This window comes from Flectobacillus rivi, from assembly GCF_030056655.1.
In the GTDB taxonomy this organism is placed as follows: Bacteria; Bacteroidota; Bacteroidia; order Cytophagales; family Spirosomataceae; genus Flectobacillus; species Flectobacillus rivi.
This window is the reverse complement of the sequence record NZ_JASHIE010000017.1, coordinates 115,344-170,279: the sequence shown is the minus strand read 5'-3', so window position 1 is coordinate 170,279 and position 54,936 is coordinate 115,344. Positions and strand designations below refer to the sequence as shown.

At 37.9% G+C, this 54,936-nt stretch carries 42 protein-coding genes; 11 read left to right on the top strand and 31 right to left on the bottom strand.

Annotation, left to right across the window (positions count from 1 at the left end; translation table 11 throughout):
* Nucleotides 1-266: 266 nt before the first annotated feature.
* The 5 genes from QM481_RS21485 to QM481_RS21465 form a co-directional block, all read right to left on the bottom strand.
* Nucleotides 267-734, bottom strand: coding sequence for a GNAT family N-acetyltransferase (locus QM481_RS21485; RefSeq protein ID WP_283383271.1), 468 nt, complete (start codon nucleotides 732-734; stop codon nucleotides 267-269).
* 259 nt (nucleotides 735-993) lie between these two features.
* Nucleotides 994-1,779 carry a PhzF family protein gene (locus QM481_RS21480; RefSeq protein WP_166550345.1) on the bottom strand — a complete coding sequence of 262 codons (786 nt, stop codon included), beginning with the start codon at nucleotides 1,777-1,779 and terminating at the stop codon, nucleotides 994-996.
* A 108-nt stretch (nucleotides 1,780-1,887) separates the two neighbouring features.
* Nucleotides 1,888-2,379, bottom strand: coding sequence for a MarR family winged helix-turn-helix transcriptional regulator (locus tag QM481_RS21475; RefSeq protein WP_166550348.1), 492 nt, complete (start codon nucleotides 2,377-2,379; stop codon nucleotides 1,888-1,890).
* A 122-nt stretch (nucleotides 2,380-2,501) separates the two neighbouring features.
* The gene (locus tag QM481_RS21470) at nucleotides 2,502-3,980 is read right to left on the bottom strand and encodes an ATP-binding cassette domain-containing protein (RefSeq protein ID WP_283383270.1); all 1,479 of its coding nucleotides are present in this window, start codon (nucleotides 3,978-3,980) and stop codon (nucleotides 2,502-2,504) included.
* Between the two features lie 41 nt (nucleotides 3,981-4,021).
* Nucleotides 4,022-4,867, bottom strand: a complete 846-nt coding sequence (locus QM481_RS21465; protein ID WP_283383269.1) for a helix-turn-helix domain-containing protein — start codon at nucleotides 4,865-4,867, stop codon at nucleotides 4,022-4,024.
* Nucleotides 4,868-5,111: 244 nt separating this feature from the next.
* Here QM481_RS21465 and QM481_RS21460 point away from each other — a divergent pair, with 244 nt between their 5' ends.
* The 4 genes from QM481_RS21460 (at nucleotide 5,112) to QM481_RS21445 (ending at nucleotide 8,937) form a co-directional block, all read left to right on the top strand.
* A complete protein-coding gene (locus QM481_RS21460) occupies nucleotides 5,112-6,092 on the top strand; it encodes a phytanoyl-CoA dioxygenase family protein (RefSeq protein WP_283383268.1) in 981 nt (326 codons plus the stop codon).
* Nucleotides 6,093-6,190: 98 nt separating this feature from the next.
* Entirely contained in the window at nucleotides 6,191-7,006 is an 816-nt protein-coding gene (locus QM481_RS21455) for an aldo/keto reductase (protein WP_283383267.1), read from the top strand.
* A gap of 624 nt (nucleotides 7,007-7,630) precedes the next feature.
* Nucleotides 7,631-8,572, top strand: a complete 942-nt coding sequence (locus tag QM481_RS21450; protein ID WP_283383266.1) for a metallophosphoesterase — start codon at nucleotides 7,631-7,633, stop codon at nucleotides 8,570-8,572.
* Between the two features lie 98 nt (nucleotides 8,573-8,670).
* Entirely contained in the window at nucleotides 8,671-8,937 is a 267-nt protein-coding gene (locus QM481_RS21445) for a hypothetical protein (protein ID WP_283383265.1), read from the top strand.
* Nucleotides 8,938-9,167: 230 nt separating this feature from the next.
* Here the strand turns inward: QM481_RS21445 and pheT are convergent, their stop codons facing one another.
* The 4 genes from pheT to QM481_RS21425 form a co-directional block, all read right to left on the bottom strand.
* Nucleotides 9,168-11,591 (bottom strand): phenylalanine--tRNA ligase subunit beta, encoded by a 2,424-nt coding sequence (gene pheT / locus QM481_RS21440; RefSeq protein WP_283383264.1) that lies wholly within the window; start codon nucleotides 11,589-11,591, stop codon nucleotides 9,168-9,170.
* Between the two features lie 231 nt (nucleotides 11,592-11,822).
* A complete protein-coding gene (locus tag QM481_RS21435; RefSeq protein WP_283383263.1) occupies nucleotides 11,823-13,739 on the bottom strand; it encodes a DUF3857 domain-containing transglutaminase family protein in 1,917 nt (638 codons plus the stop codon).
* 4 nt (nucleotides 13,740-13,743) lie between these two features.
* On the bottom strand, nucleotides 13,744-15,708 hold the full coding sequence (locus tag QM481_RS21430) for a DUF3858 domain-containing protein (protein WP_283383262.1): 1,965 nt from the start codon (nucleotides 15,706-15,708) through the stop codon (nucleotides 13,744-13,746).
* Nucleotides 15,709-15,928: 220 nt separating this feature from the next.
* Nucleotides 15,929-17,902 (bottom strand): DUF3858 domain-containing protein, encoded by a 1,974-nt coding sequence (locus tag QM481_RS21425; RefSeq protein ID WP_283383261.1) that lies wholly within the window; start codon nucleotides 17,900-17,902, stop codon nucleotides 15,929-15,931.
* A 296-nt stretch (nucleotides 17,903-18,198) separates the two neighbouring features.
* Here QM481_RS21425 and QM481_RS21420 point away from each other — a divergent pair, with 296 nt between their 5' ends.
* Nucleotides 18,199-20,253, top strand: coding sequence for a M48 family metalloprotease (locus QM481_RS21420; protein WP_283383259.1), 2,055 nt, complete (start codon nucleotides 18,199-18,201; stop codon nucleotides 20,251-20,253).
* 138 nt (nucleotides 20,254-20,391) lie between these two features.
* Here the strand turns inward: QM481_RS21420 and QM481_RS21415 are convergent, their stop codons facing one another.
* From QM481_RS21415 to priA, 14 genes are all read right to left on the bottom strand, one after another.
* Nucleotides 20,392-23,367, bottom strand: coding sequence for a glycoside hydrolase family 2 protein (locus tag QM481_RS21415; protein ID WP_283383258.1), 2,976 nt, complete (start codon nucleotides 23,365-23,367; stop codon nucleotides 20,392-20,394).
* Between the two features lie 121 nt (nucleotides 23,368-23,488).
* The gene (locus QM481_RS21410) at nucleotides 23,489-25,258 is read right to left on the bottom strand and encodes a tetratricopeptide repeat-containing sensor histidine kinase (RefSeq protein ID WP_283383257.1); all 1,770 of its coding nucleotides are present in this window, start codon (nucleotides 25,256-25,258) and stop codon (nucleotides 23,489-23,491) included.
* Nucleotides 25,259-25,682: 424 nt separating this feature from the next.
* Complete coding sequence (locus QM481_RS21405; protein ID WP_166550362.1) at nucleotides 25,683-27,038, bottom strand: M24 family metallopeptidase; 1,356 nt, start codon at nucleotides 27,036-27,038, stop codon at nucleotides 25,683-25,685.
* A 139-nt stretch (nucleotides 27,039-27,177) separates the two neighbouring features.
* Nucleotides 27,178-27,882: a DUF4166 domain-containing protein gene (locus QM481_RS21400; RefSeq protein WP_283383256.1), complete on the bottom strand. Its 705-nt coding sequence runs from the start codon at nucleotides 27,880-27,882 to the stop codon at nucleotides 27,178-27,180.
* A 103-nt stretch (nucleotides 27,883-27,985) separates the two neighbouring features.
* Nucleotides 27,986-28,498, bottom strand: coding sequence for an alpha-ketoglutarate-dependent dioxygenase AlkB (locus tag QM481_RS21395; protein WP_283383255.1), 513 nt, complete (start codon nucleotides 28,496-28,498; stop codon nucleotides 27,986-27,988).
* A 136-nt stretch (nucleotides 28,499-28,634) separates the two neighbouring features.
* Nucleotides 28,635-29,396 carry a DUF4262 domain-containing protein gene (locus QM481_RS21390; protein ID WP_283383254.1) on the bottom strand — a complete coding sequence of 254 codons (762 nt, stop codon included), beginning with the start codon at nucleotides 29,394-29,396 and terminating at the stop codon, nucleotides 28,635-28,637.
* Nucleotides 29,397-29,587: 191 nt separating this feature from the next.
* On the bottom strand, nucleotides 29,588-30,073 hold the full coding sequence (locus QM481_RS21385; RefSeq protein WP_283383253.1) for a hypothetical protein: 486 nt from the start codon (nucleotides 30,071-30,073) through the stop codon (nucleotides 29,588-29,590).
* Between the two features lie 267 nt (nucleotides 30,074-30,340).
* Entirely contained in the window at nucleotides 30,341-31,099 is a 759-nt protein-coding gene (locus tag QM481_RS21380; protein WP_283383252.1) for an alpha/beta hydrolase family protein, read from the bottom strand.
* Between the two features lie 24 nt (nucleotides 31,100-31,123).
* Nucleotides 31,124-32,425, bottom strand: a complete 1,302-nt coding sequence (locus tag QM481_RS21375; protein WP_283383251.1) for a hypothetical protein — start codon at nucleotides 32,423-32,425, stop codon at nucleotides 31,124-31,126.
* 84 nt (nucleotides 32,426-32,509) lie between these two features.
* Nucleotides 32,510-33,037 (bottom strand): DinB family protein, encoded by a 528-nt coding sequence (locus QM481_RS21370; RefSeq protein WP_283383250.1) that lies wholly within the window; start codon nucleotides 33,035-33,037, stop codon nucleotides 32,510-32,512.
* A 76-nt stretch (nucleotides 33,038-33,113) separates the two neighbouring features.
* The gene (locus tag QM481_RS21365) at nucleotides 33,114-33,548 is read right to left on the bottom strand and encodes a hypothetical protein (protein ID WP_283383249.1); all 435 of its coding nucleotides are present in this window, start codon (nucleotides 33,546-33,548) and stop codon (nucleotides 33,114-33,116) included.
* A gap of 144 nt (nucleotides 33,549-33,692) precedes the next feature.
* Nucleotides 33,693-34,196 carry a DUF2004 domain-containing protein gene (locus QM481_RS21360; protein WP_283383248.1) on the bottom strand — a complete coding sequence of 168 codons (504 nt, stop codon included), beginning with the start codon at nucleotides 34,194-34,196 and terminating at the stop codon, nucleotides 33,693-33,695.
* A 108-nt stretch (nucleotides 34,197-34,304) separates the two neighbouring features.
* A complete protein-coding gene (locus QM481_RS21355) occupies nucleotides 34,305-35,138 on the bottom strand; it encodes a DUF1295 domain-containing protein (RefSeq protein WP_283383247.1) in 834 nt (277 codons plus the stop codon).
* A 153-nt stretch (nucleotides 35,139-35,291) separates the two neighbouring features.
* Nucleotides 35,292-37,796, bottom strand: coding sequence for a replication restart helicase PriA (gene priA, locus QM481_RS21350; RefSeq protein WP_283383246.1), 2,505 nt, complete (start codon nucleotides 37,794-37,796; stop codon nucleotides 35,292-35,294).
* A 369-nt stretch (nucleotides 37,797-38,165) separates the two neighbouring features.
* On the opposite strand from priA, the gene QM481_RS21345 reads away from it, so the two are divergent.
* Both QM481_RS21345 and QM481_RS21340 read left to right on the top strand, forming a co-directional pair.
* Nucleotides 38,166-38,789, top strand: a complete 624-nt coding sequence (locus QM481_RS21345) for a LysE family translocator (RefSeq protein ID WP_283383245.1) — start codon at nucleotides 38,166-38,168, stop codon at nucleotides 38,787-38,789.
* A 303-nt stretch (nucleotides 38,790-39,092) separates the two neighbouring features.
* Nucleotides 39,093-40,121 carry an ATP-grasp domain-containing protein gene (locus QM481_RS21340; protein WP_283383244.1) on the top strand — a complete coding sequence of 343 codons (1,029 nt, stop codon included), beginning with the start codon at nucleotides 39,093-39,095 and terminating at the stop codon, nucleotides 40,119-40,121.
* A 177-nt stretch (nucleotides 40,122-40,298) separates the two neighbouring features.
* On the opposite strand, the gene QM481_RS21335 is transcribed toward QM481_RS21340, so the two are convergent.
* From QM481_RS21335 to QM481_RS21300, 8 genes are all read right to left on the bottom strand, one after another.
* A complete protein-coding gene (locus QM481_RS21335) occupies nucleotides 40,299-40,985 on the bottom strand; it encodes an NRDE family protein (protein WP_283383243.1) in 687 nt (228 codons plus the stop codon).
* 56 nt (nucleotides 40,986-41,041) lie between these two features.
* Nucleotides 41,042-41,533 carry a DinB family protein gene (locus QM481_RS21330; RefSeq protein WP_283383242.1) on the bottom strand — a complete coding sequence of 164 codons (492 nt, stop codon included), beginning with the start codon at nucleotides 41,531-41,533 and terminating at the stop codon, nucleotides 41,042-41,044.
* 201 nt (nucleotides 41,534-41,734) lie between these two features.
* On the bottom strand, nucleotides 41,735-42,280 hold the full coding sequence (locus QM481_RS21325; protein WP_283383241.1) for a YceI family protein: 546 nt from the start codon (nucleotides 42,278-42,280) through the stop codon (nucleotides 41,735-41,737).
* A 431-nt stretch (nucleotides 42,281-42,711) separates the two neighbouring features.
* Nucleotides 42,712-43,830 (bottom strand): glycoside hydrolase family 130 protein, encoded by a 1,119-nt coding sequence (locus tag QM481_RS21320; RefSeq protein ID WP_283383240.1) that lies wholly within the window; start codon nucleotides 43,828-43,830, stop codon nucleotides 42,712-42,714.
* A 118-nt stretch (nucleotides 43,831-43,948) separates the two neighbouring features.
* Nucleotides 43,949-44,863 (bottom strand): type IX secretion system protein PorD, encoded by a 915-nt coding sequence (porD, locus tag QM481_RS21315; RefSeq protein ID WP_283383239.1) that lies wholly within the window; start codon nucleotides 44,861-44,863, stop codon nucleotides 43,949-43,951.
* A 35-nt stretch (nucleotides 44,864-44,898) separates the two neighbouring features.
* Nucleotides 44,899-46,101, bottom strand: a complete 1,203-nt coding sequence (gene coaBC / locus QM481_RS21310; RefSeq protein WP_283383238.1) for a bifunctional phosphopantothenoylcysteine decarboxylase/phosphopantothenate--cysteine ligase CoaBC — start codon at nucleotides 46,099-46,101, stop codon at nucleotides 44,899-44,901.
* 133 nt (nucleotides 46,102-46,234) lie between these two features.
* Nucleotides 46,235-46,558, bottom strand: a complete 324-nt coding sequence (locus QM481_RS21305) for a DNA-directed RNA polymerase subunit omega (protein ID WP_095161579.1) — start codon at nucleotides 46,556-46,558, stop codon at nucleotides 46,235-46,237.
* Between the two features lie 74 nt (nucleotides 46,559-46,632).
* A complete protein-coding gene (locus QM481_RS21300; protein ID WP_283383237.1) occupies nucleotides 46,633-47,523 on the bottom strand; it encodes an outer membrane protein assembly factor BamD in 891 nt (296 codons plus the stop codon).
* A gap of 445 nt (nucleotides 47,524-47,968) precedes the next feature.
* On the opposite strand from QM481_RS21300, the gene QM481_RS21295 reads away from it, so the two are divergent.
* The 4 genes from QM481_RS21295 to QM481_RS21280 all read left to right on the top strand — a co-directional run bounded on the left by QM481_RS21295 (nucleotide 47,969) and on the right by QM481_RS21280 (nucleotide 54,734).
* The gene (locus QM481_RS21295; protein ID WP_166550379.1) at nucleotides 47,969-48,772 is read left to right on the top strand and encodes a M48 family metalloprotease; all 804 of its coding nucleotides are present in this window, start codon (nucleotides 47,969-47,971) and stop codon (nucleotides 48,770-48,772) included.
* 210 nt (nucleotides 48,773-48,982) lie between these two features.
* A complete protein-coding gene (locus QM481_RS21290; protein ID WP_283383236.1) occupies nucleotides 48,983-50,242 on the top strand; it encodes a tetratricopeptide repeat protein in 1,260 nt (419 codons plus the stop codon).
* Between the two features lie 466 nt (nucleotides 50,243-50,708).
* Nucleotides 50,709-53,768, top strand: a complete 3,060-nt coding sequence (locus tag QM481_RS21285; protein ID WP_283383235.1) for a PVC-type heme-binding CxxCH protein — start codon at nucleotides 50,709-50,711, stop codon at nucleotides 53,766-53,768.
* A 456-nt stretch (nucleotides 53,769-54,224) separates the two neighbouring features.
* On the top strand, nucleotides 54,225-54,734 hold the full coding sequence (locus QM481_RS21280) for a YMGG-like glycine zipper-containing protein (RefSeq protein WP_283383234.1): 510 nt from the start codon (nucleotides 54,225-54,227) through the stop codon (nucleotides 54,732-54,734).
* The last annotated feature ends 202 nt before the right edge of the window (nucleotides 54,735-54,936 follow it).

The following is a 54,936-nucleotide window of genomic DNA, read 5'->3' as shown; positions in this document are numbered from 1 at the left end:
ATGAGCATTTGCCATAAAGGAGTAACCAAACATCACTTCAGTATCTATCTACCATTGAGTGATCGGTTTAACTCCCTCATGACCAAATATTATTTTGTAAGCGTAAATCTACAATGAGTTGTCCTTTGTCCTTGCCTAAAATAGGTTGCCTTTTAAATTTAGTGTATAGCTAAAAAAGCGCCGTAGGTGCGAAAGAACACCAATTATATTGAAGTCTTTCGTACTTACGGCGCTTTTTCTCAAACAGAAATATCTGTATAAGATTTCTAAAACACTATCTCCATTTTAATATCTGCACGAGAATATTCGGTTTCGCCAATTGGAACTTCGACGAAGCCTAATTTACGATACATCGTTAAAGCTGGTGTAAGTTGAGTCGAGGAAACTAACCATAGAACTGTTGCTCCCAAATCTTTTGCTGCCTGAATCGTATGCGCACATAGAACCTTTCCTGCTCCGATACCTTGATATTGCGGATTTACAGCCATTTTAGCCATTTCATAATCGGTATCGCTGTTTTTAACCAAGGCAACTGTTCCTACTACTTGATTTTGGTAAAGGGCAAAGAAAATCTGTCCTCCACTTTCCAAAATATATTTTTCAGGATTTTCCAGTTGCTCCACATCATGTGGTTCTACCTTAAAATACTTTTGAATCCATTCTAAATTCAAAGTCTTAAAATCCTCTTTATACTGAGGTTGATATGATTCGATTTGTATTAACTCCTTTGACATAACTCTATCATGCTATACGCTTTGAGCCATAGGCTTTTGGCAAATGGTTGATAAAAAGGTTACCCGTTAATGGTATATCAGTTATTGAATTGTACTCATCATCAGATTAGTACTATCAAATTAAGTTAGTGGGCAAAATTAAAATAATTTTACCCGCATTAAGCTCTAGGCTTTATGCTGTAGGCTAAAAGTTGAAATAAATTTCTCATGAAACAATTTAAGCTCTTTTGCCTAATGCCTATAGCCGAGAGCTTAAAGCCTACACAAAGATTTGCCCTTTAAGATACAAAACTGCTTTTCCTGCAATTTTGACTCTATCGCCTTCTAGTTTACACCATAATTCACCTTTACGAGGAGATATTTGCCAAGCTGTTAGTTCTGTTTTGCCGAGTTGTTCAGCCCAGTAAGGTGTCAAAGTAGTATGTGCCGAGCCTGTAACGGGATCTTCATCAATCCCTGATTGTGGTCCAAAGAAGCGTGACACAAAATCTACCTTACTTCCTTTGGCTGTTGCAATAATTCCTCTGGCCTCGATAGTAGCCATTTGTCGCAAATCAGGGCGAAGCTCCAATACCAATGTTTCATTTTCGAGCACGACCATATAATCCGACTTGCCTCGGTAAGTATGTAGGATATTTACGCCCAAACATTCATTCAAAGCTGGCAATGGCTCTACCTCCTTGATTTCGTCCGCAGGAAAATTCAACTCTAATAAATCATCTTGTTTCTGAACCGTTAAAATGCCACTTCTTGAGAAAAACTCGATAACCTCATGCTTATAGCCTAACTCAGTAAATAATACATGTGCTGTTGCCAAGGTAGCATGTCCACACAAATCAACCTCTACCGTTGGGGTAAACCAGCGAATATGAAAACGAGTGTCAGTTTCTTGAACAAAAAAGGCTGTTTCAGCCAAATTATTTTCCAACGCGATTTTTTGCATTAGATCATTAGGCAGCCATGACTCTAGCGGACAAACTGCCGCTGGATTTCCTCCAAAAACTTGAGAAGAAAACGCATCTACTTGATAAATAGGAATTTGCATTGTATTACAGTTGAAGTTTATGTAGTTGGGTTATAGCTTTCGGGCATCAGCTCTGAGCTTTGAGAAAGCATTTCTTATTTTCTATTGCTCAAAAATTACTAATAGGAGCTATTTCGATTTCTCGTCTATATATTTTTGATAGTAATCTATATAAAAACCATCTTTCAAAAAATACTGCTCGAATGCCTCCACAGAACGCATTAAATCATGTGCTTCTTTGCTAATCAATTGTTGATTAACCGTTTTGATATTGTCCCAAATTTCTTGCAACTGCGGTAAAAAAGCCCAGCCTTTTTCTGTCAGTTTCAAGATACGTTTACGAGCATCCTCAGGCGACTTTTCGGACATAACCCAGCCTTTCTTCTCTAATTCTTTTACAAATTGAATCACCGCAGGATGTGAAATATTCAGATGCTCTGAGGCTTCCATCACACCGATAGATTCCTTTTGAGACAACAAGTAAAAAAGAGGAAACCATTTGGGTTCAAAATCGATACCGTGTACACGGTACACATTAATGGCCTGCTTAAAAACCAATTCGGCAAGACGTTTCATCCTACTCGCAATCGCCAAAGGGCCTAATTCTTTAATAATATCCATTTTATGTAATCAGTTACGTAACTAGTTACTAAATTAATTATTTATTTTAACTAAAAAAATAAAAGATGAGAATTTTATGATAGTCGGCTAAAAGTTGACTGCTCCTAGCCGACTACCAGACACTATCTATCTAGGATTTCGGCATTACCTTCGGTCATTTTCAACACCTTTGAAACACAGGCAGGTATCTCACCCTCGTAATGTGTTACGTAAAGCAATGTTTTATTCAATTTGACACAAATTTCATCTACCAAATCTCTAAAATAACGAATATGCTGTTGGTCTAGACCTTGACAAGGCTCATCTAATACCAATAAAGGAGGGTTCTTAATCAAAGCTCTTGCCAGCAATACCATACGCTGTTCGCCTGTAGAAATTTCAGAAAAACGCTTTTGCGATAAATGCTCAATTCCCAATAAGCGAAGATATTTTTCGGCTAACTCTTGTTGCCCAGGCTTTAATGCTTGATACAACCCGTTGGTATTGTACAATCCAGAAGCTACTGCTTTGAACACCTCTGTTCTTTTGGTAAAAAACAAATGTAGTTCGGGCGACACAAAGCCTATTTTGCCTTTAATATCCCAAATCGACTCCCCTGAACCTCTCTTACGATCAAAAAGGTCAAAATCATTGGCATAACTTTGTGGATTATCGGCGTTGATGAGACTTAGAAGCGTAGATTTCCCAGAACCATTTGGTCCTAATACAGCCCATTTTTCACCACGTTTTACTTCCCAGTTGAGCGTATTCAATACTTTTTTACTTCCATAACTTACGTTTACGTTACGCATACGAACAGCGTAGTCGAAGTTATCTTGACTTGTACTCGATGCCAAAAGTTCTTCTAGCAAAGCATGATCTAACTTTACTTCCTGTGTAGCTTCTGCCTCTATGCTTTTTTTCAATTCAAAAACATTGGTAATACAAGTCGGTATTTCGTCGGGTGTAGTTACCAATATAATATGCGTACCATGTTGCGAAATAGCGTTGATAGCTTCATGCAATATCGCTCTGGAAGCAACATCTAAACCCACAAATGGGGTATCCAACAACATCACTTTAGGACGTTTGAGAAATGAGCGAGTTAGTAAAGTACGACGAGTTTCTCCGTTTGAAAGAGTCATTAATTTACGTTCAAGCAGATGTTCGATACGTAATACTCTGGCGGCATTCAAGAGTTCCTCTTCGGTATATGGCGAAGGTGGTAATTGAACCGATTTTTCATCAATTGTACCAATAGGTTTCATTTGGTCTGTCAAAAACTCACGAACTGTCGGCGAGTTTTCGGCATCATATACGTTGAAACGCTGCTGGTAATATTGTGCGGCAGAATTCAGGATACGGTTTCCTGAATAATCTCTTGACACCAACTCGATTTTATCTTTCAGCAATTGTCCTTCTTCCAAAAAATGGAATTTTACTTTTCCTCCCACAAATGGAATTTTACCTGCCAAAGCTTCTAATAAGGTGGTTTTACCCGAACCATTTTCACCAACAATAGCCCAATGCTGTTGGTCTTCTATTTGCCAAGTGAGATTACGAACGACAATTTTTTCAAATTTTCTGAGAGCTGTATTTTCTAAACTGATAAAAGGAGTCATTATATTTTATTGGTTAACCATGCTTTTTCATTACTAAAGTTTCAAAAATAATGCTTTTTAAATGCCAAAGGGTTGACTCCAGTCAGCTTTTTGAAAGTTCTGTTAAAATAAGACATACTTTCAAAACCGCAATCGAAGCAGGTTTCTGTCACATTTTTATCTAAAAGCAATAAATTTTTGGCTTGATTGACCCGATAATGATTTAAAAATTCGATAAAAGTCAATCGTGTCATTCTCTTAAAATAACGGCAAAAAGCCGCTTCTGAAAGATTGGTCATCTCGGCGACTTCGCCCAGTTCTATTTTGCGCTGATAGTTTTCATCAATAAACTGATACAGGCGTTTGATACGTTCTTGGTCTTTTTTGTTGTACTGATTTTCGACAGGCTTCTCATGTAAAAGTTCGTATTCAGTCGTATTGGCGAGTAACTGAAAAATACTAAGTACTTCCAAAAACTGCTCAAAGGGTGGAATTGTACGAATATTTTTCATTCTTTCGGCCAATGCTACCTTCACATTTTCGCCGAAAGCGATACCATATTGCGAACGCTCAAACAGCTCAGCTATTCCTTTGAGTTCGGGCGTTTGGCTAAGTCCATTTCCCAAAAATGATGGACTCAATTGCAAAACTACTTTCTCATAATCCTCCGTCTTGACCATATAATCAAAATTGAGATGCGGAATATTGGAGCCAATCAACACCAAATCATTGTAACGATAACGTGATATATGTTCGCCCACATGCCGAGTTCCATCCGTGCCCTCGATATAGACCAGCTCGATTTCGGGGTGAAAATGCCAATAAAAAATCTGACTCAATCTTGGATTTTGCATAATCCGAAATGAGCTATTAGAGTCTGGCGAAAATTCTTCTAGAATGAGTTTCATAGTTCACTCCTAATGGGTTTTAAGACAAAATCTTCAAAATACCGTTTAAGCACACTCAACTAGCTTGTGAGCTTGCTACGAATTTGTCAAATTTTGAACTTTATTTATCCAATTACAAATCATTATTTATGAAAAAATCAAAATTGTTCAAAAAATGGCAATTATTAGCCAAGATTTTGACTATTGCAATAGGTTAAATTTGTATAACAATTTCAATAACAGATATTACTAAACTAACAAGACCATGCAAATGACTCCAACAATGGCTCCGACGATGATGGCCAATCAAAATCATAAAGATATTCCAGGCAATCCTTCTACTGCGACAAGTAGCAAAATCGGTTTGAACGATCGTAGCAATGGCAAACCCTTACGTGTATTGAGCGAAGAAGATTGGCAATTTTGGATTCACAATGGATATGTAGTCATCAAAAATGCTATCTCACGTGAGCAAGCAGCTAAAACCGCAGCGTTTCTTTGGGAGTTTGAGGAGAAAGACCCTAATAATTCTGACACGTGGTATTCGGCACCAAGAGCTGAAATGCAAATGAAAGAATTAGTAGGTAGTGGCATGGTCGAGGTTTATAACCATCAGTTGTTATGGGAAAATCGTCAGGCGCAACGCGTGTATGACGCCTTTGTGGACGTTTGGGGTACCGAAAAATTGTGGGTAACGATTGATAGAGCCAATCTCAACTTTCCGATGCGCCCTAATCATATTTTCAAAGGCTTTATACACTGGGATTATGACCCTGAAACTCGCCCTCAAAATGTACAAGGAGTCTTGGCATTAGCAGACCAAACAGACGAAAATATGGGCGGTTTTCAGTGTATTCCAGAGCTTTATCGTACTTATGATACTTGGAAATTGACTCAACCAGAAGATAGAGATAGATTTAAGCCAGATACCACTGGACTTGAAGAGCATTTTGTAAAAGTAAAACTAGAAGCTGGCGATTTGCTTATTTTCAATAGTACACAGCCACATGGTATTCGTCCAAATAAAAGTGAGGACAAAGTACGTATTGCCCAATATATTTCGATGATGCCAGCCGAGGAAGATAACGAGGCTTTGAAAAATTGGAGAATCAACTCATGGAAAAACCGTATCGCTCCTGAAGGATATGCATTCCCAGGCGACCCAAGAAACTTTGAAAGAGACCGCTACGAAACAGCAGTATTATCAGATTTAGGGAAAAAATTACTTGGACTTGACAGTTATTGAATAATTGAATGAATTCTGATTGAGTGATTTTTGAATAATCTATCGACTGAATACTTGATAAAATCACTCATTCTCTAAATCATAATTAACATACAACCATGCAGTTATATACAACTTTAAATACAGGACAAACTATGCCTTTGTTGGGGCTTGGCGTGTATGATATGTACAACCAAGAAGCTGAACAAGCCGTAGAGTGGGCAATAGAAACAGGTTATCGATTAATAGATACGGCTTCGATGTATGAAAATGAGGTCGAAATTGGGAATGCCATTCGAAACAGTAACATCGCTCGAGGTGAGTTGTTTGTTACGACCAAGGTTCATAACCAAGACCAAGGCTATGATTCTACTTTGAGAGCCTTTGAGCAAAGTCTCAAAAAACTATCGATTGATTATATAGATTTGTATTTAGTGCATTGGCCTGTTAAGGCAACTAGAAAGGAAACTTGGTTGGCTCTTGAGCATCTATATCAAGAAGGAATGGTTCGCTCAGTTGGGGTAGCAAATTATCTTTCCCCTTTCTTAGAGGAGCTTTCTGAATACGCAAATATAGTCCCTGCGGTCAATCAAGTGGAATTTAGTCCCTATTTATTTCTGGAAGATTTATTAACAGAATGTCAAGTAAAAGGTATTCAGTTGCAAGCCTATACGCCATTAGTTCGTGGGCAAAAGATGACTGACCCAAGACTTGTTGCTTTGGCAGAAAAATATGGAAAAAGTCCCGCCCAAATCATTTTACGTTGGGCACTCCAACATGGAGTTTCTACTATTCCGAAATCATCCAATCTCAAACGGTTGAAGGAAAATATTGATATTTTTGATTTTGCTATTTCTTCTGAGGATATGCGATTGATTGATGGTTTTGATGAACAATTAAGAGTAGTCGATGACCCTATGGAGATGTTTTATTGATTTTTAGGGGCAGAGGGTACAGGGGCAAAGGCAAAGAGGCACAGAGTGTGAGAAAATCTCTCTACCACTAGACGCAAATATTGCGCCTTTACCGAAAATCCCTTTGCCCCTCTGTGCCTGTTCCCTCACACAGACGCAAACATTTCGCCTCTACCGAAAATCTCTTTGTGCCTCTTTGCCTGTTCCCTCCAGACGCAAGCATTGCGTCTCTACCGAAAATCCCTTTGTGCCTCTTTGCCTGTTCCCTCCAGACGCAAGCATTGCGTCTCTACTGAAAATCTCTTTGCCCCTCTGTGCCTTTGTGCCTGTTTCCTTACACAGACGCAAGCATTGCGTCTCTACCGAAAATCCCTTTGTGCCTCTGTGCCTTTGTGCCTGTTCCCTCCAGACACAAGCATTGCGCCTCTACTGAAAACCTCTTTGCCCCTCTGTGCCTTTGTGCCTGTTCCCTCCAGACACAAGCATTGCGCCTCTACTGAAAACCTCTTTGCCCCTCTGTGCCTTTGTGCCTGTTCCCTTTCCGTTGAATAGTTTTTATTGTTTTTCAAGCATCTACGTTTCTTTTTTTTGTAAAATGCAACGAATTTTACATTCAAATAAAATTTGCCAATAAGAAAATTCAACATGAGAAAATTTACCTTATTATTCTTTATTCTTGCTATTGGAATTTACTGGAGCTGTAAACAAGAAGTAACCGTGGATTTACCCAAAGAGACCTCATTTTATATCGTAGGTGACTGGGGAAGGATGGGACAATATGCTCAGACTTCTATTGCTAAACAAATGGATAAATCGGCTAAGTTAACACCCATCGACTTTATTTTCTCGACAGGTGATAATTTTTATGAAAATGGTGTAGCCGATGTCAACGATGCGCACTGGAAACAATCCTTTGAGCAGGTATATAGCGGTTCTAATATTTTGAAAAACTGGTATATCACCCTTGGTAATCATGATTATATGGGTAATCCTACAGCACAATTGGATTACGCTAAAATCAATAAGCGATGGATTTTGCCTAATAGATATTATTCTTTTGTACGTGAAATGGCCAATAACAACAATGTTCGATTTGTGATTATTGATACTACGCCACTCATCAACGAACACAGAACGAATGCTTTTATGCACTCGGATATTTTGTCGCAGGATACTCAAAAGCAATTAAAATGGTTAGATAGTACCTTGAGTGTGAGTAAGGAGAAAATCAAGATTGTGGTAGGACACCATCCTATGTATTCGGCAGGAACAGGTAGAGGTGACCAAGCAGAAATCATTAGTATTATCAAACCCCTATTGAATAAATACAAAGTACAGTTATATATTTCGAGCCATAGCCATAATAGCCAATATCTAAAGGCTCCAGACCTAGATACTGAACTATTGGTGAGTGGCGGAGCTGCGTATGCTAATGATATTGTCCGAAAAGAACATCCTTATTTGCTTTTTGGCACTAATACTCCAGCTTTTACCTCAGTCAAAATCAAGGATAATTTGATTACCACAAGCTTTGTGGATAGTACCGGAAAAGTGCTATATTCGAAAGATAAACTAATTGTTCCATAAGTTGTGCCATAAAATGTCGTATATTAGCACATTGGAATCTAGAACTAGCACACGGTACAACTTTTTAGGTGTAACACAAAAACTATTGATTAACAGCAATGCCTACAATTTCTCATTCTGAATATCTAAATGCACTCAGGATTATTAAAGAGTACGAGGAGCAGAAACTAAACGCAGGAAATTTTTTAGAAACGCTTAGCGCCAGTAAAAACCTAAAGCGCTTCCTCCAAGACCACAATGTTGTGAGTTTTGATCAGTTGGTTGAACTTTTCCAGAACGGTACCATGAACTCATGGTCGGGATTTGGTAAAAAGCTTTTATTGGAGATAGATGAGCTTATCCAAAAAAGTACTGCCTTACAATAGTTCAAGTTCAGCAGTAAAAGTTATTAGTATATCTGTTATCAGAAACACTATTAAATGATTTTATGTGCTGATAAAATGAACTACAAAAAAAGCTGAGAAGATTCGTCTTCTCAGCTTTTTTATTTTATCTAGCTTTAGGTTATAAGCCGTAGGCATTAAGCAGGAAACCTTCTATTAATGCATAAGAAGTATTTTTGCTGAATGTCTATTGCCATAAGCCTACAGCTAATTTATTTTCTAATTACTGCTCCGATTTCTTTCTCGAATCCAGCCATTAAACGCTCCATTGTTTTGTCAATTACTTTATCTGTCAATGTTTGTTCATTGTCTTGTAAGATAAAGCTTACCGAGTAAGACTTTTTACCCTCGCCCAAGTTTTCGCCTTGATATACATCGAATACGTTGATTTGGCGCAACAAGTTCTTCTCATACTGTTTTGCCAATTTCTGGATTTGGTCAAACGTAACTTCTTTATCTAATACTAGCGAAAGGTCACGACGAACTTCAGGGAATTTAGACAATTCAGTAAATACCACGTTTTCTTTGTATTGTTTGAACAAATAGTCCCAATCCAAATCAGCATAGAATACCGCTTGTTTTACGTCGGCTGCCTTCGCCAATTTTGCTTTTACCAAACCAAGACTAACACATTCTTTTTTGTTGATAACATAGTTCAAGCCATATTCAAAAGTAGCAGAACCTTCGATTGGTCTTGTTTGGAAATCTTTAAAACCTAGACTTTTCAACAATTTAGTAACTACATTCGCCAAAGTGTGGAAAGAAATCTTTTCAGATTTTGCCTGCCAAGTCTCTGCCGAAATATTACCTGTTATGTAAATCGCTAAATGGCGTTTTTCTACGTATTTGTCGTTTACTTTATGATAAGTTTTCCCGAAATCAAACAATTTCAAATCCTTCTGGCGACGGTTGATATTGTGAGCCAATACTTCCAAACCTGAGAAAACCATTGATTGACGCATAACCGCCAAATCTTCTGATAACTTGTTTAGAATTTCAACATTCTCACCTTGTAAATCACTTTGAATCAAAGCAGCATAAGAAGGCTTTGTCAAAGAGTTGGTAATGATTTCAGAGAATCCACTCCCAGCTAATCCTGTAGCAATTTTCCATTGTAATTTATCACGGTCTTTTGCAGGGAAATCGGAAAGATAGTCTGTTCCTAAATTTTCTGAAAGTTCAATATTGTTGAAACCGTACACACGTAAAATCTCTTCAATAATATCTGCTTCACGCGTAACATCAACACGGTATGGAGGAACAATCGCTGTAAAACCAGCTTCAGTTTCTTCGGTGATTTGAATATCTAACGATACCAAAATAGACTTGATAAGCTCTTTTTCTAATTGTTTACCAATCAATCTATCAATATTTCTGTACGTTACAGGTACTACAAAATCTTGAATTGGAGTTGGATAAAAATCTGAAACTTCGGAAGCAATCACACCGCCTGCTAATTCTTGAATCAACAAGGCTGCATATTTTAAAGCATATAGTTTAGCATTTGGATCAGTACCACGCTCAAAACGGAAAGAAGCATCCGTTTTTAATCCATGACGTTGTGCTGTTTTACGAACAGAAGCAGGATCAAAATACGCTACCTCCAAATATACACGAGTTGTTTCGTCTTTGATACCCGAAGTAGCACCACCAAACACACCCGCAATACCCATTGGTTCTTCAGCATTACAAACCATCAAATCTGTTTCGCCTAAAGTACGCTCAACTTCATCAAGTGTGGTAAACTTAGTCCCTGCTGGTAAAGTTTTTACCAATACTTTTTGACCTTTGATAGCACTCCAATCATAAGCGTGCATGGGTTGTCCCAAACCATGACAAATGAAATTGGTAATATCAACGATGTTATTGATAGGACGCAAACCGATGGTAATCAACGCATTTTGTAACCATTCTGGTGAAGGTTTTACCGAAACGCCATCGATAGTTACACCACAGAAACGTGGACAAGCCTGTGCATCTTCCACAACAAGCTCGATTGGGAAATTTGTATTGTCTACTTTGAAAGCCTCCACTGATGGCAAGGTAATCTCACGACCCGTAGCAGCTTTAATATCACGAGCTACACCCCAGTGAGATGCAGCATCGGCACGGTTTGGTGTCAAACCGATTTCAATCATATAATCTGCCTCAAGGTTGAAGTATTTGGTGGCAGGTGTACCATTTGGCAAATCTGTATCCAATACCAAAATACCATCATGCGAAGATCCGATACCAATTTCGTCTTCTGCACAAATCATCCCTTCAGACAAATGTCCGTAAGTTTTTTTACTAGAAATAGCAAACACAGGTTTTCCTTCTTTGTCATAAAGCGTTGTTCCAACTGTTGCTACAATCACTTTTTGACCAGCGTCAACATTGGCTGCTCCACAAACGATTTGTGAGGGAGTTTCTTGTCCAACATCTACTGTAGTAAGGCTCAATTGCTTTTCTTTCACCATAAATCGTTCGCAAGTAAGTACTTCGCCAACAACAAAGCCTTGTAACCCACCTGGGATAGAATCGTGACGCTCGATGCCCTCTACCTCCAAACCAGTACCTGTCAACATTTGGTCTAGCTCTTCGGGAGATTCATTAATTTCGATGAACTGTTTAAGCCAATTAAGTGAAATTTTCATTGTGTATAAAATTAGATAATACCTTGCTAGTGCAATCTTGTTTACTCAAGTATTGGGAAAGTGCTTTAGCACCTGAGTAATGATATTATGAGTTGTTGTTTTTCCGTATTTGTAATTGAGAGCGCAAAGTTACAAGTTTTACGCTTTTTGTACTTGCTTGATTAAAACAAAAACTCCGTAAGTCCTTGAAAAACTTACGGAGTTGGTCATTAAGGGATTATTCAGGGGTTTTTATAACTTCAAAACCATCTGCGCTCGGTCGGCTTTTGAGATTTTTTTGTAAAAATCTATTAATTCAGCGAAGTCATTGGCCTTATATTTTCCATTATTGCGTGTAAACTTACGAGTCAACAACAACTTAGTACCTTGTAATTGGTACTTTACTTGGAAGGTTCCAAATTTTGAGGTGAAGCTTACATCAGTTGGCAACGCCTCCACAGCCTGATAAGTTGGTAGTTGAATTTCTATCTCGTCATTATAGGAGATATTATTAAATAGCTCAACATCCATTGTGCGAGGCTCAGAGCCTGATGATGGTACACCATCTTCTTTGTAAAAAATGGATGGAGTCACAAATAATCTCGATCCACTTGGGGAGGTTAATTTCTTCAAGTCCGCATCAAAAGCAATTTGAACACTTGGTATTTTATCTCTATTTTCTTGTAATGCAATTTTACTCAAATGTGCATTGCCCAAATAAAAGCTCTTTAAAAGAGAGGTCGTTGTCTTTTCCTGATTATTTTCATGAATTAAACCAACGACATCGTCATAGAAGATACCTTTGAAATTAGCATCAATTTTTGCCTTTGCTGAACCATCAGCACCTAATTCCATTTTGACTTTTCGGCTAACTTGATTGTCTTTTGCAGACAAAGCAGGTGTTTTGACCAATACGCCTCCAGTAGGTGTAGCCAAAAGAGTATGACGGTTGGCAGTAAAATTGGATAAATACCCAAAAGGATTCGTCTGAGAAGTACATTCAAGCCAAATGGTATCTTTGGGCATAGGCACACACAAAATCACGTGGTTGAATTGTTGTGCTGGAAAGTCCGTCAGAATATCGGCGGTCGCTTCCCCTGCTTTTATCGAAGCATAATGCGACTCGACACCAATAGTTTTCAACATAGCTTTTGTAAAAAAACTTAGTGCCTTACAGTCTCCATATCCTTTTTCGGCTACTAAAGATGCCTCGAAAGGTTGTAAGCCACCAATACCCAGCTGAATACTGATATATCGGGTATGCTGTTGTAAATATTCATATACCTTTTTGACCTTAGCCTCTTGTGATGTTTCTCCCTTGACCAGTGTCTGGATTTCATTCACTACTCTAGGAGGTAGCGTTTCTCTTCCTTTGTTGAGCAAATTATCAAACTCTCCAACTTTTTGCCAAGAAGAAAAATCACCTTTGTATCCATCCATTTCAAAAGTAGCAGGAGCTGTCCAAACACCCGGGCCACGCTCAGACCAAGCAGGAGCATAAGGCTCATGTGCCTTAATCGGGAGATTGCTAACTTTCCATTTATACACCGTATTAGCACCATTCTGAGATTTTTCGACCGATGCCACGCCATTGATTTCCTTATATCGTAATTGCATATTGGCAGGCATCTCTATTTGTAAGCTACTGGCTTGTACTGACACATCGTCGGTATCATCACCAGGGAACCATGATTCATAGTAAGCCATTCTCTTATCGGACACTTCGTAGGAATACTCTACCGTAAATGGAAAGTTCGCATAGTTGAATTGTACCGATTTATAACGATAATCATCGAAGAGATTGGTTTCTGATACGTTACCTATGTCGTTTATTTCCTCTTTTTTGAGCTTACGAAGCTTATTGCCTGCAGCATCGTAAAGTACGCCTTCGAGGTCGGTTACTTTCGAAAGTTTGTTGTAATCGATATAGAGATGCCCATATTTGAGCCCTTCTTCATCAAGAATTGTAATAACTGTATGTTTTTTTCTAGTTAAAAAACCTTCATTTTTTACAATTAATAGATTTTCGTCTGTACGAATTACTGCGTGAGCCTTTTCCTTTAATTTATCAGGAATACCTTGTACATTCCAAACAACTGTTTGAGCTGCAATAGGATAAGCAAAGCACATTAGTAATAAAACTTTTAGCAATCGTGTAGTAAACATCATAGTATTATTTTTTTTGAAGAACAATCATTTGGTTGTGTTTAGCCACAATATGGTCATAAAGGGAACGAATAGCCTGATATTCGTCGGCACTATAAATAGATTTTTTGAGTAATATTTGGCTTGTAACGTTGATCTCTTTTCCTGCGGGGTCTTGTGTTACAGAGAAATAGAATCTTCCTCCATCCTGCGGCAAAGCTGCCCGAATACCCTTGGGAAGTTCGGCAATGCTATATCCCTCAGGAATAATGTATTTGCAAGTAATAACTTCTTCGGTTGGATAGGTAAAGTCAACAGGAAATGAACGGTCGGCATTAGGAAAAGGATGCTCGGTTGTACCTTCATAAGGAATTGTTTTGAGGTATATTTTTCCATTAACTTTATTATATCCTTCAGTATTTTTACCAGTTATCATAATCACGGGTTGGCTCCCAGCATCAGCATTAATGAACCCTTCGAGTTCTATCTTAGGTTTGTCGATACTTGAAAACCCATTACGTAATTTTTCGATAAATTTTTCTTTCCCTAGTGTATTGTATTGCGAACGATAATCAATAGCTTGGTAACCTACTCCTGTGTATGAAATTTGACTTTCCAGCTCTGGTTCGTTGGGACTAAACGTAAATTCCATGTTAATTTTCGTACCACTTTTCTCTGAAGTTTGAATAGGTATCCATTGAGATTTGTTATAAATCAACAGGCGTCCTTCGCCAACCATACAATACTCTGGCAATAGCCCCCATTGAAGATTTTTGTCAGTAACATCCAACAGTACGTTTTGTCCATTAATATTTACCTGTGCCAAGGTATAATTGAATCTCGAAATCATAGGATAATCCTTCCAAATTCGACCATGGTCACGAGTGCTAATAACCACAGGCTTGGCAGCTATGCCAACCTGACGGAGCAATGAGATGAGTAATAAATTAAGCTCTGAACTAGAACCCGTTTTGCGATTGAATACCTCTTTGAGTGAACTTTGAGTAAACAAGCGCTTATTTCCATCCCATGTAAAATTACTTTGAACGTATTTGTACACCTCTTTGGCAAGCTCAAGGGTATCTGTTTTCTGACTTTTTAGACTTTGAGCAACAGCATCAAATGCTGATATTTTGCCTATTCGACCACCAAAATCATCATCCATGAGTAATTGTTTATCAAAGTCAGGCCAGTCCATCGATAGCTTTTTGGCAGTATCCATTCCTCGTACAATATATTCGGCTAATTCGAAGTGAAGTTTACGAGTGAAATCATCTAAATTAGCAACATACTTTTCTTGTTTCATGGCAGGAATGTCGACCATTAGCCATCTACAAGATCTAAAATTATCAGAGGTATTACATTTTTCTTCCGAAAGTTTTCCTTCACAATATTGCATCAACATTCGATAGGCAAAATTGGTTGGACTTCCAAAAGTATATTCACTACGCTCGCAAGGAATGTCTGTTTGAAAATCCCAATCTTTGGGTTTGAAAGGAAAAGGAGAGCGTATCACATAGGAATATTCTATAATGGAGCCCTCTTTTACTTTGGGCAAGGTAAAACTTACTTTATCGAAGGACTTACTGTATTTAGTTTTAAAAATATCCTTTGCTTCAAGCTCATCAATTTCGATGACGTCTTTATTAAAATTATACGTTCTGCCTTTTACCTCCTCTGCAAGTTCAATATCCTGCTGATTGCTGTCGATATATAGGTAGAGAGCCTTAGTAGCACGTTCAAAAGCACTTTTTTTCAAGATTTTAATTCTTATAAAATGCTGATAGGCGATTTCATATCCACCTTCTGAATTTTGATACACCCAGCCATTTCCATAATTGGTCATGATATAAGCCTCAGCGGAAGAGTCTTTGGGATAAACTTTTTTAATCAGGTCTTCAACTGTAACTTGTGGAAACTTAGGCAAGTCTTGTTGGGCATTGGCCATAAAAGCCATTGAAAGCATTAGTAGTAAAATAGTTACTTTTTTCATTAGTGTTAAGGTTTATTTGGGTTGTTCAGGAAAGAATATGTTTGATGAGAATCAATTTTGATATTACAGAAAGGACATTTCGAGAGTAGCATAAACTCGTATCGCAGAAAACTCATAGTTTTCCCACTTTTTAATAGCCAAATTGGTCGTCTTTTCAAGAGAAAAGACGACCTCAAAATAGCAGCAATGACGTTTTCAAATTTTTGGATCGTTACATCTATTACTTCTTCTTCAACACAATCTGTTGGAGGTTACGTTGTTCTATCAAATCAAAGACTTGTCTCAAATCATGATATTCCTCCGCATAGAAATACGTTTTCTTAACAAATAGCTTGTTCATAAAAGCAATCTGATTCCCATTGGCAAATATTTGATATGTATAATTGACCATTTTGTCGGGCGTAACAGCTTTTACTGATTTGGGCAATTCTTCTACCACATAGCCCTCAGGAAGATTGATCATAATGGTAGAAAGGTCGTCCTGCAAATACCCAAAGTTGACAGGAAACTTGCGGTCTTTATTGTGAAAAGGGTTTTCGGTATCGATTAAGCCAAAGCTAGGTTTGATATACATACGCTCGCCAAGGATATTGACAGCTTCTGATACTTCGGCATCAATAGAAATAGTAAAAGCATCTTCATATTTGCTCTGACCTGTCACTTTAAAGGATTTGATTTGAAGGTTGGGATATTCCTTTTTCAGGTATTCACCTAAAGCTTTTTCACCTTCCTTCTGATAGACTTTACGCATAGCCATAGCTGCATACCCTTGAAAAAGTAAATCTCCCTTTATCTCAGCATCGCCATTGGCTTTTACGGTGACCAATACGCTTTGAGCGGCAGTATATTTTTCTTTCGGGGTAATTTCAACCCATTCTCCAGTACCCGAAGCTACGATTCTTCCTTGCTGATTAAGACAACGAAATGGCACGCTACCTGCTTTACACATAGGATCGGTGGCATCTAATAACAACCATTGCTGATTAGGCATCAAAACGCCAGCTACCACATAATTAAAGCGCTTTTCCAACACCTGTGTCTCATTGACCATACCATGATTACGAGTACTCAAAATCAGGGGTTGGGCTTCGTATTTGAGTTCTTTCAAAATAGCTACTAGCAAAAGATTTAAGTCTGCGGAGTTTCCTAGCTTACTTTCCAATACCTTTTTACGAGTATTCGAGCCATACATACTTGCATCACCGTTCCAAAGTACTGCTTTTTGAACGTAATCAAGCACTTTGTTTAAATGCGCCAAAGTATCTGAATCTGTCCGTTTTAGGAAAGGTACAATATCTCTAACGGTGCCATCAGGTTTGGCAAGTTTACCAAACGAGTCATAGCCCAATAATGCTGCATCCAAATTTTCCCAAGTCAATGAAAAGTTTTTACTAATGCCATTGGGTGGTACATACGCCGCGATTTCGAACTGTATCTTAGCTGTAAAGTCTTCTATGGTAGTTGTGTAAGGCTCTTCTTTGATAGCAGGGGCATCTTTTACGGCTAAATGATATTCCGTACTTGCATAACTAGACCCTTCAAGCATGAGGCTCGATTGCTCTTGTTTGGAAATGACAAAAGGCTCATACCCTTGCGTATGTAATCTAAACATATAGAAATTAGGAGCATTTACCCAATACTCGCTCCAAAGCGTAGGAATCGAATGCTGAAAACGCCACGTAGGAATTTCGGTATCATAGTTGGATTGGATTTGATACGTAAACTCAACTACGCTACCTTCCTGAACATTGGGTAGCGTAAACTTGTGAGAAGTAAAGTTTTTGTCAGATTTGTTCTCAAAAATGGCTGTTTTTTCCAATTTGTCAACCTGAACTTTACCACCCACCAAACGGTACGTTGCCCCTTTGATTCCTGAAATAGATTCTTGATTTCCCCCTCTTGTTATTGTCTCGAAGGTAGCCCAATCATAACCAGATTTTTTTAAAATCTTGATACGGCGATGGTGGGTAAACATGGTCTTTAGACCAGAAGAATAGTAGGCATAAGTCAAGGTTGCATAGTCACAAAGAATCACTGCTGATGCAGAAGAGTCAATCGAGTAAACTTTGGCTTCGAGGTCTGATGTGGGAATATCACCAAATTTGATCGGTGATTTCTGAGCCAAAAGGCCGTTAAAACTGAAGATTAAAGCAATTAGCAATACCTTAAACTTAAGTGCAGAAAAATAATTCATTTTGTATGAAAAGTTAGTTTATTATTTCAATTTTAGAGAAAATAAAAAACTTCAGCAACAATTTATATAGAAATATTTACTATTTCTGATTAAGAGGCTTTTAGCGCTATTTATCAAAAATATTTTTGCTTATTTTATATACTTTTTTTTAGATTTTTTACAGATTAAAAAATACCCTAACGTTTAATATTTAAACGCTTCTGGAGTGTTTATTCTATTGATTATTAAAGTATGTTTGTAACAGTCTTCATTTGATTGTATTTCTCTAAATCTAGTTCCAACTCAATAGTTTCACCATGCGTACAATTGTTGTTCCTCCTTCAAAAACCTTCAAAGATGCGGCCATAAAAGCCTCGATATCTATCTTTATTTTTATTGTGGTGTATATCACCTTGTTTCTCCTTGCACTTGGCTTAACAGCGGTACTTAGTACACTTGGAGTAAGTATAATGGCGCTAAAGGTGAGTATCTGGACCATACTTTTGGGAGCTGGCATCATTAGCGTTGGGATATTGGTCTTGATTTTTCTGGTAAAATTTGTATTCAGTAAAAACAAAACGAATCTCGATGGCTATACCGAAATTACGAGAACCGACCAGCCGCAACTCTTTGCACTCATCGACGAAATTGTCATGCAAGTAGGTACGAGCTTTCCTAAAAAAGTATATCTCACCGCCGATGTCAATGCTTCAGTATTTTATGACTCAAACTTTTTGAGTATGTTTCTACCGATTAAAAAGAATCTCCAAATCGGTATTGGACTGATGAATAGCCTGACCCAAGATGAACTCAAAGCGGTGCTTGCACACGAATTTGGGCATTTTTCTCAAAAATCCATGAAAATTGGTAGCTATGTCTATTATGCCAATCAGGTCATTCACAACCTTTTATTTCAGAATGATTCGTTTGGGTCTTTGATTGACAAATGGGCTAATCTTCATTGGATTATTACCTTGGGGGTGCGTGTGGCGATTTATATCATTATTGGTATTCAGAAAATTCTTCAGTTTTTCTACAAACTTATCAATCTAAATTACCTCAAACTTTCGCGCGAAATGGAGTTTCATGCCGATGCCATTGCTGCTCACGTGGCAGGATCAGATGCACTGGCAAATGCTCTTTTAAGAATCGACTTGGCGAATACTGCCTATTATACGGTTTTGAACTTTTATGAAAAAAATATCAGTAAAGCACAGATTACTAGCAATATTTATCCACAGCAAAGTTGGATAATGAAATCTATTGCCGAAATCAATGATGTCCCACTAAATCGTGATTTACCACAAGTAACCTTGGAAAAGTTTGATAAAATCAGCCAATCCAAACTCGTTGTTGAAGACAAATGGGCTACTCACCCAAGCATGAATGAAAGAGTGCAACATCTTCACAAACTCAATATTCACCAACAACAAGCGCATCAGGATTTAGCGATTCGTTTATTACAAAACCCACAAGATATACTGCAACACCAAACAGCACAATTATTTGCGTTGGTACAATATGATAAAGCCACAGAGGTGGTGAGTTATGAACAATTTGTGGATAAAATACAGGAAGAAAAAACGCATAATAGCTATGCACCCGCATATAAAGGATATTTTGATTGGCGCCACCCTGCTCCAATAGAAGAAGCTTTGAAAAATGTAGATATTGAGCCAGAAAGTCTATTTTCGTCTGAGATATTCGAAAAGTTAGAGGCTGTAACTATTTTGAATAATGATATCAACACACTTCAGCAACTGATTGCGTCGCCAGAGATACCAGATTTTATTGAATATGACAATAAAAGAGTAACACAATCGGAGATAAATAACCTACTCGAAGAGCTACAAAAAGCCTTAGAAACTGGTACAAAAACCTTATTTGAACATGAACAAAGGGTTTCAGCGCTTAGTTTTCAACGTGCCACGGCGCAGGGGCAAGGACAACAATATGAAGCAGCATTATCATTACTTCTAGAAACCCAACAGCTACATGAGCAAAATTATGAGTTAGTTCAACAAATATATGGTGCCTTACAGTTTACTCATGTGAATACACCATTTGAGGAAATCATAACGTATTTCGAAGATTTTCTACCAATTGAAAAACAGCTTAAATCAGCCCTTCAACACTTACTCGAAGTCGAGCGTTGGCAGGCATATTGGGAAGCAGAAGACCGAGTATCATGTCAAACGTTTTTGGATGGAACTTTTGTGTATTTCAGCAATCCCGAATATGACACAAAAGCGCTGAATAGTCTTTTTACGGCTATACAAATCTTTGAAAAAATGGAATGGAAGGTATTTTTTGAAGAAAAACGAAGCTTTTTGCAAGAGCAATTGCCATGGTTGGAAAATGAACTAAAATGAAAGTAATAAATGGTGTACGAAGGATTTAATTGTTATATCGTATTTCTGATTGCGGAGTTGGGATTTTTGAGATTAGATTTAAACTAGCTCAATTTACCCAACTCCGCAATCAGACAAATCCTTTGTACAGCCCTATTATTATTTAACTTTTTCGATAAACTCTACTTCTATAATACTCAAATTCCCTTTAGCATTGGCATCGTTTCTGGCAATACCATCGTCGAGTTTTTTACCACCCATTTCTACGCCAATTTGTGAATCGTCTTTTCCAGAATTTTCATTCATTAATTGAATCGTAATGACTTTTCCTTTGGTTGGCTTGCAAAGCGCTTTGAAATAACCTAATGACTTTTCGGTATTTCCCTCAAACACAATTTTGTCATCAACCAAAATACGGAGCGGATACACTTTGGTTCGGAAGTTATTGAGTTTAATATTTACCTCATCGAGTGTCGAAGGAGCTTTAAGTGTATATTTTATCCAAGCTGTATTGATTTTTCCATCATTGATCCAATCGCTCAACTCGTTATCATCGATACTTGCTTGGGCTTTTTCTTGATTAGCGCCAGCTACAATATCGGCAATCTCAAGCGATTTTCGAGTAGCTGTAAAAGAAGGACTCTGTGGTGTTTCGCCTCTTGTCAACAATGGTTTTAACCCATCAGAAGGCCATTGTTCATTCAAGCCTGCATTGATTTTTACGGGAGTCGTTTCAAAATTCAACTCAGCACTTTTTAATCCTTCGGCATTTGCGGTAAGTTGAACTTTCCCTGCTTTTGTGGTCGAGCGAATTAATACCCGATTGACACCACATTCTACAGGTAGACTTTTGGCTAAAATATAGTTATCTGGTCCTTGAGCAATTCCTCCACGCCATTCGGCTTCGCCAGTCAAAGTAAAATGAACCATATTTAAAGCCGTTGGGCAGCGATTTCCATCTTTGTCTACAACTTCTACTTGAGCCAGAATTACATCTGCGCCATCAGCACGAAAACCTGTCGGGTTGCCACGACTTGTCAAACGAAGTGCTACTGGCACTCCAGCAGTTTTGATTTCGTCTTGTGCCAAAACTTTGCCTTTAGCATCGTAAGTTACTGCTTTGATGCTTCCAGCTTGCCAAGTAATATTCTTGAAAGTAAATAAGAAATTACTGCTACGAACACCAAAGCCTTGTGATTTACCGTTGACAAATAGTTCTGTTTTTTCACCCGATGCCACCACATTGATATCTTTTACAGTGCCAGTCTGGTAATTCCAATGACCAATAATATGTACTCGAAATTTCTCGGTATCGACCCAACCATCCCACATTACTTGATGGGCATAAAAACCATCTTTCTCAACTCGTAGCGCATCTACTTCGCCACTTCTACGATAATTTTCGGCGCCTCTAAAATGGGTATTTGAATCTGAAAAAATGATATTCACGCCACCCGAACTCACTCTTTTACCTGTGCCAGGTCTTTCTCTCCAGTAATCATACCAGCGCATTACGTCTTCGATCGCGTGGGTATCTTGGTTACGGTTGTATTCACGCGCTGAAGCACCCTTATACAAAGGGCCATCACCATCTTTGTGAAAAGGAGGCGTAAATTCATCCCAATATTTTCGTAATCCTTCATCACGAGAATATTCCATCGACCACATCGGAATATGGGCACTTTTGTTGATATACAACATTTCGCCCCCATATTCCGAAATTTTACTATCAAGCATCTCCCTTGATCCTATGGCACGCCCCCCAAATGAGTCGTATTGCGTTTTCAAGGCTTTCATTTCAGCGATATGATTCTCGGAAATAGATTCGTTACCAGATTCATAGAAAAAGATACTCGGCGCATTACGATTATAAATAATGGCATCGCGCATCACCTGTGTGCGTTGTGTCCAGCGTATACCTTCCACGTCTTTTTCGGCATCGCCTGCTGGCATTGCCTGAATCAAGCCAACTCTATCGCAGGATTCTATATCCTGTTTCCAAGGTGTAATGTGCATCCATCTTACCAAATTGGCGTTACTTTCCACCATCAAGCCATTGCTGTAGTCGCTCAACCAAGGCGGTACCGACAAGCCCAAGGCTGGCCATTCGTTGCTAGTTCGTTGGGCGTACCCTTTCATCATGAGTACTCGGTCGTTGAGGTACACCATTCCATCTTTGTATTCGACCTTACGAAAGCCTGTTTTGGTAGGCAGCTCATCTACGATTTTCCCATTTACTTTCAAACGACTTGTTACGGTGTACAAGTACCCGTAGCCCCAACTCCAAAAGTGTAGGTCGCTTAATGGTGCATTTGCAGATAAAGTTTTTGTTTCGGTAGGTTGAAGAGTCTGGGGATTTCCTGTAAAAGTTTTTACGATTTTTCCGTCTAAATCCTTTATCTCGACTTCTAATGAAACTGTTTTAGGCTCAGAAAATTCGTTTTTCACTTCTGATTCTACTACCACTGTGGCCTTTTTACCTTTGATGTCGAAGTTTTTAGCATAAACATAGGTTCCAGAAGTTTGTAAAAAGGAATATAAGGGCAAAGTTTGGTACAATTTGTCGGTAATATGTAACCAGACATTTTTGGACAAACCACCATAGTTTGCATTAAAATTCTTGTCGCTCCACTGATAACGAGAGTTTGTAGCTTTTTCACGATAATCCCAAGCGTTGTCCGTTCGAACAGCAATCACATTTTCGCCATCGTATTTGATCCACGGGCTTATGTCAAAACCAAAAGCCATAATGCCATTTTCATGGATACCGACATACTGACCATTGAGATACACTTCGCCAGCTTGGCGAACGCCCTCAAATTCGATAAAGATTTTTTTGCCTTGTGTGTTTTTGGGTAAAACAAAATGTTTGCGATACCAAGCAATACCTGTAGGGTGCTGATCGATAGAAACCTTAAAGGCGGCATCCTCATTCCAAGCGTGTGGCAGTGTGACGGCTTTCCAATCTGTATCGTTGAAATCAGGCGCTTCTGCACCTTTGGCGTCTCCCACAAAAAGTTTCCAAGAAGGGTTAAAATTGTATTTGGCTCGTGTGTTTTGTCCCCAAATTGGCAAAACAAAACATAGCAGTAAAAAGCCTAAAAGTGACTTTTTAGGTAATAGAGAGGAAGACATTGGCATAATTTATCTTGTTTGAATAAAGCTATAATCCTCAGAATCAGCCATTCGGCAATTCTAAATAGATTTCAGGTTTGTTCATACAAAGACAATTAAGCTTTTCTTTTACTCAATACTTTTATGCCTGATGTGAAGATGGATTGGGAAAAGAGATGGTAAATTCTGTACCGATATTTTCCTCACTTTTTACCGAAATACTAGCACCATTAAGATCAGCAAACTGTTTGACAAGACTTAAACCTATCCCTAGCCCCTTTTCATATTTGGTTCCATACGTTGATATCCCTTTACCTGTCATCGTAAATAATTGTGAGAGTTTTTCTGGTGACATTCCAATTCCATTATCTTTTACAGAAACCACAATCGCACTCGAACTTTGTTGATAAGTAATAGTGACAGTACCTTCGGCTTTGGTAAATTTGATGGCATTGGCTACAAGATTCTGAAAAAGGATATGTACTTGGTCTGGGTCGGCATAAATATATACAGGCTCAGTATACTCGTGTGTAAGCAAGATTTGTTTGTTTTCGGCAGTATTACTAAACACCTCTATAATCTGTTCCATTTTTTGACTCAAACAGAACTCTTGCTTTTGGGTTTTTAGACCTTCTTTTTGACTATTTGCCCAAGTCAGCAAATGGTCTATCATTTCGGAGGTGGCACTTACCTGTTCATAGATTTTATCTAAAATCATTTCCTTTTCAGCTTCACCCAAATAGCCTGTTTTAAACATTCTAAAACTTGCTAAAATGGTAGCAAAAGGCGAGCGCAAATCATGACCTATAATCGAAAAAAGCTTATTTTTTGTTCTATTTGACTCCAAAAGCTCTGCATTCTGTTTTTCAATCAAGTGGCTTTGGGCTAAAATCTGTTCAGATTTTTCCTGAATATCATTGTATAAGCGCTGTTTTTTACGCGTATTCCAAATATTTAATCCTAAAATAATAAATAAAGATGCCGAAACCGAAGCGATTAATATCATCAGCATTTGGCTATTAGCGGCCTTTTGCTGTACTACCTGATTTTTACGCATCAGAGCATCATTTTCGGCCTGCTTACGCTTGAGGGATAAGCTCGTTAACTCTATTTCTGTTTTTTCGTTAGAAAGACTATCACTATACTGTTTTTCTAACGTTTGATATCTGTAGGCTAATGCATCTTTTCCTGCAGCGTGATAAGCTTCATGAAGTACCTTAAGCGCCATGTGGATATCCCAAAGCGTATTGGTTTTTTGGGCCAGTTCTAAACCTTTATGGGCATACGAAACGGCATCGTTGTACTTCTTTTTTGAGTAAAAACATTTGGCTAAACCTGTGTAGGCAAAGCTATTCTCCCAATCATTCTGATACTTTGGATTCTTAATGACAGACGTATAATAAAAAACAGCTTCCTCTGAACGACCTTTCGAACAATAGAACTCCCCTAAACGATTGTTACTCATCGCAATAAGATGCTCATCATTATTTTTGATAGCAAGTTTTTTGGATAACTGAATATAGTAATAAGTACTATCTGACTGCTTGAGTTCTTTACTTGCCAGAGCTAAATTGAAGTAGTTTGCTGCTAACCGTTGGGTATTATTGAGCTTTTTATTCAGACTAATAGCGGTGTATAGTTCTTTTTTTGCTGGAATATATTTCTTTTGAGCAAGATAAATAAGCGCCAGAAGATTAGTCATACTAGCTTTACCATCCAAATCATGAATGTAGTCACTGATGGCTGAAGATTTTAGAAGATATCTTAACGAAAGTTCATAATCACATTTGACATAATAATATCGAGCAAGATTGGCAAGAGCCGTTGTTTGCCCTTTATCATATTTGATTTTTTCAGCAAGAATAAAGGCAGTATTTGAGAGTTTTATCGTATTTGCTGATGCTCTTTGCATGTATTCATAGCCTATCGAATTTAGTAATTTAACAGCATTTGAATCTGGTGCTTGAGTAATACGAACAGAATCCCTTTTCCACACCAAAAGTAAGCTATCTAGCTTTTTTTGTTGTGAAAAAATTAAGTATGGATTTAAAAAGACGGTTATCAGTATTAATCGTAAAAACATCAGTTAGTACTTAGAGTATTGTAAACTCGGAATCAAAAGTAAGTTACAGAGTTTTTCCGAAAACACAAGCATTATTAAGCAGTCAAAATTCTTCATTTTTATTTTTTCACCTTTTTTAACGAAGAATAAACCAATTATATGAGCAAAATAAAACATTAAAAATAAAATAGAATACGAACGCCTTTTAATAAGATTCATTTTTTATCATAAAATAGGGCTTAAAAAATTATTTCTAAGCCCTATTTCTTATACATTACTGCCCTAAATGTTCTACTTTTTGCCTCCTCGGAATGGTCAGTAAGGTTTTCTGTCGTCCATCGATATAGTGTACTTTTCCATTGATAAAAAGTCCCTGTTCTTCTAACATTACACGTACCTCTTTATTACCCCATTCAGGTATTTTTACCTTGGCATTTAGTTCGACAGCATAGGCTGTATTCTCATTAATGGAGTACTCTCCCGTGCCAGGCACACCACCCTGCATATCCCACATACCAATGGCAGGACCAGCTGCGTGTCCATGATACCCCACTGGGTGCGAATAAATCTGAGCAACCACACCATCTTGTTCGGCTTTGCGTAAGGATAATGCCAAGATTTGGTTCCCTGTCATTCCCACCTTAAAAAAGCCAGTCATGATATCCTGTAGTCTATTGCCAGCTGAAAACGCTTTGTTCAAATAATCGGGTACTTGTTTTTCGTCTGGACGCAACACATACGCCATTTCTTGAACATCGGTATTAAGACGCAAATACGTAATCCCAAAATCACAATGCAATAAATCACCCGGCATAATCACCTCCACGTCGGGGCGACGGTCATACGGCCAGTTGACTTTGTCTGGGTCGGGGCGTTGAATGTCTACCGTTGGGTGAAACCATGTATCAAGCTTCAAGTCTGCCACTCGCTCACGCAAATACCACACCACATCGTCGGTGGTAGTAACGCCAGGGATAATAACTTTTTCAGAAAATGCCTCTGCAATGATTTGATGAGTGATTCTGTCTAACATTTCGTATAAAGCAATTTCGCGCGGCGTACGAGTTTCGAGCCAGCCTACACAGAGGCGTTCGGCAGAAGTGACTTTATTTTTGTATTCAGCAGGCATATTGCTCATCAAAGCTTCATGTTCCGAATGGCTCAAACCATCGGCATGTGCGTATTGCTCTGACACGTCCAATGCGATTTTCTTAGGCTTTCTTTCTTCGATGATTTGAATAAGGCGTTTCCATTGATTCGCTTCTTTTTCGGGTTGCCAAGCCGATTTAAAAATGGTGCCTACATTGTAACGAGCCACAGCCAAAGCCTCAAGACCTTGTGATTCGCCTTTGTCATAAATAACCAAAATTGTACGGCGACGAGCATTGAGCCAAGTGGATGGCAACATGGTTTTGATAACAGGATCTTCGTTGTATTCTCTGGCAATGATGACCCACATATCAATTCCATTTTTGCGCATCAGATTAGGCAATACGCTTTTAAAACGTTCATCAAGCAATTCATCTTGTAATACAGCACGTTCTTTCAGCGGTAAAATTTTAGGAACTTCTTGGGAAAAGGCAGGAGCAATACCAAGCAGTATTGCCAGTAATAGGACAATTTTTCTCATGATAGTTTTGAAGTAAGTGAGGGTGAAAAACACCACAATTTGTTGATAGTGTGAATTTTCCCTAAATCTAAACCAGAATCATGAGTTTTGAAAATAGGAGTAGAAGGTAGTTGTGTTTATCTACTAAATAAAGTGTTGCTTATTCTCGGTTTTCCTTTCTAATCGGTTTAAATTTTTGAGGTATTGTAGGTTCTTTAAATACCAAGTATTCGGCATCAAACCACCCTGTAAAGCCAAAAAGAGGACCTAATAATTTACTTGTTACCTTCAAATCTAAATAGAATTTTTGCTTTTCATCATCATACCATTCCAAAAGCTCTATATCTCCTCTTATCAGACTCGGGACTGGAATTTTCAATTTTCCCAGAAAAGCAAACTGTCTGCCAGAAGTAAATCTGATTGCTCCATTTTCAGCCTTTAGTCCCATTTCAAAAATCATACGGTGGTCGAGTCCCAAATACTCTACTATTTGCTGTTTGGACTCGCTATAGGTAGCAGTTCCATCGAAACGTTGCTCTTCATCTGTAAAATAAAACACTCTATTCATTGAATGTACTTCTCTTCCAAAATCATCAATGTAGGGATAATTATGTATTTCGTAAGAGATATTTTGACCCGTTCTAGGAAAAAGAATATTGCTTTTGGATAAGAGTTTTAATACAAAAACGGCAAGTTTGTTTCCATTCCAAATATGCTCCATAACTCCTCTCCCAATAAACGCGATGTTATTGGAGGTAGAAAAATCAAAACGTTTTTGGATTTCTGGATGTAGTTTTTCGTACTCTGCCCCCATTTGTCTTTTGTAGGCTGAAATATGCGTTGGTATTTGTGCTGATTGAAGCATTTTCTAGAAATTAAACTATTACACACAGACTTTAAAAGAGAAAACATCATTGTTGACTTGTTACATTCTTATAAAGTTAATTCACCTCTATCTGTCTTTACTTTTATCGTATTTGTCTGAAAGCTAAGCTTATTCTGCCATTTTCGGTATCTGACTTTGGAATAGAATGTTGCCAATATTTTTGTATTTCTTGAGTCATATATACCAAACTTCCTGAAGTCAATTCATAGCTTAGAAATTGGTCAGGAAATTCAATATTTCTGAATTTTAGAACTCGAGCTTCTCCAATCGAAACGATCGCAATGCCAGTATTGGGTTCCAATATATCCGTTTGATCTGAATGATATCCCATTTTTGATTTGCCATCTACATAATAATTGAGTAAGCAATTATTGGGGATAAAGCCGATAATTGGCGCTAATTGGGTTAATATTTCAGATAGTTCAGGCAAAAACGCTTGATAAGGATATTCAATTTGTGAATAATTATAGGCTTTCCCAAAACTTGCCGTTTTTCGAGCAGACATACGCTCATCCCATTTGACAGTTGTGACTAATTTATCATACAACTCGCTAGGATTATTTACAAAGTTTTCGATATATGTAATTCCATCCATTGTTATAGTAGTTTTACAATTTCCTACCAAGGCTATCTCAGCCATTACTTTGCTTTTAAGTCAAACTTAATAATCTCATCTAAAGAGAAAGCTAGTATCGCACTCATCTCAATCAATAATAATGACTTATAATCCTCTACTCCTCCTCATATTCTTCAAGTGAATTTCTTTCCCATTCTTCACTAACGGATGCTCTTTCGGCTTCTTCGCCGTATTCTAGGTCAAAAATCTCATTTAAGGTCTGGTCACTGCGGACTATCTCAGAAAGAGCTACCACCCGTATGTCTTCGGGCATTTGGTCACCTGTCAAAAACTGCCAATCTCCATCATGATCATGTAGCACCCTTAAAATCGGCTTATGTTCTTCGAGCCACTGACGAGTCGTAAAAATGCTCAAATTGTGAGGTTCATTAAATTTGAATTCTACGTTTCTGTCGAGTAAAGGCTGTTTGTACAAAAACTCCTCTTCAAAATTTTCCTCCCAAGGGAATAAGTCGTTTCGGTCAGTCCAAATAAGCTCTAAAGCAGTAAACGTATCACCTTGATAGTAGTTTAGCCCTTCACCAAAGTAGTATTCCAAGTTACTTTGGTCAACAGTTATAAAAGTAGCTTTACTGTCTTGAAAAATGTCTGTATAAATCTTTCCGTCTTCGAATATTGTTCCATTTTTAATCATAGACGCTATGTCATTGATTATTTCATGACCTAAACTGCTAGACAGTCCAAAACAAATAATTTCTGGATGTTGGTACGTTTGAGTCAAGCCAATACTGTAAGAAAAAGAAGGCGAATAGTCGGTTGAGGTAACCGATATTACCTGAAGCCCAAATTGCACAATATCTTGCTTGGTTCGTTCCAGTAAGTCGTTTTTATTGATACAGTTATGTTCGTTTTTCATTTTAAAAGCACCCTAAGCATTAATTTAGAATCAAGCAATAATGTAAGATAAGATTGAATTACTACGCTTTGAGCTATAAGCCATAGGCATTATGCTAAATGTCTCCATTATTTCATAAGAAGCACGTTTTAACTTTTAACCTATGGCATAAAGCTTAAAGCAGGTAAAATAGATTTAATTTTGCCACCTACTCACATTTGTTTCACAAAATAGGGACTTGAGGTACTGCTACGAGCTTCCCAAACTTTTTTGCCATTGAGCCAAATCACTTGCTGTGCTATACCACATGGATTTCTCTCAAAGGAAGCCTCTAGAGTATCTATATCAGCATTACTCCATTGAATATAGGTGATTGGTTTTTCTACCGTTTCTGCATGATTGAGACTAATGCCAATTCTATATCTAGCTTCATCATCACGTTTATAAATTCTAAACCCAGAAGGATTATCTGCCATTGGATTACTTACTTCTTGGCTTTTCCCATTGACAACGAAGAAGATTTTAATGCCTGATACGGGCAAACGGTTGGGATTGGATGGATTTAGTAAATCCTCATTTTGGGCATTAATTACCGAAAAGTCTACATTAGCTGAAATATTATAACAAAGCGGTACATCATCGATAGTGCTACAAGCCACAAAAAAAGAAGAGAGGATGATTAATAATAGGTTTTTCATAGGTATTGTGTTTAAGTTTTGATAAGTGTTGATTAATTTTTTTATAATCTTAAAATATAATGCATTTTACTTAATCCAAATATAGAACAATAGGGTTTAAAAACTGATAATTATCCTATCAAATACTGGAAAACTATTATACGGGATATGTATGTTGATACAACAAAAAATATATTTATGCTGATGTAAATTGGCTGAATTAGCCTCATAGAAAATCGCTGATTACTCATCTCTATGAGGTTCTATTCATAGCCATACAAATTACTTTCAGTCATTTAAAAACGATAGTAAATAGTTTTGAATCTCTTTGCGTTGCTCATCTGTGGCATCATCATTCATATCATTATGTTTGGTATTGGCTAAGGTGATTATTCTGGCACCAATCTTTTTTCTTTCTTCTTCCGTCGGCAAAACTCCTTCGTCTGCTGGTTGGTAGCTCGACCGTAGAGAATATACTTGGGGTTTAGCCGTTCTTGGCAATGCCATTCTTCTATTGTCTAAGGTTATAATCTTATGCACTATATTAGGATATTTTTGCGGGAACAAAGCCGTCATATCTCCCCCATTAGAATGCCCAATCAAGGTAATTTGATGATAATCTAGTTCAGGATGCGTCTTTCGAAGTTCATGAATCACAAACAGAATATTGTCGGCACCACGTTCCCAAAAAGGTCGTCGCACGATTTGAGGCTTACCTGTCGAGGGTATCAAACTATCTGTAGCAAGCTCGTGCTGAATACTAACGACAAAGAATCCTTTTGAAGCCAAGAATTCTGTCACGTAAGAATACATCAGGTAATCTCCTCCTCTGTTTTGTCCATAACCATGACTAAAAATTACCAGTCTCTGCTTAGGAGTTTTCTTAACAGTTTTGGGTTGGTAAATAGCAATAGGGATTTCTCGTTTTCGAGCTTGGTCATACCATTTCAGTGTATCAGGGCTAAAGTTGCTTTCTGACTTAAAAGCAATAGGTTTACTCAAATCTGTAAAAAAGCTTATGATGAGAACAAAAAGCAATTGATTCATTAGGTTGTGGGGTTATGATGGCGTTTAGGGTATCTCCAAGGTTAGGTTTCCATTCTGAGTATTTTTAGCATTTTCAGGGACTGACTGCCAGTTATCGCCATTAATCACAAACTTAAACTCGTGATTCTTTTCTTTAAGCTTAGACATAGGTAGTGATAACTGATAAATATTATTTGCAATATTCGTCATTTTATAGTCCAAATTTTGGGGATTCCAACCATTAAATGTTCCTGCTATTGTGATGTATTGCACTTGAGATTTGTCGATATTTTTAGGCAATTCGAAGGTAAATACAACTTGACTCTTTTCTAGCTTATAACCATATTGGATTAACTTGACTCCTTTTTTATGCTCGATAACTTTCGTAAACGACATATTTTGAATCAACTTTAAATCGCTTTTAGGAACATACCCAGACTTAAGTAAGAAAGCTCGAGCTTTTTCATCTGTACTAACATCCATTTCAATAATATCCTTGATAGCTTGCTTTTTGTCTGTCGAACGATCATAATAGGATTTACAAATTTTGTATCCCATAAAATACCCTAAATCTTTCATTTGAAGACCATTGATATTTCTCCCTTTGGTACCGTAAAGCCAATCAAAAAACTTACCTTTTTCATTAGAAGCAATAAACTTTTTAAACTCCTTCCAAACAGCTTTTTCATGCTGATAACCAAAATCAATATACCCATTGGGATAGGAATCTCGTAAGTTTTTTTGATTAATCACTTCTGCTATAAAATCACAAGCCCCTTCATTCAAACAATGCGCTAAAAGGGCATTGTTTGATTTTTTTTGCAGTGTATGAACATATTCATGCAGTACAATACTTACGGCCCAATCTGGTTTTTCACTCGCAACTACTTCAGAACCAATGAACAAATCATTTCCTTCAGGGCGTCCTCCAAACATACCCAACCCAAATACAAAATATACATTTCCTTCTACAAAATCAGGATACTGCTCTTTGAAGTACTTGAATTTAGGTTCTAAGATTCTCATTTGAGAAGGAAGATTATTTAGATAAGGGCGTATTCTGATAATGTTTTCCTTGCTTTGCGTCATTAAATCCACCCAGTATTTTGCTGTAGCAATTTTGCCACCATCAACCGAATGAGTAATGGCATATTTGACACCCAAACTTCCTCTATCCAAGTATAATTGTTGCACGAAAGCAATTTGCTTTTCTTGGTCTGTTGTAGTTTGTACACTATCAAATGCTTGGAAAAAATTGTCGATATCTTTCGTATGAAAAACAGTTTGAGCATGAATGGTTGTGGCAAAAAGAAGAGTACATAAGTAGAGCCAACATTTTCTTTTCATAGTTTGAGGAGTTTTTGGTTTATTAAGCATTCGGCAATCATATACGCTAAGTTAAAAATTGTAATCTCCTTCACCTAAGGTTATTCATGCTTTATGAATATCCCCTACTCTAAAAGACCATTCTGTATGAATATCAAGATGTTGGCGTAAAAGCATATTGAGTTGTGCGGTATGGTGCTGGGTATGTCGGAGATTATAAAGTATGATTTCCAACATCGGATAATCCATATCCTCAGGCTCGTCGCCTTCTTTGAATCTCTCCTGTAATTTTTCCTCTGTCAAACCTTCCACAAGCTGTTTGCACTTCTCTCTGCTATGTTCAAGGTATTTTACGATTTCTTGTTTACTGTAATCTCTGTCAGGAATAAAATCCCCGATTGACTCCTCTGGTCTATCTTGTTCATCCTTTTGAGTAAAAGAAAGCATAGGAGAAAAATCACTCGGAGGAATAGTTAAATAGTAATCCAGAAATATGGCACTATGAAAAGCAATATAGTAAAAACGTCTATGAGTAGTAAAAAAATCATCAGGACAGCTTGACACAACATTAATGAGCATATCAATGCTTGCACCAAACTGATTCCATAGTATTTGTTGGAGGGGTTTGTTCATGGGAAGGCGTTTTAGATAATTGAAACGTAGACTATTTCTACATTGAATTGAACAGCATTTCAAGACTTACATCCTCTTAAGCTTGTTTATCAAATAAAAGCCCCAGATCTATCAATTTCTTTCTAAATGCTAGAGTATTGGTATCTACAAGTCCTGTCAACATTCCTTTCCCTAAACCATAAATAAAAGGCCCAGGTCTGTTACTCCATCCGATTCCAAACTCTCTAGGCTCATACCCAGCTCTACGTCCGAGAATTCTTAGTCGCTTTTCTGGAGTAAGTTGTTCAATAATCAAATTTACGCAGGGATAGATTTTATCAGGAGATATAAAAACTTGATCCGTTATTTCATACACGATATTTTCTTTACCATCAACTATTTTTGAACCATATATTTGCCACAAAAACTCTAATTCATAGTCTGTATAATCCTTTCCTGCATGCATTTGTGCATAAAGAATTAGCTCATCAATTGTTTTATCAACAAATTTTATGAAGTCTTCAAGGTGCATGGTGTATTAGATGTTTCTGTAAAGTTAAAATTCTCAAATCTCCATAGTGTATGACTAAGTCAAACGAAATGACAAGTGAAAGAGATAGTTTGGAACACTGAAATTGAAACGGTAAAAAGATAGTTTACAGAGTATAAATAAAGATTAACTTTCCCAAGTAATATGGTCGAGTTTTCCTTTTATATCAGTCTTAACTACCAATAATTGATTACAGGGCTCCCCTTCAATTTCAATCGAGTAATCAAAAACTACAGAGTAACCCGTAGCATTATCTGGATATAATCCAACTCTGATCAATATAAGTTTATTTAGTAATTGTTTTTCTTTTGAAATAGATTTGTCATTATAATCAATAATCTCTTGTAACTCTTCTTCAAAAAGCTCTTCTAAATAAAAAGTTATATAATCACGGGTTTCTCCTTTTTTCTTAAAATCTTTATTAATCTGTTTTCTATTTTCCTCATCAATTGCAGAAATATTATTTAGTATATGATTTATTTCTAGCGCTTGTTCTTCATCTATACTTTCATTTTCAAAGTTTATATCTAAGTTTAGAGCCTTACTACTATAGATTGTATTAGTTCTATAGTCCTTTTCCAATTGAGTAATATTTATTACTCCAAAATAGGTTAAATCAAAAGTCTTCATTAAAGCGAGAATTATTTTTGTTTTTATAAATATAGTGATAGTACTAGAATGTACAATTAGAGATTTTGAAAGTTTCCATATCCCACCCACCCTTCTTATTTTACAACTCTATCTCCAAAACTTAGGAAAAAATGCTGGAGTTTGACTCATATAGTCTAGGTATTGAGGTTTGGTTTCTACGAGTCTTTCTTCGAGTAGAGCTACGCCTGAGACTTTCATCAAAAGGAAGGTCATTAATAGAGGGCTTAAGACCGTCCAGCCTGCTCCTGCTGCGACAGCAAAACCAAAATATCCCCACCATAATACGGCATCGCCAAAATAATTGGGATGACGGGTGTATTGCCACAAACCATTATCAAATACTTTGCCTTTGTTTTGTGGGTTAGCTTTGAATTGCGCTAATTGCCAGTCGCCAAGTGCTTCGAATACAAAGCCTGCCAACCAAACAATACCACCCAATGCATCGACCCATGTCCAGCCTGTAAAGGGTGTATGTTGGGTAAAAAAGAGGGGTAAAGAAATCAACCAAAGCAATATGCCTTGTAATAGATATACCCTAAAATATGACCTCCACCAATACTTATCCCCATGTGCTTCGCGGAAAGCTTGATAGCGATAGTCCTCTCCTTTTCCATGATTACGGACTGCTATATGTGTCGACAATCGTATTCCCCAAATCGAGACTAATACACATAACACTAGCGCCCGTGGATTGGTCTCAGGTAAAAGTCCGTACCACAGCCATGCCAAAATCACAAAACCCATTCCCCAAAAGGAATCAATAATGCTAGAGTCTTTGATACGCAAACTCCAAAGCCAAAGTAGCGTGAGACAAAGCCAGAGAAGTCCTGCACCCCAAGCCAAGGGTGTAAAAAAGTAAGATAATACGACCATTCCGCCCAACAAAGAAATAGCCATCACAAGCAATAAGATATTTTTCATAATGATATAGGAAGCAAAGTTTAAGTAGCAGGTATCCGCCTAGCGATATACGAACTTTATATCTTATTTGGATTTTATCTGTTGGAAGGTTCAGGAAAGATTCATCATTGACTGTGTATCTTTCCTGAAAGCTGATAGCCAAAAGCACAATGCCTATCCACAATCCACATCGATGACAATACTGCTACCTTTATATTCTTTTCCAACCGATATAGCCTCGATTTGTTCAGAGATATAATTTTTAACGGCTTTGAGAGGTAAGTTCTTTTCGAGTTTAATCATAATTTCATAAATAAACTGATTACGAACTCGTTCTACAAGCGGTCTTTCTGGACCTAAAACCCTTGCTGCACTGAGTTTTTCCACGAGTTTAGCCCCTAAATCCTTGGCAGCTTTGTCGGCCGTTGCATCTTCGGTATGTTTCACAATAATCTTAATCAATCTAGTAAAAGGTGGATAACGAAAGGCTTCGCGCTCTGCTATTTCCTGCGAATACATTCCCTCATAATCACTTTCAATGATTTGCTGCAAAATCGGCTGTTTAGTATTGTTCGTTTGTATTAATACATTTCCTCGAATCGACCTGCGACCTGCTCTACCTGCTACTTGGGTCAGCATCTGAAAAGCTTTTTCTGTAGCCCTAAAGTCTGGGAAATTAATCATTTTGTCGGCATCAAAAATGCAGACTAAACTCACTTTTTCAAAATCCAATCCTTTCGATACCATCTGGGTACCAACCAAAATATCGACTGCTCCTTTCTCTACTTCATTAATCAAAGTTTGAAAGGCCGTTTTGGTACGTGTCGTATCTAAGTCCATACGCGCGATTTTGGCTTCAGGGAAAAGTAACTGTAATTCTTCTTCGATTTTTTCAGTACCATAACCTCTCGTTCGCAATTTGACAGAACCACAAGCTTGACAAGTGCGGTGCATCGACTCATGATAACCACAATAATGGCAACGCAACTCTTGTTCACGATAATGATACGTCAAGCTTACGTCGCAATTCGGACAAGACACTATTGTATCACAGTCATCACACTGAATATAAGGCGAATACCCACGACGGTTTTGAAACAAAATCGTTTGTTCTTTTTGCTCAAAATTCAGTCGAATGGCATCCAACATCATGTTTGAAAAATCGCCTTTGACCTCCTTATTTTTACGAGCATACTTCACATCAATCAATCGAATATCGGGTAGCTGGGCATTGCCAAAACGTTGTTTCATCGTTACCAAACCATAGCGACCTGTCAAGGCATTGTAATACGTCTCGATGGCAGGCGTAGCCGAGCCTAGCAACACTTTGGCTTTTTGCTTATGCGCTATCACCACTGCTACATCACGAGCATGATAACGTGGCGCAGGATCAAATTGCTTATAAGACGTTTCATGTTCTTCATCTACAATGATTAAGCCTAAGTTATCGAAAGGCAAAAACACCGCAGAACGTACGCCAATTACAAACTGGAATTTGCCAGAAATAACCCCTTTCCAAACTTCAACTCGCTCGTTATCTGAAAATTTAGAGTGGTATATTCCCATTTTATCCCCAAACACCTTGCGCAAGCGAACTACAATCTGTGTCGTTAGGGCAATTTCAGGCAATAGATAAAGGACTTGCGAACCACCTGCCAATACTTGCTCTATGAGGTTGATATATACCTCTGTTTTGCCACTACCCGTAATTCCATGCAATAAAACGGTATCTTTTTCTTCGAAAGATTGCATGATTTCTGTCATTGCTCGCTTTTGTGCTTCAGACAATTCAGGCGTTGGAGCTTCCACAAAGTCAACATCTTCCTCAAATCGACTTACGATTACATCAAATTGTTCGAGAATACCATTTTTCAATAAAGTATTCAAAGAACTATCCGAAATTTCGGCTTTGGTTAGCGTACTTTTTTCTAAGCCTTTGGCATTGAGTGCTGGAGTTCGCAATACGGGTACATAACGCAAGTATTGCAAAATCACTTCTAACTGTTTGGGCGTTTTTTCAAGCTCACCCAACAAGGCTGTCAAGTACCCAGCCTCCTCATAAAAGTGGTTGAGACGTACTTTTCGAATGATTTTGGGTGTATATTTTTCTTTGACTTCCTCAAAAACAATAATGGCTTGCTTTTGTACCAAAGCCTTAATAAGGTGATACACATTTTTGACATCGGCAAAACGAGCAAGTTCGTCGTAGGTAAGCGACTGATGTTTTTTGAGTTCTTCTATAATTACCCCCTCACGTTCTGTCAAAAGTTCTGGACGGTCAAATTCTGGATTAAATTGTACTTTCGACAAGCTGGAGATTTTGAGTCCAGACGGTAACGCCACATTGAGCACCTCGCCCACGTGGCACATGTAATAATCTGCAATCCACTGAAATAGCTCTATTTGTTGTGGCGTGACCAGAGGTGCATCGTCCAACAATTCAAGAATATATTTGGCTTGATATTTTTGGGGTGGCTGATGATGTAAACGAGCAATAACAGCAGTTACTACTTTAGATTTTCCAAATTGCACAATTACCCTTGCTCCTACCCGAATATGCTGGGCAAAATCACGAGGGACTCGGTATGTAAACAAATTTGGCACCGCTACAGGCACGATTACATCGGCGAAGACGGTGTTTTCCTCTTGGAAATCTAGGGTGTTTTCTTGCAATAACATAATGCAATTTACAGTAAAAATCATTTTGGTCGGCTCGCCGACTTTCTTAAACTATGCTTTTGCTGTAGATTTGTTTTTTAGAGGGGACAGGGATTAGGCAAAAAGGGGAGAGTTAAGGGACAAAGGCAACGGGCACAAAGGCACAAAGTGGTTTTAGGGGATAGGGTTTAGGGGAGGATTTTTTGATTTTAGGTTCAAAGGGGTCAGGCACAGAGGCGTAGAGACGCAATGCCTTGCGTGTCTACAAATAAAAAAATATTCACAATTCACTCATTCAAAATCCACCATTAATCAAAGGTTTGATAAACAAGGCATTGCGTACCTACAAATAAAAAAATATTCACAAATCACTAAATCACTCAATAAAACATGCTCATCTTTCTCTGTACCATGATTATTAGCTTTATGGGTTCGCTTCAGCCCGGACCGCTCAATATGTCGATAGTACAATTAAGTCTGCATGATAATCCCAAAGGGGCGTTAAAAATGAATGTAGGTGGATGCATTCCTGAGTTTGTTTACAGTTTATTGGCGGCAGAAGGATTAGTGATTTTTCAGTATTATCCGTGGTTACTGACCTATTTGCAATGGGGAGTAGTGCCATTGCTATTGATACTGGCGTATTTTACATGGGTAAGTAAACCTCAAGTACATGCCGAAGATTTGGGGAAAACGCCCTCAAAAGCACATTTTTGGAAAGGCTTAATACTATCTATTTTCAATCCACAATTATTGCCGTTTTGGATGATTGTATTGATTAATTATCAAACATTTTCATGGCTAAAAGTACAGACCTATCCACATAAAATTGCTTTTGCTGTTGGGGCATCTGTCGGAGCTTTTCTGTTAAACTATTTTTACAGTCAACTAGCCTTGAAATACAAAGACCAAATTTTCGCTAAAATTCAACAAGAAACCGTTCAGAAATGGATGGCATATATTTTTATCATTATGGCTATCGCACAAGGAGGGAAGTTATTGAGTGAATGGTGAGTGATGAATTGTGAGTTGTGAATTGCGAGTCATGAAAATAAAATCCTAACTATCAACACATTACACCTACACCTTTTGTAACTATTCACTAAAAAAAACTAAAACACTTTGTACCTATGTGCCTGAGTAACTGTTCACTTTACAAAAAACTAAACACACTTTGTGCCTCTGTGCCTGAGTAACTGTTCACTTTACAAAAAACTAAAACACTTTGTGCCTCTGTGCCTGAGCAACTGTTCACTTTTCAAAAAACCAAACACACTTTGCGCCTTTGTGCCTCTGTAACTGTTCACTCATAAAAAAATGACTCATAAAAAAATACAATGGCCATTATGGCTCATCAAAATCTTTACTTACGAATATTGGACATGGTGGGCTTTTTATATACCGCTCATCCCCTATTGGCTTTATCAGGCTTTTCGAACAAAATCATTGACCTTTTTTACCAATGCTGACCCGTGCATTGATTATGGTGGTTTTTTTGGGGAATCCAAAATAGATATTCTAAAGCAAATCCCTGCGCAGTATCTTCCTCAAACGATTTTTATCACCAAAGGATGTTCTTTTGACTTTGTATTAGAGCAAATCAAAATGTTAGAATATCCGCTTATTTGTAAGCCAAATGTGGGAGAAAGAGGTACAGAGGTAGAAAAAATTGTAGATGAAAAAGCTCTCAAAAACTATTTTGACGGCCATCCTATCGACTTTATTATTCAGGAATATGTCAGCTATGATATTGAGTTAGGCGTATTGTATTATCGTATGCCAAACGAGGAACGGGGCTATGTGACTTCGGTCGTAAAAAAAGAATTTCTATCGGTTATTGGCGATGGAGAATCAAGCATCGAAACTTTGATGCAACAAAGTACTCGCGCACGTTTTCAGTTGGAAACTATGAAAAAGCGATTGGGAATGGATTTTTATAAAATTCCACAGCGCCATGAACGAATTTTGTTAGAACCTATCGGAAACCATTGTAGAGGCACTAAATTCCTGAATGGCAATGAATTAATCAATGCACAATTGCATGAGGTTTTTAATAAAATTGCCAAACCTATCGAAGGTTTTCATTACGGCAGATTTGATATGCGTGTACGCTCGATTCAGGATTTGTACAAAGGGCAGTATATCCGAGTGATGGAGCTCAACGGGGTAAGTGCCGAGCCTGGGCATATTTACGACCCCGAATACAAGCTTCTGAAAGCTTACAAAGATTTGGCTTATCACTGGCGCATTATTGCAAATATTTCTATTCAGCAACAAAAGCTAGGAATCAAGCCCGTTCCAACCAAAACTTTATGGAAAGTTATCAAAGAACACTTCAGGAAGTGAATGAGTGATTTTTCTTATAATTACTCCCCTAAATTATCGTTTAAATCTGTTTAAATAACAGGAAAAATCAATAATATATCCGTGACACATAATAACTGTATCATTTTGATTATGAACTTATTACGATTACTGACATACTGTTAACCGATAACTTCTTTTTACTTGAGAGAAAAGTAATTACAGAAAATCTATATATTGATATTGTACTTCCTTGGCATCTTTTACCACTTGCATAATACATTGGGTCATCAGTGTATTATTGCGGTTCATGCGCATATCATTTTGAATATCGCCATTACCGCCATTTTGATGAAAATCTAATAGTATCTCTGCACTTATTCCTGTTGGATATTGATTTAATAATTGCTCAAACCAATTTTCTCTTTCATGACGAATTTGGGCATTATACAGCGTTGCCGACGACCAGATATGAGACTGCTGGGCATCTTTTTCTGCAACAGATAATTGATGGCCATCCCATCTGATTTCGGTGAGAAAAAGCTCTTTTTGATGTTCTATCACAATCAAAGTGAAGTTTTCGATACCGTCAAAAAGGAATTCATTTACAAAGGAAGAAAGATTTTGTTTTTCGAAAAAAGCAGGAATAATCGTCCCTCTGCTTTGTCGATAAGGAGGTTGGTGAATATGGTTTTCGAACGCCCCATTCAATAAACATAAAGTAAAATTGTCGGAAGTAGCAATCCACGTGCCACCTGCAAGAGCATCTTTAGGCATAAAAACGCTTGTATTTCCGATTTGATATGCTTGTGGTGGTATAGCTTTCGGACGGGCAGTTGCCTCGTCACGGTTGTTAGTCAGAATAAAATTTTGTTCCCCTTTCGGCACAAATGTCAAAACGCACATGGTTGTAATAGTAGCTTTAGGCGATGGGCAATTCAATAGCCCTAAGCCTCTGAAACTTATTTTTCTTTAAAACGAATAGTTGAATAAGCAACGCCAAAGTTTTCGGGAATTTCGATCGTTGGGAAAGCCGTATTCAATCCGATTTTGATAATGGCTAAATGATGAATGGTATGCTCGATAAGATATACCAACTCACGATTAAAACTCGTCGGAATCTCCAAAAGTTCCTCTCCATCATAGCTTGTTGCTAGCATGAGCATTTTGTCTTCTTCCCAAAAAGTAAGTTTACCAATAATAGCCCCAAGCACCTGTAAGGTAAAGTATCTATCCGTCTCGATTTGGACTTTTCTTTCTCGGTTATCGTAGTTGACCGTTCCAGAAATATAGCCTTTGAGTAAGCACTGATAAAACTCCACTATATGACGTACATGTTGCCCAATAGAGTTATCGTGAAGCTGTTTGAGAGGTTTTTTATACTGTTCATCACTCATCTGACCAAGCAAGTCAGTAAGTTGCGTAAGAACTTCTACGTTTGTTTGTGGTAACATTTTTAATAGTTCAGTGACCCTCTAGGTCGTCTAATTAATCAATTTATCTTTAAAAAGGGATAAGGTAATAAGGCAACAGGCACAAAGTGTTTAACCAAATTAGTGAAAACTCTTTCCTGAAATACACTTTGTGCCTTTGTGCCCGTTGCCTTTGACCCTAATACCTTTTTGCCTAATGCCTATTTGCCTATCCCCTCAAAATTACTTCTTCACATTTAATACTATCGAAATATCTACATTGTCGCTCATTCCTAGTGTTCCGCCACCTACTTCCCAATCTCTACGGTTGATAATAGTTGAGCCTTTAAAGATAGCGTTTTCTCCTTCATTGATAAAAGAAAATGGAAGTCGGATATTTTTAGTAATCCCTTTCATCGTCAAAGCAAAAGTACCTACAAAACTTTCACCATTAGCTTCTATTTTGAGTGACTTCATGCTAATAATCGGGTATTTAATTACTTCAAAAAAGCCTTCTTTTTCTTTTAAATGCCTGTTCCTTAAACTATTATCAGTATCTATAGTATTGGCTTCTACCGATCCATAGATAGATGATTGTGCCAAATGTTCGGGGTCAAAATGGATGGCACCTTGAAAACCTGACAGTTTCCCGATTACTTCCGCTCCGAGCATCTTGATTTTGAAGGTAATATTTGAGCTTACAGGATGCCAGACTTGTGAATAACTTGTGCCTATACTAATCCATGAAATAATAAAATAAACGAGCAAACGAATCTTGGAAGAAATCATAGTCGTGAATGGGCTTAAAATACACTACAAGTTAATGAAGAATAACGAGAGTTGTATGCGAGTAGAACAGGAAGAAGTTTTCTGAGGGTGGATTTGGGATATTTGATTGGGGAATTTTTCTCATTTTCAAATGAATTGAGTGGTTGAGTGATTGAACAACAGTATACTATTAATCTGATTACTGGACAAAATTAGAAAGGGGTACTCAGATGTTTGGACTTCGTCACTTAAGTTTATTAATACAGTTTAAAACTGTCTAAAAAAGTAAGTCCAAGACTTCGTCTTGGACTAGAAACTTCAATTTTGTTCTGTAATCAGACTATTAACCAATAACTACTTTTTACCTATTAATCAAAAAGTAGGCTATACTTCCGAAATCCAATATCAGAAATCCGAAATAAATGATGTGCAATCACTCAATCTCAATTCACTCAATGTAACGACGGGATTCCTTGGCTTGTAGCTACTGCAATTTTTGAATCGGCGGTACCATAATACAAAAACCATTGATTTTTGAAAGATACCATTCCTTCTACAAAACATACGTTATTCACCTGACCTGTCATTTCATAAGGCTTGTTTGGTGTCATAAAGTATTTTTTAGAACGGTCTTTCAATACAGCTGGATTACTTGCATCAAATAAAGCCTGACCTGCGCTATAAGTCATATCTGGCAAAGATTTATCTCCAGTTTGACCATTGTTGGCGCTATTATAAAGTAGAACAATACCTTTTGTAGTAAACAAGGCATAAGGTCCTGGTTCCACCAATTTGCTATCAAAATATCCTTTTCTTGGTTTTAACACAGACACCAATTGCCCTTTCGCATCTTCGACTGGCATCCAATTGAGTAAGTCTGTTGACGTTGCCATAAACAAGTCGGTATCGCCCCAATACATCCAATATTTACCATTGATTTTCTTAGCAATCATTTTGTCGCCTACCTTGTCAACTACAATTGCTCCTGATTTCGACCAAGTATTATGATGTTTTGGAGCCTTGAATACCAATCCATGCTTGGTCCATTTGCGCAAATCCTTCGAGGTAGCCAACATCAATCTGGCAGTTTTTCCGTCGTACGAAGTATAAGTCATAATATATTGTCCTTGAGCACTTTCCACAATACGAGGATCCTCGCAACCTCCCTCCCATTCGAGAGATTTTTGGGCATCATTTTCAGGGTAAAAAATAGGTTTTGCTTCTTTTTTAAAATGTAAACCATCTGAAGAAATAGCCAAACCTAAACGAGAAGTTCCTGCAAATTTGCCGATTTTATCTTCGGCACGATATACCAAATATACCTTGCCATCGCGCACTACAGCCGCAGGGTTAAATACATCTTTTTCTTCCCATTTGACCTCTTTTTTGAGAATAGGACAAGTAAAAACTTGTTTGTCGGAAGGTGTCAATACAGGGTTCACTGCATCGACTTTGGTAAATGGTGAAAATTGCCAATTGGCAACGTCAGAAAGATAAAGAGGCGCATTAAAACTACTTAAACCTACGCCAACCAAGAGGGCAAGCGATGCCAAACTTATATTATTTTTCATAGAAAAGGGGATTTGAGGAATTGAATTTGACTCGAAATTTACAACAATGACCCTATAAAACAATAAGCCCACCCCTACAGGGCAGGCTTATGATATTTTCCAGATTCCAGAGATAGGCTTATTTGGTTAGCTTACGGTATTGGTCTGAATTAATGGGATCCAAAGAAGACAAAAGAGCACTTATCTTTTTGCGTTCTTCACTTGGCGCTTCGCTATAAAGATTAATCAGCTCTGGCGACTTTGCTTCAAAAATCAAACGACTGAGTAATTGCCCTGGCTTATTGGCATTTACCTGCTTGATTGAGTTAAGGTATGTTGTTATTTGTTTTCGAGCCTCAATAGGGTTTGAGCCAAAATTATCCAAAGCCAAACGATGATAATTATAGTATCCTTCACGGATAGGCAGTAATTGCTGATTTAGTAAATTTTCTGCTAAAAAATAGCGACTTCTTACATCGGTAGAGGGAGCCCACGAGCCGCCTGCATTTTGTGCTAGGTTTACAACATTGAGCAGTTTTTGAGCATATTTATCTCCTCCAAATTTACTAAAAGTATCATAATCAAAGGTCAAAGCTACGTACGAATAAAAAGCTAAAAGATGCGTCAAATTATCGGTATAGTTGTTGTCATTGTAATACAATGGCGTACCAGACAAGTATTTAAAATTAAAGCTTTTATCTACATAATTTAGGATTACTGTTTCGTAGGTAGTGCCATACACAGGACGTATTACCTGAAAGCGAGCATTGGCCTCATAATCACCACTTGCACTTGCACGTGTAATAATGATGTTAAGCGAACATTTAATTTTTTCTTCAGGCAAGAAATTATCATTTGTCCAACGACGGTTATTCATAAACTCTTGAATCACCGATTGAATCTCGTTGTATATCTGTGTAGCACCACGTTGTTCATTGACCTGAATCTGATCGGTATTAATAGACACTGTACAGCTCAACTCTTGGGCTTGCGTAGTGTGTATACCCAGCATCCCCAAAAATCCTATCAGTACCATTTTTAGTAATGATTTCATAAATACGTTATTAGTTTATACGGTAAAAATGATATCTACAAACTCAATTGCTGAATTGCATTCACTATATCGGAGGCAACATCCGTTTTGCTTTTGAGACTAAATTCATGCAAAGTCCCATCTTTGGTAATAATGGTTACTTGGTTGGTATCATGACCAAAACCTGCCCCTTTATTTTGTAAAGAATTTAATACAATCATATCCAAATTCTTAGATTTGAGCTTTCCGATAGCATTTTCCATCTCATTATCGGTTTCTAGGGCGAAACCAACCAAAATTTGATGCTCTTGCTTTTCAGCACCTAATGTTTTGGCTATGTCTACGGTTTTAGTCAATTCAATATTAAACGAAGTTTCTTTCTTTTTTATTTTTTTATCTGCTACAGTTGCAGGTGTATAATCTGCTACTGCGGCTGCCAAGACAACAATATCAGCATCATAAAAATGGGTTTGAGTAGCCTCAAACATCTGTTGAGCTGAGCGTACTTTTACCAAATGAATATGAGTATCTGGCAGTGGCTGATTAGTAGGGCCACTCACCAAAATCACCTCTGCTCCAGCTTTAGCAAACTGATTGGCAATAGCATAGCCCATTTTACCAGTAGAATGATTACTAATATATCGAACAGGGTCAATATCTTCCTGTGTTGGCCCTGCGGTAATTAATACCTTTTTTTGTGCCAAACTTGGTTGATACGCAAAAAATTTCTTCAAATTCTCAACCAATTGCTCAGGTTCTGCCATACGCCCTTCACCTACTAGCCCAGAAGCCAACTCTCCAAATCCTGCCTGAACGATGGTATTGCCATATTCTTGGAGTTTTTCGAGATTATGTAAGGTACTTGGATGCTGATACATATCTAAGTCCATAGCAGGTGCAAAATACACGGGACATTTAGCTGATAGATAAACAGCAGTCAATAAATCGTCACAGATACCATTGGCACATTTTGATAAAGTATGTGCTGTAGCAGGCGCAATCAGCATTACGTCGGCCCACAAGCCCAAATCCACGTGATTATTCCATGTACCTGTCGAGTCTTTGACAAACTCTGAAACAACTGGATTTTTTGAAAGTGTTGCTAGGGTCAAAGGTGTAATAAATTCTTTGGCTGCCTGTGTCATCACAATTTTTACCTCTGCTCCTTCTTTTACCAAAAGTCTAGTCAAAAAAGCGATTTTATAAGCCGCAATACTACCCGAAACCCCCAAAAGGATTTTTTTATTATTGAGTATCATTTGAGATTCTTTAGAGAATTGTTGTTTTCGAAAGCAATTTACAACAAAATAAAAGGGTCAGATGCAATACATCTGACCCTTTTAAGAAAAATATTGTTATTGAAACAAGACTACAAAGTCGTTGTTGTCAATCTTATTCTTCAGTTTGGCTAGTTTGACCAGGAAGACGGAAAGTAAATTTGTCTTCTGTAAACTCGTCGATAGCTAAAGATGTTGGCTTTGGCAATCTTTCATAAAACTTAGAAATTTCGATTTGCTCACGGTTTTCGAAAATCTCTTCCAAGTTGTCTACTGAAGAAGCAAAGTCCGCCAATTTAGCGTTCAATTCTTCTTTAGTTTTGAGGGCAATTTGTCTAGCACGTTTTGAGATAATTGCTACTGCCTCATAAGTGTTACCACCTGCTTTAATTGCAAGTTTATCTACATCTCTAGTGATGATTGATGGATTGGTTGCCATATTATTGATGCTATTTTAATTCTGACTGAATTGAACAATATATTAACTCTCGTTCCCCATAAAGGGTTCAAAAATTATTTTTGGTTTTCGGCTGCGCCTACTTTCGTAGTATTTGATTTCTCTTTTTCGCGTGCCTTTCTGTATTCTTCTTCTAGTTTTGCCAAACGATCTGAAGCTTTCATGCTAATATCGTAGAGCTTTTCTGCTTTTTTCAGATAGCTACTTTCAGGGTATTTATCTATCAATTCCTGATAAAACTTCACCACATCTTTATAGCGTTCCAACTGCTTGGTTTCGATAGTACTCACTGCCAAGTCATATTGCGATACTACTTTTAGATAATATAACTCTTCGCTAAACTCTGAATCTGGGTAATCTTTTTGAAAGTTAGCAATTTCAATTACCGACGATTTCAAGGATGCTATATTGAAAGGCGATGTTTTGTGATACAATTTCGCTTTTTCGTAAGCTTTACGCTCTAATTTTTTACGCAAATCCTTAATCAAATCTGATGCTTCGGTACGAAACTTACTATCTGGGTTGTTATTGATAAAGCTCTGAAGCTCATTGATAGCAGACAATGTACCACTTTGGTCGAGGTTGTAAGAGGGAGAGTTTTTGAACAACGCATAGGCTGACATATAAACCGCTTCTTCTACATACTCACTACGAGCAAAGGTTTCGGCAAAACGTTTGAAACGGAAGCTTGCCATTTCAAAGTTACCTGTGTGATAATCACAATAGGCCTGATAGAAAGTCACCAATTCCTGCTGGTCGGTACCAGTCAAGGAAGGAAGAATTTCTTCAAACAAAATTCCAGCTTTGTCGTACTCGCCTTTTTTGTAATATTCGATAGCCGCTGCGTATTTTTTCTTTTCATCAGTAAGTTTTCTGATTTTCTCGAATTTACCACATGAGGCTAAGATGAAGGCAAAAAATATGAATAATAAAAAATGTTTTCGCATAAGAATGCAAATTTACAAAAAAGTTTTGAGTTTGAAAGTTAAGTTCTTAGGCAATTTACTTGTAATGAGTAGGTATTTACAGACTTTAAAGTGTTTTTGTGTGGAATATTACTCCAGCACAAATCAAGTTGTAAGCTTATACCATAGCCTAAACTCAAATTTCTGTATTTCAACGACTATTTCAAGCATAGCGTATAAAGATTTAACATTATTTAACAGCTTCTAGATTTAAGAAGACAAAAAATGTTACTTTGTCCAAAGGATTCGTCATTATTTTGAAAGCAGTGGAGAGTTTCTTAATTTTCCAGCAATTACATTGCTCTATTACTTTTAGCCAGCAAAAACATATAAATTTTACCATTTAGCCATTGCACAAAGAGTATCCCAAAACCCTATTTAGCACTTTAGCTTGATGGTTATTGCCTCTTAAAAAATCTTCATAAACATGAATCTAGGTAACCTCCGCTCAAGATTATTGGTTGGTTTGATACTAGCCGTAGTTTCGATTTTTTCGTACTTCTCAAAAATGCAAGTCAATCCTGTAACAGGTAAAAGACAAGCCGTAACCATGACTCCACAGCAGGAAATTGCGATGGGTTTGCAGTCAGCACCACAAATGGCTGCTGAGTTTGGTGGCTTATATCAAAATCAAAAACTTCAAGATTTGGTCAAAACAGTTGGGAGCAAGGTGGTCAACAACTCCGAAGCCTCAAAATCTCCTTATCAATTTAACTTCTATCTTTTGGCAGACCCTAATACCATCAACGCCTTTGCTTTGCCAGGAGGTCAGATTTTTATTACCTACGGTTTGTTAAAAAAACTCACAACCGAAGACCAATTAGCAGGCGTATTGGGACATGAAGTAGGCCATGTGATTGGTCGCCATTCGGCACAACAAATGGCTAAAGACGAACTTACTAGTGGATTACTTTCGGCGGCAGTGACGGCTACCTCCGACCCTTATAGTCACAATAATTCGGCTGCTATTGCTCAGTATGTTGGCAAAATGATTACCCTCAAATATGGTCGTAGCGACGAACTTGAAGCAGATAAATTCGGCGTAAAATATATGCTCGAAGCTGGCTATGATCCGATGCAAATGGTAGATGTGATGGAAGTACTGAAACAAGCCGCAGGACCCAATCGCCCATCGGAGTTCCAAAGTAGTCACCCCGACCCTGACCATAGAATTCAAGAAATCAAAAAAGCCTTAGAGCAATATAAAAAGACAGGAAAGTTGGAGTGGTAAAAGAGTCGTAAAGGTACAATAGCCTTGTGGAGAAAAGTATAGTTATGTAAGCTGACAGCCTATAGAACATCAATTTGTTTTCCTATTTCTGTACTAATTTTCTATCAACTTTAGTTTTATATAAAGTAAAAAGTGGATTTGTGAGAAAGTTCAATACTTCCTTTTACACCGTCCTATCTTTACCATAAACCATCAGACACACTATTTGCAATGAATACTGCCGAGCATTATCTGGAACAAGGCGTTCGACTGCGTACTACCAATAAGCCACAGGAGGCTATAGCTGAATTAACCAAAGCGCTAGACTTGGAACCAACCCACGAATTTGTTCTGGCAGAATTGGTTCTCTGTTATTTAGCTTTATCAGATTATACTTCTGCTAATTTTTTTACCGACGAAATTTGTCACTATCATCCCAAATCAGCACTTGGTGTTTACTTAAAGGCAACGATGGCTTTGCAAAAAGACCAGCTTGCTGTAGCCGAAGACTACATTCGTCAAGCCATCCAATTAAATCCTTTTGTTGCTGAATTTTGGGCAGTATTGTCTGCGATTTTTATACAAAGAAAATCTTGGAACGAAGCACTCAAGTATGTTCATAAGGGTCTTGAATTAGAACCTGACAATAATGCTTGCCTCAACTATCAAACCATTTGTCTCAATCAATTAGGACATACCGAGTTGTTACAAGACAGTATGGAAGAGACTCTATACAATAATCCAAATGACGCTTTTAGTCATGCCAATATTGGTTGGGCCTTGTTACAAAATCAGGAAGTAGAACAAGCCAAAACCCATTTTGCAGAGGCCCTACGTCTTGACCCAAACATGAAATTTGCCCGTCATGGAATGATAGAAAGTATCAAGTCTCAAAACTGGATTTATCGTCAGTTTCTGGCTTTTAGCTTTTTCTTATCCAAACACAATGGACTGGTACAGTTAGCCATTATCATTGGATTGATGATGGGCGCCAACTATCTTGGCGATTTAAGTGACCAATATCCATGGATATTGCCTATTTATCTATTAGTAGTTGTGGTATTTTATGTGAGTTGGATTATAGAACCGCTCGGGAATTTATTTTTAAGATTGAACAAATTCGGGAATTTAGCCTTATCTCCTACTGAAAAAAGGGCTTCTGAAATCGTAGGAATAGGATTAGTTGGCGGAATAGCTTCGACCGTTTATTATTTTGCTACAGGAGCAAGAGCAACCGTAGGCTGGATAGGTTTATTGTTTTGTTTTACGATTATCATCCCACTTTCTCAATGTTACTCGATGGGTTTTCTCAAAAACAGAAAATGGCTTCCTTTGTCTATTACGGGCTTGTTGATGTTAATGGGTGCTTTTAATATCATACTAGTTACGAGCCTGCATAAGGTCAGCAACTTTATTACCTACTACGAATATCTTTTTGTGGCTTATCTCTGGCTCATTAATTTAGGAGTCATTAAGGATGAAGAAATTTAGATTTTGAAGGCTACTGTTTCCAGTAGCCTTTTTTCTTAGTCAAAACCCATGTAAAGACACATAAAATAATGTTTCTCCCTTTTTACTTTTATCATAGTATCCTATTTAAAATAGATTTAATCCAATAAATTACTTTTATATTTGAGATTGTGTAAAAAGGACACGTATTTGAGTAATTAGTGAGTTGTAGAATTAGAAATAGGTTTTAGGCAACAGGCAAAGAGTGTTAAATTGTGCTTACCTATTGCTTATGGCTTTCAGGTATCAGCTTTCTGCGGTGGGCTTTCGAAAAAAGTATTTCTGTGGTTACTAAAAATAGTTTAACACTCTTTGCCTAGTGCCTAAACACACAACTTAAATCTAATTTTACTCACTTACTTTACCGTGTTTTCAAAATTTACCCTTGATCACATTGTGCCTATTCTCTTATATGTACTAATTTACAAAGCCCTTTCTTCCAAAACTTATGCTAAACAAACTTTCCCAAAAATCTAAAATACTGATTCCTACAGTCTTGCTTGGAGGTGTGCTTTGGGGCACTGCTTATCAGTTTTCACCCAAAAGTCGATTTATCAATCACTATGTGGATTCTCTCTTGACCGAAAATCAGAAACGTTTACCAGACAATGCCCTCAAAGGCGTTAAAATGGTAGATGGTCTCACTGTAAGTACTTTTGCCACCGAACCCATGCTCATCAACCCAACTGATATTGATGTAGATGCCAAAGGTCGTGTATGGGTTTTAGAAGCTTACAATTATAGACCTTCTATCACGGGCAACCCTACTCATAAAGAAGGTGATAGAATTGTGATTTTAGAAGATACCAATGGGGATGGCAAAGCAGATATAAGTAAGGTGTTTTATCAAGGTCCAGAAATTAATGCGCCGTTGGGTATCTCTGTGCTCAACAACGTAGTGATAGTGTCTCAAAGTCCTTACGTTTGGAAGTTTACCGATACCGATGGCGATGACAAAGCAGACAAAAAGGAGATTCTATTCCAAGGAATTGAGGGCGAGCAACACGACCATGGCGTACATACTTTCGTATTTGGTCCTGATGGAAAGCTCTATTTTAACTTTGGAAATGAAGGTCGTCAACTCAAAGATGCGAAGGGCAATTTGGTTAAAGATCAATTCGGAAGAGAAATTTCTCGAAAAAATTTCCAAGAAGGAATGCTATTCCGTTGTAATCTGGATGGGTCAGAGGTAGAATGTTTAGCTCAAAATTTTAGAAACAACTACGAAGTAGCGGTTGATTCGTATGGAACACTGTGGCAATCGGACAACGATGATGACGGTAACAAAGGAGTGCGTATCAATTTTGTAATGGAATATGGTAACTATGGCTATAAAGATCAAATGACTCGTGCTTCGTGGGGGTATCCTCGCACCAATATGGAAGAGGAAATACCTTTGCGTCACTGGCATTTGAACGACCCTGGTACAGTGCCAAACCTATTACAAACAGGCTCAGGCTCACCTACTGGAATGGTCCTATATGAAGGCGATTTGTTACCCAAACAGTTTTATGGTCAAATGATTCACTGCGAGCCAGGACACAACGTAGTTCGCTCTTACCCTGTGACGAAAAAAGGTGCGGGATATTCGGCGCAAATTGTGAATATCATGAAAAATGAAACTGACCAATGGTTCCGCCCTGCCGATGTATGTGTCGCACCTGATGGCTCACTCATTGTGGCTGACTGGTATGACCCAGGCGTTGGAGGACACCAAGCAGGCGACTTAACCCGTGGGCGCATTTATCGTATTGCACCTCCTCAAACTCCCTATTCTGTCCCTAAGCAAGATTTTACGACTCCCGATGGAGCTGCCAAGGCATTACAAAGTCCTAATATTGCGACTCGCTACCTCGCTTGGGAAGCCCTATCAAAAATGGGAAAAAGTGCTGAAAATGCATTGGCGTCTTACTGGAAAAACGATAATCCAAGAGTTCGTGCTAGAGCTTTTTGGGCATTAGTTAAATTAGTGGATACCAAAAAATACATTGATTTAGCTATTCAGGACGCTAATCCAGATATTCGTATCGCTGGATTGCGTGCTGTTCGCCAAGGTAAATTAGACATATTAGACTATGTAGAAAAATTAGCAAAAGACGCCGACCCGCAAGTGCGTAGAGAATGTGCGATAGCGTTGTATGGACAAAAAAGTCCTAAAGCTAGTCAGTTGTGGGCAACTTTGGCTTCGCAACACGATGGTAAAGACCGTTGGTATTTGGAGGCTTTGGGTATCGGAGCTGAGGACAATTGGGATGCTTGCTTTAGTGCCTATTTATCTCAAAATCATAACCCTGCTAACTCTGCCTCAGGAAAAGATATTATTTGGCGCTCGAGAAGTAATCAATCTGTAAAACTATTGGCTTCTTTGGCTACAGACCCAAGTATCGCCTTAAAAGAACGCTTGCGTTATTTCCGTGCTTTTGATTTTGTAAAAGGTTCCGAAAAATCTTCGGCGCTTTTAGGCATGTTGAATGGTAATTCTCAAGAGCAAAACCAGATTAATCGTTTGGCATTAGGTCATCTCGATGCAGAATTTGTTAAAACGTCTCCGATTGCCAAAAATGCCTTAGTGCAATTGATGAATAATCTCGACGACAAAGAGTTTGTTCAATTACAAGATAAATACACATTGCCTGAAGGCAACGAGCGTCTGATTAGCATGATTGGCAAAGGTGAAAAAGTTGGCGATGCGGGGAATGCTCTATTCAAATCTCCACAAGGGGTTCAATTGGCTAAAAATATCATCAATAATCCCAAACAAGAAGATTTAGCCATTAAGATTCTTGGTGCGATTCGTTGGAATGGGGGAAAAACGCAGTTGACATTACTACAAGATGCCATGTTTAATCCCAAATATAGCGCCAATATCCATCGTGAGGCGACTCGTTATTTGGGCGGTAGTGGCAATGGTGAAGACCTTATCTTGGAGTTACTGAAAGCTAAAAAGATTAAGAAAGACTTGATACCCGTTGCAGTAGAAGGCGTAAGCCGTGCATGGCGTCGTTCGGTACGTGTAGAAGCTGCCAAATATTTAGGTACAACGAATGCCACTAGCAAAAAGCTCCCTCCTATTTCTGAACTAATTGCATTGACAGGTAATCCAAAAAATGGTGCGCAGGTATTTGCCAACAACTGTTCGGTATGTCACCAGGTCAATGGCGAAGGGATGGATTTTGGACCCAAGCTTTCAGAAATAGGCAGCAAGCTAGCCAAGGAAGGTCAATATCTTGCCATTTTACATCCAGATGCAGGTATTAGCTTTGGCTACGAAGGTTGGGATATCAAACTCAAAGACGGCACTCAGCTAGTAGGAATTGTTGCTTCAAAAACTGAAACTGATGTTGTCTTAAAAATGCCTGGAGGTCTTGTTCAAAACCTCAAGACTAGCGCTATTAAATCCATGAAAATGCAAAGCAACTCGATGATGCCGACAGGTTTAGCGGACGGTATGTCTCAACAAGAATTGGTTGATTTAGTAGAGTTTCTAATGACTTTGAAAAAGAAATAGTTTTTGATTTGAAAATTTGAAGATTTGAAAATGTGTTATTCAGGTGTAGAGATGCAATGCTTTGCGTCTAAAACAATACCTTTCATCTAAAGATTTTTCACTCAATATTTCAGTAAAAAAGTGGTCGAAAATTGTTTTTCGACCACTTTTTTTATACTGGACTCGGCTTAAGACGCAAAGCATTGCGTCTCTACAGCTAGAATGCAAATTTTAACAGAATCACTCATGCACTCAATCACAAATCACTCAATTCAATAGGTGAATAATCCTCCTATCAAAATTTGACCACTCACTCAATTACCCATTAGGAACAAACCCAAACGGGTAATATTTACGTTAATATGTCAAAGAAACAGATTTTTCTGCTTTCAACTTTGTACTGTCAAACATTCATGAAGCAATTATTTTAAAACAACATATCATTCACTAATTGCTTTATACTAACACGTAAAATTTATGAAAAAGCTAATTTTAATCTTCGCAACAGCCATTCTTGGCTTGGCTTCTTGCCAACAAAAAACTGACGATAAAGCTGCTATTGAATTAGCCAAACAAGCTGCCATTGACTCGATGAAAATGGTCGCTCAAGCGCAAGAAGTAAAACAAATGGTGATTGACTCCATGCAAAAAGTCACACCAACAACGCAAGTTACGCAATCGACTGGTGAAAGTGCTCAAAGTACGAGTGCTGCCGTTTCTGGTGCTAATAATAGTAGTCCTGCCAAAGTTGAAAAGACTTCTAGCTCAAGTAGCTCGTCGACAAATACGGCTAGTACGCCAACAGTAACCAAGAAAAAAAGTAAAATGTCAAAAGTTGCCAAAGGAGCTTTAATTGGGGCTGGTGTAGGTGCTGTAACTGGTGCAATTGTCAATAAACGAAATAGAGCAGCTGGAGCTGTCATTGGCGGAGCACTAGGCGCTGGCGCTGGTGCAGGTGTAGGTGCAATTTTAGATAAAAAACAGTAGATAATTTTATCTGCTTTAGACGCTAGTAGGCTAAAAGTTTAAAAGTATCGCTAAAACATTTATACCTGTTACATACGGTCTAAAGCATTATTAAAATCTGATAATTATTCATTAAAAAAGCGGTCGAAAATCAATTTTCGACCGCTTTTTTTGATACTCTTATGTGATGTCTGATTCGGCTTAAGGCGCAAAGCATTGCGTC

Bases quoted from the DNA above. Each gene is read 5' to 3' on its own strand.
- QM481_RS21485 (WP_283383271.1), bottom strand. From the start codon at position 734: ATGTCAAAGGAGTTAATACAAATCGAATCATATCAACCTCAGTATAAA.
- QM481_RS21480 (WP_166550345.1), bottom strand. From the start codon at position 1,779: ATGCAAATTCCTATTTATCAAGTAGATGCGTTTTCTTCTCAAGTTTTT.
- QM481_RS21475 (WP_166550348.1), bottom strand. From the start codon at position 2,379: ATGGATATTATTAAAGAATTAGGCCCTTTGGCGATTGCGAGTAGGATG.
- QM481_RS21470 (WP_283383270.1), bottom strand. From the start codon at position 3,980: ATGACTCCTTTTATCAGTTTAGAAAATACAGCTCTCAGAAAATTTGAA.
- QM481_RS21465 (WP_283383269.1), bottom strand. From the start codon at position 4,867: ATGAAACTCATTCTAGAAGAATTTTCGCCAGACTCTAATAGCTCATTT.
- QM481_RS21460 (WP_283383268.1), top strand. From the start codon at position 5,112: ATGCAAATGACTCCAACAATGGCTCCGACGATGATGGCCAATCAAAAT.
- QM481_RS21455 (WP_283383267.1), top strand. From the start codon at position 6,191: ATGCAGTTATATACAACTTTAAATACAGGACAAACTATGCCTTTGTTG.
- QM481_RS21450 (WP_283383266.1), top strand. From the start codon at position 7,631: ATGAGAAAATTTACCTTATTATTCTTTATTCTTGCTATTGGAATTTAC.
- QM481_RS21445 (WP_283383265.1), top strand. From the start codon at position 8,671: ATGCCTACAATTTCTCATTCTGAATATCTAAATGCACTCAGGATTATT.
- pheT (WP_283383264.1), bottom strand. From the start codon at position 11,591: ATGAAAATTTCACTTAATTGGCTTAAACAGTTCATCGAAATTAATGAA.
- QM481_RS21435 (WP_283383263.1), bottom strand. From the start codon at position 13,739: ATGATGTTTACTACACGATTGCTAAAAGTTTTATTACTAATGTGCTTT.
- QM481_RS21430 (WP_283383262.1), bottom strand. From the start codon at position 15,708: ATGAAAAAAGTAACTATTTTACTACTAATGCTTTCAATGGCTTTTATG.
- QM481_RS21425 (WP_283383261.1), bottom strand. From the start codon at position 17,902: ATGAATTATTTTTCTGCACTTAAGTTTAAGGTATTGCTAATTGCTTTA.
- QM481_RS21420 (WP_283383259.1), top strand. From the start codon at position 18,199: ATGCGTACAATTGTTGTTCCTCCTTCAAAAACCTTCAAAGATGCGGCC.
- QM481_RS21415 (WP_283383258.1), bottom strand. From the start codon at position 23,367: ATGTCTTCCTCTCTATTACCTAAAAAGTCACTTTTAGGCTTTTTACTG.
- QM481_RS21410 (WP_283383257.1), bottom strand. From the start codon at position 25,258: ATGCAAAGAGCATCAGCAAATACGATAAAACTCTCAAATACTGCCTTT.
- QM481_RS21405 (WP_166550362.1), bottom strand. From the start codon at position 27,038: ATGAGAAAAATTGTCCTATTACTGGCAATACTGCTTGGTATTGCTCCT.
- QM481_RS21400 (WP_283383256.1), bottom strand. From the start codon at position 27,882: ATGCTTCAATCAGCACAAATACCAACGCATATTTCAGCCTACAAAAGA.
- QM481_RS21395 (WP_283383255.1), bottom strand. From the start codon at position 28,498: ATGGATGGAATTACATATATCGAAAACTTTGTAAATAATCCTAGCGAG.
- QM481_RS21390 (WP_283383254.1), bottom strand. From the start codon at position 29,396: ATGAAAAACGAACATAACTGTATCAATAAAAACGACTTACTGGAACGA.
- QM481_RS21385 (WP_283383253.1), bottom strand. From the start codon at position 30,073: ATGAAAAACCTATTATTAATCATCCTCTCTTCTTTTTTTGTGGCTTGT.
- QM481_RS21380 (WP_283383252.1), bottom strand. From the start codon at position 31,099: ATGAATCAATTGCTTTTTGTTCTCATCATAAGCTTTTTTACAGATTTG.
- QM481_RS21375 (WP_283383251.1), bottom strand. From the start codon at position 32,425: ATGAAAAGAAAATGTTGGCTCTACTTATGTACTCTTCTTTTTGCCACA.
- QM481_RS21370 (WP_283383250.1), bottom strand. From the start codon at position 33,037: ATGAACAAACCCCTCCAACAAATACTATGGAATCAGTTTGGTGCAAGC.
- QM481_RS21365 (WP_283383249.1), bottom strand. From the start codon at position 33,548: ATGCACCTTGAAGACTTCATAAAATTTGTTGATAAAACAATTGATGAG.
- QM481_RS21360 (WP_283383248.1), bottom strand. From the start codon at position 34,196: ATGAAGACTTTTGATTTAACCTATTTTGGAGTAATAAATATTACTCAA.
- QM481_RS21355 (WP_283383247.1), bottom strand. From the start codon at position 35,138: ATGAAAAATATCTTATTGCTTGTGATGGCTATTTCTTTGTTGGGCGGA.
- priA (WP_283383246.1), bottom strand. From the start codon at position 37,796: ATGTTATTGCAAGAAAACACCCTAGATTTCCAAGAGGAAAACACCGTC.
- QM481_RS21345 (WP_283383245.1), top strand. From the start codon at position 38,166: ATGCTCATCTTTCTCTGTACCATGATTATTAGCTTTATGGGTTCGCTT.
- QM481_RS21340 (WP_283383244.1), top strand. From the start codon at position 39,093: ATGACTCATAAAAAAATACAATGGCCATTATGGCTCATCAAAATCTTT.
- QM481_RS21335 (WP_283383243.1), bottom strand. From the start codon at position 40,985: ATGTGCGTTTTGACATTTGTGCCGAAAGGGGAACAAAATTTTATTCTG.
- QM481_RS21330 (WP_283383242.1), bottom strand. From the start codon at position 41,533: ATGTTACCACAAACAAACGTAGAAGTTCTTACGCAACTTACTGACTTG.
- QM481_RS21325 (WP_283383241.1), bottom strand. From the start codon at position 42,280: ATGATTTCTTCCAAGATTCGTTTGCTCGTTTATTTTATTATTTCATGG.
- QM481_RS21320 (WP_283383240.1), bottom strand. From the start codon at position 43,830: ATGAAAAATAATATAAGTTTGGCATCGCTTGCCCTCTTGGTTGGCGTA.
- porD (WP_283383239.1), bottom strand. From the start codon at position 44,863: ATGAAATCATTACTAAAAATGGTACTGATAGGATTTTTGGGGATGCTG.
- coaBC (WP_283383238.1), bottom strand. From the start codon at position 46,101: ATGATACTCAATAATAAAAAAATCCTTTTGGGGGTTTCGGGTAGTATT.
- QM481_RS21305 (WP_095161579.1), bottom strand. From the start codon at position 46,558: ATGGCAACCAATCCATCAATCATCACTAGAGATGTAGATAAACTTGCA.
- QM481_RS21300 (WP_283383237.1), bottom strand. From the start codon at position 47,523: ATGCGAAAACATTTTTTATTATTCATATTTTTTGCCTTCATCTTAGCC.
- QM481_RS21295 (WP_166550379.1), top strand. From the start codon at position 47,969: ATGAATCTAGGTAACCTCCGCTCAAGATTATTGGTTGGTTTGATACTA.
- QM481_RS21290 (WP_283383236.1), top strand. From the start codon at position 48,983: ATGAATACTGCCGAGCATTATCTGGAACAAGGCGTTCGACTGCGTACT.
- QM481_RS21285 (WP_283383235.1), top strand. From the start codon at position 50,709: ATGCTAAACAAACTTTCCCAAAAATCTAAAATACTGATTCCTACAGTC.
- QM481_RS21280 (WP_283383234.1), top strand. From the start codon at position 54,225: ATGAAAAAGCTAATTTTAATCTTCGCAACAGCCATTCTTGGCTTGGCT.